Annotated in this window: 50 protein-coding genes and 1 riboswitch (2 of these 51 running past the window's edge); of the genes, 43 read left to right on the top strand and 7 right to left on the bottom strand. The window is 31.5% G+C overall.

What is annotated here, in order from left to right; translation table 11 throughout:
* From RAH41_RS12740 to RAH41_RS12625, 24 genes are all read left to right on the top strand, one after another.
* Positions 1-468: the 3' portion of a CpsD/CapB family tyrosine-protein kinase gene (locus RAH41_RS12740; RefSeq protein WP_331222861.1), read on the top strand. Its footprint begins 192 nt before the window's first position; the window shows 468 of its 660 coding nt (coding positions 193-660); the start codon falls outside the window, past its left edge; it ends in the stop codon at positions 466-468.
* Between the two features lie 280 nt (positions 469-748).
* On the top strand, positions 749-2,575 hold the full coding sequence (locus tag RAH41_RS12735) for a nucleoside-diphosphate sugar epimerase/dehydratase (protein ID WP_331222859.1): 1,827 nt from the start codon (positions 749-751) through the stop codon (positions 2,573-2,575).
* A gap of 22 nt (positions 2,576-2,597) precedes the next feature.
* Positions 2,598-3,482, top strand: coding sequence for a UTP--glucose-1-phosphate uridylyltransferase GalU (gene galU, locus RAH41_RS12730; RefSeq protein WP_331222857.1), 885 nt, complete (start codon positions 2,598-2,600; stop codon positions 3,480-3,482).
* Between the two features lie 20 nt (positions 3,483-3,502).
* Positions 3,503-4,609: a glycosyltransferase family 4 protein gene (locus RAH41_RS12725; protein ID WP_331222855.1), complete on the top strand. Its 1,107-nt coding sequence runs from the start codon at positions 3,503-3,505 to the stop codon at positions 4,607-4,609.
* 58 nt (positions 4,610-4,667) lie between these two features.
* Positions 4,668-5,744, top strand: a complete 1,077-nt coding sequence (locus RAH41_RS12720; RefSeq protein ID WP_331222854.1) for an EpsG family protein — start codon at positions 4,668-4,670, stop codon at positions 5,742-5,744.
* Positions 5,745-5,778: 34 nt separating this feature from the next.
* A complete protein-coding gene (locus RAH41_RS12715) occupies positions 5,779-6,792 on the top strand; it encodes a glycosyltransferase family 2 protein (RefSeq protein ID WP_331222853.1) in 1,014 nt (337 codons plus the stop codon).
* A complete protein-coding gene (locus RAH41_RS12710) occupies positions 6,789-7,790 on the top strand; it encodes a glycosyltransferase family 2 protein (RefSeq protein WP_331222851.1) in 1,002 nt (333 codons plus the stop codon). Before RAH41_RS12715 ends, RAH41_RS12710 begins: the two co-directional genes overlap by 4 nt.
* The gene (locus tag RAH41_RS12705) at positions 7,790-8,899 is read left to right on the top strand and encodes a glycosyltransferase (protein ID WP_331222850.1); all 1,110 of its coding nucleotides are present in this window, start codon (positions 7,790-7,792) and stop codon (positions 8,897-8,899) included. The genes RAH41_RS12710 and RAH41_RS12705 overlap by 1 nt, the downstream gene beginning before the upstream one ends.
* Positions 8,900-8,930: 31 nt before the next feature.
* The gene (locus tag RAH41_RS12700) at positions 8,931-9,938 is read left to right on the top strand and encodes a glycosyltransferase family 2 protein (protein ID WP_331222849.1); all 1,008 of its coding nucleotides are present in this window, start codon (positions 8,931-8,933) and stop codon (positions 9,936-9,938) included.
* A 126-nt stretch (positions 9,939-10,064) separates the two neighbouring features.
* On the top strand, positions 10,065-11,132 hold the full coding sequence (gene galE, locus RAH41_RS12695) for a UDP-glucose 4-epimerase GalE (RefSeq protein WP_331222848.1): 1,068 nt from the start codon (positions 10,065-10,067) through the stop codon (positions 11,130-11,132).
* A 13-nt stretch (positions 11,133-11,145) separates the two neighbouring features.
* Complete coding sequence (locus tag RAH41_RS12690; RefSeq protein WP_331222847.1) at positions 11,146-11,292, top strand: hypothetical protein; 147 nt, start codon at positions 11,146-11,148, stop codon at positions 11,290-11,292.
* A gap of 35 nt (positions 11,293-11,327) precedes the next feature.
* Positions 11,328-11,927, top strand: a complete 600-nt coding sequence (locus tag RAH41_RS12685) for a sugar transferase (RefSeq protein ID WP_331222846.1) — start codon at positions 11,328-11,330, stop codon at positions 11,925-11,927.
* A 1-nt stretch (position 11,928) separates the two neighbouring features.
* Positions 11,929-12,567, top strand: a complete 639-nt coding sequence (locus RAH41_RS12680; RefSeq protein WP_331222845.1) for an acetyltransferase — start codon at positions 11,929-11,931, stop codon at positions 12,565-12,567.
* 17 nt (positions 12,568-12,584) lie between these two features.
* Positions 12,585-13,751, top strand: coding sequence for a DegT/DnrJ/EryC1/StrS family aminotransferase (locus tag RAH41_RS12675; protein ID WP_331222843.1), 1,167 nt, complete (start codon positions 12,585-12,587; stop codon positions 13,749-13,751).
* Between the two features lie 3 nt (positions 13,752-13,754).
* The gene (locus RAH41_RS12670; RefSeq protein ID WP_331222842.1) at positions 13,755-14,093 is read left to right on the top strand and encodes a helix-turn-helix transcriptional regulator; all 339 of its coding nucleotides are present in this window, start codon (positions 13,755-13,757) and stop codon (positions 14,091-14,093) included.
* A gap of 33 nt (positions 14,094-14,126) precedes the next feature.
* The gene (locus RAH41_RS12665) at positions 14,127-15,914 is read left to right on the top strand and encodes an ABC transporter ATP-binding protein (protein ID WP_331222841.1); all 1,788 of its coding nucleotides are present in this window, start codon (positions 14,127-14,129) and stop codon (positions 15,912-15,914) included.
* A 77-nt stretch (positions 15,915-15,991) separates the two neighbouring features.
* The gene (locus RAH41_RS12660; protein WP_331222839.1) at positions 15,992-16,936 is read left to right on the top strand and encodes a PIG-L family deacetylase; all 945 of its coding nucleotides are present in this window, start codon (positions 15,992-15,994) and stop codon (positions 16,934-16,936) included.
* Between the two features lie 57 nt (positions 16,937-16,993).
* The gene (locus RAH41_RS12655) at positions 16,994-18,232 is read left to right on the top strand and encodes a hypothetical protein (protein WP_331222837.1); all 1,239 of its coding nucleotides are present in this window, start codon (positions 16,994-16,996) and stop codon (positions 18,230-18,232) included.
* A 20-nt stretch (positions 18,233-18,252) separates the two neighbouring features.
* Positions 18,253-19,110: a 6-hydroxymethylpterin diphosphokinase MptE-like protein gene (locus tag RAH41_RS12650; RefSeq protein WP_331223042.1), complete on the top strand. Its 858-nt coding sequence runs from the start codon at positions 18,253-18,255 to the stop codon at positions 19,108-19,110.
* A 58-nt stretch (positions 19,111-19,168) separates the two neighbouring features.
* Positions 19,169-19,915 (top strand): 3-deoxy-manno-octulosonate cytidylyltransferase, encoded by a 747-nt coding sequence (locus RAH41_RS12645; RefSeq protein WP_331222836.1) that lies wholly within the window; start codon positions 19,169-19,171, stop codon positions 19,913-19,915.
* The gene (locus RAH41_RS12640) at positions 19,912-21,534 is read left to right on the top strand and encodes an aldolase catalytic domain-containing protein (protein ID WP_331222835.1); all 1,623 of its coding nucleotides are present in this window, start codon (positions 19,912-19,914) and stop codon (positions 21,532-21,534) included. The genes RAH41_RS12645 and RAH41_RS12640 overlap by 4 nt, the downstream gene beginning before the upstream one ends.
* A 12-nt stretch (positions 21,535-21,546) precedes the next feature.
* Positions 21,547-22,218 (top strand): HAD hydrolase-like protein, encoded by a 672-nt coding sequence (locus RAH41_RS12635; RefSeq protein WP_331222834.1) that lies wholly within the window; start codon positions 21,547-21,549, stop codon positions 22,216-22,218.
* Positions 22,219-22,269: 51 nt separating this feature from the next.
* On the top strand, positions 22,270-23,268 hold the full coding sequence (locus RAH41_RS12630) for a metallophosphoesterase (protein ID WP_331222832.1): 999 nt from the start codon (positions 22,270-22,272) through the stop codon (positions 23,266-23,268).
* 79 nt (positions 23,269-23,347) lie between these two features.
* Entirely contained in the window at positions 23,348-24,256 is a 909-nt protein-coding gene (locus tag RAH41_RS12625) for an LCP family protein (protein ID WP_331222830.1), read from the top strand.
* A 539-nt stretch (positions 24,257-24,795) separates the two neighbouring features.
* Here RAH41_RS12625 and RAH41_RS12620 read toward each other — a convergent pair.
* The 3 genes from RAH41_RS12620 to RAH41_RS12610 all read right to left on the bottom strand — a co-directional run bounded on the left by RAH41_RS12620 (position 24,796) and on the right by RAH41_RS12610 (position 26,446).
* Positions 24,796-25,116, bottom strand: a complete 321-nt coding sequence (locus RAH41_RS12620) for a helix-turn-helix domain-containing protein (protein WP_025671315.1) — start codon at positions 25,114-25,116, stop codon at positions 24,796-24,798.
* Positions 25,117-25,178: 62 nt separating this feature from the next.
* The gene (locus tag RAH41_RS12615; protein ID WP_331222829.1) at positions 25,179-25,316 is read right to left on the bottom strand and encodes an anti-repressor SinI family protein; all 138 of its coding nucleotides are present in this window, start codon (positions 25,314-25,316) and stop codon (positions 25,179-25,181) included.
* Between the two features lie 35 nt (positions 25,317-25,351).
* A riboswitch (cyclic di-GMP riboswitch) is annotated at positions 25,352-25,482 on the bottom strand.
* 442 nt (positions 25,483-25,924) lie between these two features.
* Positions 25,925-26,446, bottom strand: a complete 522-nt coding sequence (locus tag RAH41_RS12610) for a sigma-70 family RNA polymerase sigma factor (RefSeq protein WP_331222828.1) — start codon at positions 26,444-26,446, stop codon at positions 25,925-25,927.
* 304 nt (positions 26,447-26,750) lie between these two features.
* Here RAH41_RS12610 and RAH41_RS12605 point away from each other — a divergent pair, with 304 nt between their 5' ends.
* The gene (locus tag RAH41_RS12605; protein WP_331222827.1) at positions 26,751-27,284 is read left to right on the top strand and encodes a competence protein ComK; all 534 of its coding nucleotides are present in this window, start codon (positions 26,751-26,753) and stop codon (positions 27,282-27,284) included.
* Between the two features lie 118 nt (positions 27,285-27,402).
* Here RAH41_RS12605 and RAH41_RS12600 read toward each other — a convergent pair whose 3' ends face one another.
* Positions 27,403-28,311 carry an accessory Sec system S-layer assembly protein gene (locus tag RAH41_RS12600; RefSeq protein ID WP_331222825.1) on the bottom strand — a complete coding sequence of 303 codons (909 nt, stop codon included), beginning with the start codon at positions 28,309-28,311 and terminating at the stop codon, positions 27,403-27,405.
* A complete protein-coding gene (secA2, locus tag RAH41_RS12595; RefSeq protein ID WP_331222823.1) occupies positions 28,295-30,679 on the bottom strand; it encodes an accessory Sec system translocase SecA2 in 2,385 nt (794 codons plus the stop codon). Before secA2 ends, RAH41_RS12600 begins: the two co-directional genes overlap by 17 nt.
* Positions 30,680-30,959: 280 nt before the next feature.
* Between secA2 and RAH41_RS12590 the strand changes: the two genes are divergently transcribed.
* Both RAH41_RS12590 and RAH41_RS12585 read left to right on the top strand, forming a co-directional pair.
* Entirely contained in the window at positions 30,960-32,606 is a 1,647-nt protein-coding gene (locus tag RAH41_RS12590) for a PQQ-binding-like beta-propeller repeat protein (RefSeq protein ID WP_331222821.1), read from the top strand.
* Between the two features lie 200 nt (positions 32,607-32,806).
* Positions 32,807-33,400, top strand: a complete 594-nt coding sequence (locus RAH41_RS12585; RefSeq protein ID WP_331222819.1) for a YARHG domain-containing protein — start codon at positions 32,807-32,809, stop codon at positions 33,398-33,400.
* Positions 33,401-33,512: 112 nt separating this feature from the next.
* Here RAH41_RS12585 and RAH41_RS12580 read toward each other — a convergent pair whose 3' ends face one another.
* Complete coding sequence (locus RAH41_RS12580) at positions 33,513-34,895, bottom strand: M48 family metallopeptidase (protein ID WP_331222818.1); 1,383 nt, start codon at positions 34,893-34,895, stop codon at positions 33,513-33,515.
* A 243-nt stretch (positions 34,896-35,138) separates the two neighbouring features.
* Between RAH41_RS12580 and RAH41_RS12575 the strand changes: the two genes are divergently transcribed.
* The 4 genes from RAH41_RS12575 to RAH41_RS12560 all read left to right on the top strand — a co-directional run bounded on the left by RAH41_RS12575 (position 35,139) and on the right by RAH41_RS12560 (position 42,222).
* Positions 35,139-36,437 carry a TcaA 3rd/4th domain-containing protein gene (locus RAH41_RS12575; protein ID WP_331222817.1) on the top strand — a complete coding sequence of 433 codons (1,299 nt, stop codon included), beginning with the start codon at positions 35,139-35,141 and terminating at the stop codon, positions 36,435-36,437.
* 225 nt (positions 36,438-36,662) lie between these two features.
* A complete protein-coding gene (locus tag RAH41_RS12570; RefSeq protein WP_419471599.1) occupies positions 36,663-37,280 on the top strand; it encodes a lysozyme family protein in 618 nt (205 codons plus the stop codon).
* A 307-nt stretch (positions 37,281-37,587) separates the two neighbouring features.
* A complete protein-coding gene (locus RAH41_RS12565) occupies positions 37,588-40,419 on the top strand; it encodes an SH3 domain-containing protein (protein ID WP_331222816.1) in 2,832 nt (943 codons plus the stop codon).
* A 129-nt stretch (positions 40,420-40,548) separates the two neighbouring features.
* Positions 40,549-42,222: an Ig-like domain-containing protein gene (locus tag RAH41_RS12560; RefSeq protein ID WP_331222815.1), complete on the top strand. Its 1,674-nt coding sequence runs from the start codon at positions 40,549-40,551 to the stop codon at positions 42,220-42,222.
* 410 nt (positions 42,223-42,632) lie between these two features.
* Here RAH41_RS12560 and RAH41_RS12555 read toward each other — a convergent pair whose 3' ends face one another.
* Positions 42,633-43,289 (bottom strand): sugar transferase, encoded by a 657-nt coding sequence (locus tag RAH41_RS12555; RefSeq protein WP_331222814.1) that lies wholly within the window; start codon positions 43,287-43,289, stop codon positions 42,633-42,635.
* 1,354 nt (positions 43,290-44,643) lie between these two features.
* Here RAH41_RS12555 and RAH41_RS12550 point away from each other — a divergent pair.
* The 12 genes from RAH41_RS12550 to secA form a co-directional block, all read left to right on the top strand.
* The gene (locus tag RAH41_RS12550; RefSeq protein WP_331222813.1) at positions 44,644-45,264 is read left to right on the top strand and encodes a YigZ family protein; all 621 of its coding nucleotides are present in this window, start codon (positions 44,644-44,646) and stop codon (positions 45,262-45,264) included.
* An 84-nt stretch (positions 45,265-45,348) separates the two neighbouring features.
* Positions 45,349-46,389: an LCP family protein gene (locus RAH41_RS12545; RefSeq protein ID WP_331222812.1), complete on the top strand. Its 1,041-nt coding sequence runs from the start codon at positions 45,349-45,351 to the stop codon at positions 46,387-46,389.
* Positions 46,390-46,679: 290 nt separating this feature from the next.
* The gene (locus RAH41_RS12540) at positions 46,680-47,879 is read left to right on the top strand and encodes a sensor histidine kinase (RefSeq protein ID WP_331222811.1); all 1,200 of its coding nucleotides are present in this window, start codon (positions 46,680-46,682) and stop codon (positions 47,877-47,879) included.
* Positions 47,880-48,021: 142 nt separating this feature from the next.
* Positions 48,022-48,699, top strand: a complete 678-nt coding sequence (locus RAH41_RS12535) for a response regulator (RefSeq protein ID WP_025671298.1) — start codon at positions 48,022-48,024, stop codon at positions 48,697-48,699.
* A 293-nt stretch (positions 48,700-48,992) separates the two neighbouring features.
* On the top strand, positions 48,993-49,835 hold the full coding sequence (locus RAH41_RS12530; protein ID WP_331222810.1) for a DegV family protein: 843 nt from the start codon (positions 48,993-48,995) through the stop codon (positions 49,833-49,835).
* 563 nt (positions 49,836-50,398) lie between these two features.
* The gene (locus RAH41_RS12525) at positions 50,399-51,742 is read left to right on the top strand and encodes a DEAD/DEAH box helicase (protein WP_331222809.1); all 1,344 of its coding nucleotides are present in this window, start codon (positions 50,399-50,401) and stop codon (positions 51,740-51,742) included.
* Between the two features lie 146 nt (positions 51,743-51,888).
* Complete coding sequence (locus RAH41_RS12520) at positions 51,889-52,419, top strand: ComF family protein (RefSeq protein ID WP_331222808.1); 531 nt, start codon at positions 51,889-51,891, stop codon at positions 52,417-52,419.
* Between the two features lie 162 nt (positions 52,420-52,581).
* Entirely contained in the window at positions 52,582-52,836 is a 255-nt protein-coding gene (locus tag RAH41_RS12515) for a flagellar biosynthesis anti-sigma factor FlgM (RefSeq protein ID WP_331222807.1), read from the top strand.
* A 342-nt stretch (positions 52,837-53,178) separates the two neighbouring features.
* A complete protein-coding gene (locus tag RAH41_RS12510; protein ID WP_331222806.1) occupies positions 53,179-54,999 on the top strand; it encodes an APC family permease in 1,821 nt (606 codons plus the stop codon).
* 234 nt (positions 55,000-55,233) lie between these two features.
* On the top strand, positions 55,234-55,431 hold the full coding sequence (cspD, locus tag RAH41_RS12505; protein ID WP_056469532.1) for a cold-shock protein CspD: 198 nt from the start codon (positions 55,234-55,236) through the stop codon (positions 55,429-55,431).
* A gap of 266 nt (positions 55,432-55,697) precedes the next feature.
* Positions 55,698-56,243, top strand: a complete 546-nt coding sequence (gene hpf / locus RAH41_RS12500) for a ribosome hibernation-promoting factor, HPF/YfiA family (RefSeq protein ID WP_331222805.1) — start codon at positions 55,698-55,700, stop codon at positions 56,241-56,243.
* A gap of 214 nt (positions 56,244-56,457) precedes the next feature.
* On the top strand, positions 56,458-57,671 hold the 5' portion of the coding sequence (secA, locus tag RAH41_RS12495) for a preprotein translocase subunit SecA (RefSeq protein WP_331222804.1). 1,300 nt of this gene lie beyond the right edge of the window; the window shows 1,214 of its 2,514 coding nt (coding positions 1-1,214); it begins with the start codon at positions 56,458-56,460; the stop codon falls past the right edge of the window.

The raw sequence follows: 57,671 nt of genomic DNA, 5'->3' as shown, positions 1-57,671 counted from the left end.
GCAGCTAATCTAGCAATATCGTTCACACAGCTAGGAAAAAAGGTTCTCTTAATTGATGCCGATTTAAGAAACCCAAAGCTATTTTCTGCTTTTAATGTTAGCAATTCATTTGGGTTAAGTAGCGTATTAACAGGAGATGCCAGATTAGAAGATGCAATAAAGCAAACGGAAATTAAAGGCTTAGATTTATTAACAAGTGGTCCAATAGCTGTCAATGCGGCTGATCTTTTAAGTATAAAATTAATGAAAACAGTAATTGAGACTGCAACTAATTTGTATGATATCGTCTTGATTGACACTCCACCTGTTCTTGAAGTCGCAGATGTTAAAATTTTTTCAGACTATTGTGATGGTGTAATATTAGTTGTTCGCTATGGGAAATCGGAAAATAATGATCTTATTCAAGCCAAAAAACTTTTAGCTGCTAGTTCAAATTTAGTTGGTATCATACTGAATAATAAAAGGTAAGAGTATTTAGCTAAATTTGTTTTTTACTTTTATAATTTCGTTCTTTATTAAGAACGAAGGAGGCTTGAAAAGGTGATGTCTTCTTACCTCTATCAATGAAGGCACTCGGTTATGCTGTGGGTTTGTAATACCTTAGACGCAAGTCGTCGAGAGTGTGATGTGAGGGTGGGTTAGATGCCCATATTTAATTTAAAGTCTTTAACGATTGGATTTTCTAGAAATTCCAATCGTTAAAGACTTTAAATTTTTAGGAAAATCGTATAGAAAAGGAGTAAGTAATGTGACATATAGACAAAGAGTTTCATTTATTATTTTCTTAGATTCATTTATTGTATTAACTTCAATTTTCTTAAGTCGATTTCTAGTAAACCCTGGAATTGGAGTTTTCAATGCACCAATCGTTATTAGCTCAATCACATTATTACTTAGCCATCATTTTTTTTCTTTTATATTTAAGCTATATAAGAAGGCTTGGGAATATGCAAGCATAGGGGAATTAATTATTATCTTTAAAGCTATTACCTACTCAATTATTTGCGCTGCAATCGTACAGAAACTGGCTATACACGAAATGTATCTCCGTCTACTAACTGTAACATGGTTTCTGCATATTTTGTTAATTGGAGGGACTCGTTTAGTTTGGAGAATATACACAGATTCGTTTAAGAAGAATACAGAGAATAAAAATAGAGCACTTATTATTGGTGCCGGTGCTGCTGGGACGATGGTAGTTAGACAATTGTTAAAAAATTATGACTCAGAATTAATTCCCGTAGCATTTATCGATGATAATGTAAAAAAACAAAATTTACATATATTAGGAATTCCTGTAGTGGGTGGGGTAAACCAGATTGACCATTATGTAAATAAATTAGATATAAACAATATCATAATTGCAATTCCGTCCTTAAGAAAAAAAGAGTTAAATAAAATTTTACAAGAATGTACTAAAACAAAAGCAAAAACAAAAATTCTACCTATGTTAGAGGATATTATGACTGGGAAAGTATCCGTAAACCAATTTCGTGACGTCCAGGTTGAAGACTTATTAGGGCGTGAGGCTGTTGAATTAGACATTGAAATGATCTCGGATTCAATAACAAACAAGGTTGTATTAGTTACAGGTGCAGGTGGATCAATTGGGTCAGAAATATGTAGGCAAGTTTCAAGGTTTAATCCAAGTACTTTAATTTTATTAGGACATGGCGAAAATAGCATTTATACAATAAATATGGAATTAAAGGAGCAATTCGAAAATACTTCAATTGAATTTATTTCAGAAATTGCAGACGTTCAAGACGAGAAGAAGATGATATCAATAATGAAAAAACATAGACCACATGTAGTGTATCATGCTGCTGCACATAAGCATGTACCATTAATGGAGCAAAACCCTGAAGAGGCAGTTAAAAATAACATCATTGGAACATTGAATGTTGCTAATGCTGCTAGTCTATATGATATTGAAACATTCGTTATGATTTCAACTGATAAAGCAGTAAATCCAACAAGTGTAATGGGGGCAACAAAAAGATTAGCAGAAATGATGATTCAACATTTGGATCGAAATAGTAAAACTAAATTTGTTGCTGTTCGATTTGGAAATGTCTTAGGTAGTCGAGGGAGTGTGATTCCCTTATTCAAGAAACAACTTGAAAAAGGTGGACCAATTACAGTAACACATCCAGATATGGTTAGGTATTTCATGACGATTCCTGAAGCATCAAAGCTAGTAATCCAGGCTGGGGCCCTAGCTAATGGAGGAGAAATATTTGTATTGGATATGGGTGAACCTGTAAAAATTGTTGATCTTGCAAAAAACTTAATAAAATTTTCCGGTAACACAATTGATGAAGTAGGAATTGAGTTTACTGGAATACGTCCGGGGGAAAAGCTTTTCGAAGAGTTATTAAATAAGGAAGAAGTGTATGAAGAGCAAATATACCCAAAAATTTATGTCGGAAAAACATCAAAATTATATATTGATGAAATCAATGAATTAATCTTAACGTTTTCCACATTAGATCAGGAAATTCTCAAACGTAATTTACTGAATATTTCAAATGGTAAAGTAAAATCAGTACAAATGCTTTCAATATCAGGCTAATTGTAAAGGAGTGTCCATATAAATGAAAGTAAAAAAGGCGATTATACCAGCAGCAGGATTAGGCACTAGATTTCTTCCTGCTACAAAGGCAATGCCGAAAGAAATGCTACCAATAGTTGATAAACCAACGATTCAATATATTGTGGAAGAAGCTATTGAATCTGGTATAGAAGACATTATCATTGTTACGGGAAAAGGGAAGAGAGCAATTGAAGATCATTTTGATTATTCGTTTGAGTTAGAACAAAGCCTTTTGGATAAGGGGAAATATGATCTATTGTCAGAAGTTCAAAAGTCGTCTCAATTAGTGGATATTCATTATATTCGTCAAAAAGAGCCAAAGGGATTAGGACATGCAATTTGGTGTGCACGAAAGTTTATCGGTAATGAGCCATTTGCTGTATTGCTAGGTGACGATATAGTACAGGCTGACAAACCTTGTTTAAGCCAATTGATTAACAAGTATAATCGGTACAATTCATCAATATTGGGAGTTCAAACTGTACCACATAATGAGGTTTCAAGATATGGAATTGTAGATGGAGTTCAAATTGGAACAGGTTTACACAAAATTAAAAATTTAGTTGAAAAGCCTTCACATGAAGAGGCCCCATCAAATCTTGCCATTATGGGCCGTTATGTTTTAAGTCCAAAAATTTTTGAAATATTAAATGAACTAAAACCTGGAGCTGGAGGAGAAATTCAACTAACAGATGCAATTGCGGAGTTAAATTATTCAGAAGCTGTTTATGCATATGAATTTGAAGGCACTCGCTATGACGTAGGAGAAAAATTAGGTTTTATCAAAACGATCACAGAGTTTGCATTACAACGTGAAGATTTAAGAGATGATTTGTTAAATTATCTTGCTAGCATTATAGAGAAAAATAGAACCAACACTTTTTAAAAAGGGAAATTGGTAAAATTATGAAGAGAATATTATATATTACAACTTTAAGTAGAACCATTAATGCCTTTTTAATTCCACATATTGAAAAACTAATAAGTGAAGGGAATATTGTTGACTGTGCTTGTTCAGTAGATATTGAAATTGATAAAAATCTAACTGAAAAAGGTGTTAAAGTTTTTGATATTCCTTTTACAAGGAATCCATTTCACCTCAAAAATTTAAAAGCTTTTAAATCACTTATAAAAATAAATTCGGAGTTTAAATATGATATTGTTCACGTCCATACTCCAATAGCCGCACTTTACGGGAGACTATTAAAGGCAATGTTTCCTAAGCTAAAAACGATTTATACAGTTCATGGTTTTCACTTTTATAAAGGTGCACCAATTTTAAATTGGTGTATTTATTATCCTATCGAAAAAATGATGAGTAACTTCACAGACACAATCATAACTATGAATTCCGAAGACTATGAGAGAGCTCAGAAATTTAATATAGACAACATTCACAAAATCCATGGTGTAGGAGTAGATTTTGCATCGTATAACTTGAACTTATTTCATAAGGAAGAGATTCGGAAAAAATTGAATTTAAGTAAAGATGACTTTGTAATTCTTATGATTGCCGAAGTAAATCAAAATAAAAATCATAAGCAAATGATTGATGCAGTCGAAATTCTAAAAAAGAAAGGGATACACGTCAAGGTAATCTGCGCTGGCGATGGACCAATGCTCGAAAGTCTAAAGAATAGTGTAAAGGTTAAAGAATTAGAGGATCATATAACATTTTTAGGTTTTAGAAATGATATTAATGAGCTAATTATAGCATGTGATATGGGTATTCTTTTATCACAAAGAGAAGGTTTACCTAGAAATATAATGGAGTTAATGGCATGTAAGAAAACAGTTATTGGTACAAATATAAGAGGAATTCGAGATTTAATTGAAGATAATAAAAATGGATTTTTGGTACCAATTAATGAACCGAATGCTACCGCGGACAAAATCGAACTACTTTATAAAGATAGGGTTCTCTTAGAAAGAATGTCATTAAACGCTAATCGTTTAATAAAAAAGTATGACGTAAATCAAGTAGTAAATAGTCTAGTAAATACTATGATTTAATACAAGAGATAAAAAGATTATAGGATTAGAAGTACAAGTAAGGGTGTGGTGGGCTACCTTGATACCTTATGTCTTAACTTTATTTTTTGCTTATTGCTATGGGTGGTTAGCAAAAAGGTTTGGATTTGTTAAGAACAGCAAATTTATTAATAATAAATTTTTTGTATTTACTGTTTTAATAGGATTAATACTATTTTCTGGATTGAGATATTTAAATGCACTTTATAGTGATGAATGGATCTATAGAAATGAGTACTCGACTATAGGAAATATGAATTTTAAAGCAATTTTTTCTTTAAACTTAGAACCAGGTTTTGTTTTATTAAATTGGTTATTGTATAAGATATCCCCTCAACCGCAACTTCTTATTTTTGTTTGTGCTGTTATAACCAATACATTAATTGTTTTTACAATTGCAAAATTTAGTGAGAAGTTTGAGTTAAGTATATTCCTATTTATTTGTGTAGGTTATTACATGACTAGTTTTAATATCATGAGACAGTATTTAGCGGTAAGCATAATATTTTGGGCAATAAGATATGTATATAAAGGTAATTTTAAAAAGTATTTTATTTTTGTATTAATTGCAGCAACCTTTCATTATTCAGCATTAATTTTATTACCAGCTTACTTTATTTATAAAAGAAGAGCTTGGTCACAGTGGACAATATTAATCATAGTTTCTTGCATAGTATTTGCAGTTTCATTTGGAACTTTTGTTAATATTTTAGCAGTTATGCTTGTTAATACTAGATATAGTACCTATTTGAATTCTTTAACAGAGGGGTATTATGGGGTTAATATTCTGAGGATTTTTATTTTTATAATTCCATTAGTTCTTTTATATATTTGGAGAAAACCATTAAAAACTAAATATCCTAATAGTGACCATCTAGTGAATCTATATGTAATTGGTACTATGTTTATGGTGATCTCTTATAATTATGTATTTATTGCTAGGATAGCAGATTATTTTACACTTTTTGGGGTTTTAATCATTCCAAAACTTACTTCAATATTTAAGAAATTAAGTTTTAATTATTTAATTTATTTTGGAATTTTAATCTGTTTCCTAACATTCTTTTATTTCCAAATAAGTAGTAGCACCGGTTACACTAGTATTTTTTCAACATAAAATACACTCTTCTAAGTTTAAAGGGGAAAATTAAATGCAAATACCATTTCTAACGATTGTCATTCCAATGTATAACGCCGAGAACACTATAAAGAAAGCGGTCAATAGTATTTTAACTCAATCTTTCGAAAACATAGAAATTATCGTCATTAATGATGGATCAACTGATAGTAGTCTTAAAATTTGTGAAGAGATAGCTATTAGCGATCCAAGAATTAAGCTATTTACAATTAAAAATTCAGGTGTGAGTTATGCAAGAAACTTTGGAATCGACCAGGCCAATGGAAAGTATATTACCTTTCTTGACTCAGATGATTATTACAATGATAACTTTCTAAATGTTGTAACATCTGAATTAGAAGAAAACACTCAAATGCTGATATATGGTTATAACATTGTAAAGGATGGTCAATTCTCTTCTTTTAAAAGCCCTATTAGTGAGTCTGTACAGGTTAATACGAAAGAAGAATTTAGAAAGGTTGCGATTTCCCTTATTGGGAATGAAATGATTAATGCACCATGGAATAAGCTTTATCTAACAAGTTACATAAAGCTTAATAAGATATATTTTCCTACTAATTTAGATATTGGAGAGGATTTAAGTTTTAATTTATTAGTCGCAAAGAATATAAGTACTGTTAAATTATTAAATCAAGCTTTAATAAATTACAGAGTAGCAATAGGAGAGGGTTTAGTCTCTAAGTTTAGACCTAATCGTTTAGAAATCCGTATGTCATTGTTAGAAAAAGTAAAAGAAACAATACAATATTGGGGTATGCTAGATGAAAATAAGCCTATGCTCGATCGGATTCTTATAAAAGATTTTATGGCAGGCATTATGGATTTATATAAAAAATCCTGTCAGTTCACAAAGCGAGAAAAATTAGCATTTATACAAAAAGTATTGATAAAAGAGGGGGAATATATAAAGCATTGCAGTACCCCAGATCCATTTACTTATATTTTAAAAGGGATTATTAGTACAAAAAATAGCATTATCATATTGTTTTTCGCAAAATTATTGAGCATAAAGAGAGGGTTTAGATGAAAATAAGTGTAATAGTAGCTGCTTTTAATATCGAAGACTATATTGGAAATTGTTTAAAATCTATTATTTCACAAACATATAAAAACCTAGAAATAATCGTTGTAAATGATGGTTCGACTGATAAAACGATAGATATAATTAATTTTTATAAAAAGAATGATAAAAGAATTGTAGTGATTGATAAACCAAATGGGGGACTTAGTTCTGCAAGAAACGCGGGATTAGAAGTAGTAACTGGTGATTTTATTGGATTTATTGACGGTGATGATTATATTAATGAAGAAATGTATGCAACGCTATACAATTTATATAAAGAAACACATTGTGATATAGCGGTATGCGGTCATATTAGAAAATACTCAAATAGAGAAGTGTATACCAACACAAAAAAAACGATTCATTATACTTCTGAGGAAGCATTGGAAGAATTGATTGGGAGTAAATCCCTATTTGATTATGCTTGGGATAAGCTTTATAAAAAAGAATTGTTTAATAATATCAGATATCCAATAGGAAGAATATATGAGGATGTTTTTACAACATATAAATTATTTTTAAAGTCTAATAAGATCGTATCTGTTGATGAACCTTTATATTATTATGTCCAGCGTGACGGAAGTACTTTAAGAAAAGGATTTAATAATAAACAGTTTGATCAACTTGATGCAATAGAGGAAATAAAAAGTTTCTTTAATGAAAAAAATATTATGACATATGATAAATTGTTAGAAACAAGAATGTTAAATGTAAAATGTAGAATGCTGTTCGATATATGTGCAGGAAATGCTGCAAATGGGACGAGGCTTCATGAAAATACTGCAAAAAAACTAACAAAAGATATTGTCAAAAAACCAATTAATAAACTATTAAATAAAAAAATTACCTTTTTTAGCAAGTTAATTATATTACTATCCCTTCCAGGAAACTGGTTAATACAATTAATTATAAGTTTAAATCCGGTAAAAACCCTAATAAGTAGGAGGGTGGGTTTAAAGTAATGAAGAAAAAAGTATTATTTTTATTAGATCGTATGGTAATGGGTGGAGTCGAAATACTTCTAATAGACATTATTAATAGTCTTGATCGTAACAAATATAGTATAACCGTTGGAACACTATTTGACGGTGGGGAGCTGAAGCATGCATTACCAAACTCGGTAAAGCATGTTTTTTTGTTTAAAAATCAATATAAAGGCATATACAGAGTTTTACGTTTCGTTAGTCCAGGTCTTCTTTACAAAAAACTTTTTAAGGAGGAGTTTGATATTGAAATATCATTTAAAACAGGAATGCCTGAGAAAATTGTGGCAGCTTCTAAAAACACTCATTCAAAGAAGATTGCATGGATTCATGGCGAAATGGGTTATCAGAACTTTGGGCTCGAAAGTCACATAACGAAAGCGAAACAAACAGAGTGTTATAACAAATTTGATCGCATTATCACTGTATCGGAAAAATGCAAAAAATCATTTATAGAGGTAACTCAAACAGAAACAGTGGTTGAAAAAATTTACAATGCTGTTGTACCTAATAAGATTGTTAGCAAAATGCATGAGGATTATCAGTTAATAATTGATAAGAATATGATTAACCTCATAACGATTGCGAGGTTGCATGAGGATAAAGGAATTGATCGCCTAATACGTGCATTTTACGAAGGATATAAAATAAATAAAAAGCTTAGATTGTATATTATTGGTGACGGGCCTGAAGAACATAACTTAAAGAAGATAACTAAAAAGTTAAATATTAATGAGGTTGTTTTTTTCTTAGGTAAGCAATTAAATCCATATGCTTACTTAAATGATGCAAATATTTATATTCATTCTGCGATTAGTGAACCGTTTGGTATCGTTTTATTAGAAGCATTGTTTTTAGGTCTCCCAATTGTATCGACAAAGTGCGGCGGTCCAGAGGAAATATTGGATAATGGAAAGTATGGGTTACTAGTTGAAAACTCACAAAAAGGTTTAAATGAAGCAATAATTCAGATTGCAGAAGATCATAAATCAATTGTGAAATATAAAAATACATCAAAATTAAGGGCTAATGATTTCGAAATGGAGTGTATGATGCATCAGATTTATAAGGTTTTGGAGGAGGTTTAAGTTTTGAGAAAATCATTTTTAGGGGAAATTGATGAGTGTTAGCGGGTTAGTAAGTGTTATTGTACCAATTTTTAATGCCGAGAAATATTTATCAAGATGCATTGAAAGTATCCTTCAACAATCATATAAATCAATTGAAGTCATTCTTATAAATGACGGTTCAACAGATAAAAGTAAGGAAATTTGCTTAGACTATTCACATAATGATGAAAGAATAAAGTTTATACAAATTGAAAACCACGGACCAGGGTATGCACGAAATATGGGATTGAAAATTGCAAGAGGAGAATATATTCAATTCACAGATAGTGACGATTCATTACCATTAAACTATTTAGAAACAATGGTTTCTCGAATTGAACAGGACAATTCTGATCTTGTAATCTGTGGAATTAAGAATATCAAAAATACTCAAATCCTTAATGAATTTACAGTGGATGAATTATTGAGTGCTCGTGGTAATGCATTAATTGACTTGTTTGTAAATTTACTAGACAGAGGATTAGCATATTCTCCTTGTAATAAGTTATATCGTAGTGAAATTATAAAACTTAATAATATTCATTTCGGGGTAGATTTTAATTTAGGTGAGGATGCCTTGTTTAACATTTCGTACTTTAAACGTTCAAAATGTTGCTCAATTGAAAATCGTATATTTTATGAATATCATCAAAACATTGGTAGCCTAATTAATAGTTATACTCATAATAAATATGAAATTCAAACTCTACTTTACAAGAATCTTAGAAAGCTAGTTAAGGATATATCTGGTAGCAGTTCTATTAATAAAATGTGTCTTTATTACCAATATGAACTTACATTTGTATTCACTAACTATTACTTGCCAGATTGTTCATTAAGCAGAACTGATCGAAGGAAGATGATCAGTACAATAATGCATTGTGACACAGTTCAGGAGATATTTAACATTCCAAATCATAGAAGTAATTTACAAAAAATCATTAGGACACTTGTGCGAATCAAAAATGTAACAGCTATGGACCTGTTTTTAAGAGCATATAGCATGAAGTATTTATAGAACTGATTCTCTATTGACATTAATAAGTCTTATTCCATTCCCATATAATTTCACTCAAGTTTTAATTTGTAAAAGTAAATAAATTTACCATTAAATAAGCTTATGGAAAACTAAAGGGGATAAGTTATGAAGATATTAATAACCGGTGGAGCGGGATATATTGGTAGCCATACTTGTGTAGAGTTTTTGAACAAAGGCTATGAAATTGTTGTTTTAGACAATTTTTCAAACAGTAAACCTGAAGCTTTAACAAGAGTGTCCGAAATAACAGGTAAATCATTTCATTATTATAATGTAGATTTATTAAATTTAAAAATGCTTGAAAAGATATTTTTTAAACATAAAATTGACGCTGTAATTCACTTTGCTGGTCTGAAGGCAGTTGGTGAATCAAATAAAGTACCACTAAAGTATTACCAAAATAATGTAGTCGGTACAATTAACCTCTGTGAAACGATGAGTAAGTTCCAAGTGAAGAAACTTGTTTTTAGCTCATCGGCAACTGTATATGGTTCTACAGAACAAGTACCAATTTCTGAAGAGACATCGTTAGGGGCAGTAAATCCATACGGTCGAACAAAACAAATGATAGAGGAGATACTGAAGGATTTATATAACTCTGATGATAATTGGAGCATTGCTTTGTTAAGATATTTCAATCCTGCGGGGGCTCATAAAAGTGGATTGATTGGTGAAGATCCAAAAGGAATTCCTAATAATTTAGTTCCTTATCTCTCGCAAGTAACAATTGGAAGGATACAGAGTTTAAGTATCTTTGGAAATGATTATCCAACAGCGGATGGAACAGGAGTAAGGGATTACATTCATGTTGTTGATTTAGCAAAAGGTCATTTAAAAGCATTTGAAAAGGTAAAAAATGAAAATGGAATAAATGCATATAATCTCGGGACAGGTAAGGGATTTAGCGTAATGGAAATGGTTAAGGCATACGAAAAAGCTTCTGGACAAATAATTTCATATACAGTTAAGGAACGTCGTCCAGGTGATGCAGCAATATGTTATGCAAATCCTTTGAAAGCAAAAGCAGAGTTGGATTGGGAGGCGACCTTGGATATTAACGACATATGCAATGATGCCTGGAATTGGCAAAAAAATAATCCTAATGGTTATGATAAAGTTTCAGAAAACGACCAACCAATTCCTAAATCAAAGAATCTAATTGTTTCAAATTAATTAGGAGGAAACATTGAAATCAATTATCTTGAATCAGGAGCAGTTAAAAGAAATTCTTGAAAGTTTTTACAAAAAAGGTAATGAACAAGCTGACCTAATAACACGGGATTTTGTAAATGAAATGATATGTAAAATACAAACCCTACATAACTCAAACTAAATAAATGTAAGTAAGCTTATATTGGGGGCCTTTAAATGAAAAGAATGATTGATTTAATTATTTCTCTAATGATATTAATTATATTTTCTCCAATTTTCCTAATCGTTGGAGTCACGGTAAGATTCAAAATGGGGTCACCTATTCTATTTAAGCAAGTAAGGCCAGGATTGTATGGAAAACCATTTAACCTATATAAATTTCGTACGATGGTTGACTTAAAGGATTCAAATGGGCAGCTATTATCAGATGAATTAAGATTAACTAATTTTGGAAGATTACTTCGAAAATTTAGCTTAGATGAATTTCCGCAGCTTATAAATGTTATTAAAGGTGAGATGAGTCTAGTAGGACCAAGACCACTTTTAATGGAATATTTATCTCTTTACACGAAAGAACAAATGCTGCGTCATGATGTTAAGCCGGGAATAACTGGTTGGGCTCAAGTGAACGGAAGAAATGCAATTACATGGGAAGAAAAATTTAAACTTGATAATTGGTATGTAAAAAATCACAACCTCATTGTTGATTTGAAAATTTTATTCTTAACGTTTATCAAAGTGATAAAGAAAGAGGGGATTAGTCAGCAAGGGCAAGTTACGATGGAAAAATTTAAAGGTTCATATGAAGTGATGTAACATGAGACTAATCATATTAGGAAATGGTGGACATAGCAAAGTCATTCAGGAAATGGCTATTTCTTTAAATCATGAAATCATCGCTATTTTAGATGATAAATTTACTGTTGAAGTACGGGATAATGATATGGTATATGGTCCCTTAACTGCTATAAAAAAATACCTTAAAGATCAAGTTAAAGTGGTCATTGCGATCGGAAATAATGAAATTAGGAATAGAATAGTAAACTTTTTAAATTTAAATATAGACCAATACTTATCGATTATTCATCCTACAGCAGTCGTAAGTCCATCAGCGATTATTGGGAAGGGAACTGTTGTAATGCCTATGGCTGTTATAAATACAGGAGCAAGGATAGGAGATCATTGCATAATTAATACTAGTTCAGTTGTTGAACATGATAATACAATTGGTGATTACTCACATATTTCACCGAATGCAACGTTAACTGGAAATGTTGAAGTAGATGTAGGGGTACATATAGGTGCTTCTGCAACTATTATACCTAACATAAAGATTGGAAAATGGTCAGTCATTGGAGCGGGATCAACAGTTATAGAAAATATTCCACCTTGCAGTTGTGCAGTTGGAAGTCCTGCTAGAATAATTAAAAAGTTATCTGTTGGAATAGAAAATTAAACGAGAAGGTGTTTTAAATGTCTTTATCAAGAATCTATCTTTCTCCCCCACATATGAGTGGAAATGAGCAAAAATATATTAATCAAGCATTTGAAACGAATTGGATTGCGCCTCTAGGACCAAATGTTGATTCATTTGAAAAAGAGATTGCCTCTTACGTAGGAGCCAGTGAAGCAGTTGCCGTTAGTTCAGGAACGGCAGCAATTCACTTGGCTCTTTCTTTATTAGGCGTAACGAAAGGTGATAAAGTTTTTTGTTCAAGTCTAACTTTTGTAGCAAGTGCAAATCCAATTCTTTATCAAGGGGCTCAGCCAGTTTTTATTGACTCAGAACCGGATACATGGAATATGTCTCCGAGTGCACTTGAAAAAGCTTTTCAAGATGCACATTTAGAAAATAATTTACCTAAAGCCGTAATAGTGGTAAACATATATGGCCAAAGTGCAAAAATGGATGAAATACTTTCAATTTGTTATCAATATGATGTTCCAATCATTGAAGATGCGGCTGAATCGATGGGATCAACATACAAAGGTAAAGCAAGTGGAACCTTTGGAAGATTTGGTATTTTTTCTTTCAATGGAAATAAAATTATTACAACTTCGGGTGGAGGGGCGCTTGTTTCAAATGATAGTGGAGCCTTACAGAGAGCCCGCTTTTTGGCTACTCAGGCAAAAGATCCAGCCCCTTTCTATCAACATAGTGAAATCGGATATAACTATCGAATGAGTAATATATTAGCTGGAGTCGGTAGAGCTCAACTTCAAGTTTTGGATGAAAGGGTAGAAAAGAGAAGACTTATATTTGAACGATATTTTAGAGAACTTTCTAATATCCCAGGTTTATCTTTCATGCCTGAACTAAAAAACACTAAAAGTAATCGTTGGCTCACTGTTTTAACAGTTGATAAAGAGTCAGGAGTTTCACCAAAAATATTAATTGAAGCATTAGATGATATAAATGTTGAGGCTAGGTCTGTTTGGAAACCGCTTCATATGCAGCCTTTATTTAAAAACGCATCTTATTATTCTCATGGTAAAAATGAGCATATAGCAGAAGAATTGTTTAGAACAGGTATTTGTCTTCCATCTGGATCAAGTTTAACTGAGGATGAACAATTCAGAGTAATAGAATGTCTCAAAAATGTAATTTCACAAGAATTTAGTAAAGTAAAAGGGGGATAGAATATGATAGGAAAAATCATACATGAAACCCGAAAAAAGAGGGGATTATCATTATCGGAGCTAGCAAAAAAAGCCGATATTTCAAAGTCTTACTTGAGTAATATTGAACGAGAAATTAATGATAATCCTTCCATCCAAGTACTAGAGAAGCTCTCGAAAGTATTAGGTGTTGATATGAGCACATTGCTAGGAAAAAATGTAGATACTGAACTACATTTGCAAAAAGAATGGATTAATTTACTTAGAGAGTTAAAGGAATTAGGGATTGAAATAGAAAAGTTTCATGAATATAAAACTGTTTTTGAGTTTTTAAAATGGCAAAATAATATTGGGAATAGTTAATAGGAAATTCTCAGAAAAGGTTGTGGAAGGAAATTGGGCGATACTTTTAAAAAATTATTAATGCTCTTTAATAAAAAGGAAAAGAAAAAGTTATTAATTTTATTTTTTATGATGATCATATCTGCAATGTTCGAAACAGTAGGAATTGGATTAATTGTTCCTTTTGTCGGAATCGTAACTAATCCAACAATTATAAAAGAACAAGCAATCTTAAGGTATTTATACAATTTAATTGGTTTTAAATCTACCACTTCCTTTTTGATTTTTTCAGTTTTTGTCTTACTTTTTATTTATATAATAAAAAATTCATATATTCTATTTTTTCAATACTGTCAGAATAGGGTTATTATGAACCAACAAATTAAACTATCAAGAATGTTATTTAATGAATATTTGAAAAAACCTTATACATTTCATTTGCAAAGAAATACTGCATTATTATTAAGAAATGTAAATGAAGAAGTATCAAAGGTATTTCAACAAATTATTATATCTGGGTTTTTGTTGTTTACAGAACTCCTCGTAATTTTCTGTATATTAGTTTTATTATTAATAACTAGCCCGGTGGCGACGATAGTTGCGTCTGTTTTATTAAGTGGAAGCGTTTATTTATTTTTAAAAGCTTATCGTAAAAAAATGAGCGAGATGGGGAAAGGTTTGCAACATGCTAATGGCATGATGATTAAGTGGGTTAATCAAGGACTAGGGGCAAGTAAAGAAGTAAAAGTATCAGGAAAAGAGGATTTCTTTGTAGAGTCGTATTCAGTATATAGTAAAAAAAGTGCCATTATAAAACGTGGCATAATGATGTTTGATCAGGTACCAAGGCTATTTATTGAAACATTAATCGTATCAATCGTTCTTATTATTATGCTTGTCATTATTTTCGAAGGAACTAATTTATCAACAATTGTATCGACGATGGCTTTGTTTGCTATGGCAGCATTTAGACTAATGCCTTCAATTAACCGTGTAATTGCTATGATTGCGGCCATTCGATTTAATCAACCAGCTTTATCGGTAATTTATGAGGATTTATTTACGAATAAAGAAGAGTTCCCAAACAATAAGGTAATAGAAAATGAAGATTATCAAATAGAATTTTCGAATGGTGGAGAGAGAATTTTTAAAAATTCAATTGATCTAAAAGGCATCTCTTTTAGATATCCTAATCAAAATGAATTTTCAATTAAAGATATCTCTTTAACAATTCCAATCGGTCAATCCGTAGCTTTTATTGGGGAGTCAGGTGCTGGAAAAACAACATTAGTAGATATTATACTTGGACTCTTTCGTCCTGAAAAAGGAACTGTTTCAGTAGATGGAATGGAAATACATCAACTTGGTCTTAAATGGCAGAAAAATATTGGATACATACCTCAATCAATTTTTCTATCTGATGATACTGTAAGAGGGAATATTGCCTTTGGAATACCAAATAATCAAATTGATGATAAAGCTGTTTGGAAAGCACTAGAGCAAGCTCAGTTAAAGGAATTCGTGGAGTCTTTACCTGATAAGTTAGAAACTGCGGTTGGAGAAAGAGGAGTAAGACTCTCCGGTGGTCAACGTCAACGAATCGGTATTGCTCGAGCTCTGTATCATAACCCTGAAATTATTTTTATGGATGAAGCTACATCAGCTTTAGACAATGAAACTGAAAAAGAAATTATTGCAGCTATTGATAAATTAAAAGGCGAAAAGACTTTAATAATCATTGCTCATAGACTAACCACAATTGAAAATTGTGATATAGTGTTCAAAATTAATAAAGGCAAATTAACTACTATTGAAAGAAAGTTAGACCAATCAGTAATTTGAGTAACTCCATTAAATAAAGCATCTATTTTACGAATTGGTAATTCTATGTAGGTACTATAAATAGGGGAGTGAATAGATTGGAATCATTCATTAAACTAACGATAAATGCAGCTCCTAAAATGTTAATAAATATTATGCTAGGTATACTTAAAATTGTTTTTAATGATCATGTAATAAAGCTAGTAGAGTATATCCGAGGTCTATACCGATATCCAAATAAAATGTTAGGACGTAGGATGCCACAAGAATATAAAGGGGATGTCGACGTTTTAGTTTTCGCTGCACATCAAGATGATGAGGTGTTAGGTTTAGGAACTACATTACATCGTCATCGTTTAAATGGCGATCGGATTAAAGTTATATATACTACAAATGGGACAGGTTATGGCCGTGAAAGCTGGAATATAAGTTTAAGCAAATCCAAAGAAAAATCAAATACTAGATTCAAAGAGGCGGTCCAAGGGTTATCACTAATAAACATTTTTGAAAAAGATATGTTTTGTTTAGGGTATCCTGATAGGGGCACACATAGGTATATTGAAAACATGTCCAAAGATATTATTATGTTAATTCAGGATTTAAAACCAAAGAGGATTTATGTTCATTGTATAGAGGGTGGTCATAGAGATCATGATATGACAAGCTTTGTTGTTAAGTCTGTATGTAAAAAAATGGAATACACTAATGTGTTCGAATGGACAGAATACAATGATATTCAGCCCTTAGGATCTAGTGATGTTAAGTTTCCAAATACAAAATTAGTGTGCATTGAGGAGATAAAAGTTGATATTTCAGAAGATGAGCGTGATCTTAAAAGAAAAATGTTAGCTTTACATAAATCTCAAGACGTGGAACAGTTCTACCTACAGGGGGAAGCAATTCGACAAGCAAATCTTTCGCTCGTTGAGGATGAATTGATTGAAAAATCTATATTATCTATAAGTAGGAAGCTTAATGTTATTAAAAAATATAAAAAAATTGATAAGCTAAGTGTTTATTCGTTATCTAACAAGTCTTTGTAAATGATAGTTTATTAAATTTTTTGAATAAAAAATACGATTTAAATTAAGAAGGTACTAATGATGAGAATAAAAAATTATCTAGATAACCTTTTATCTGATCCGATAGATCAGACTTATCTTTTTATCAGTGATTCTTTGTATATTAACTTAGAAATTAACTTGATTTATTTTATTTATTATTTTTATTTTAAAGCAAAACCACTCATCTTTCTTGAGTATAAAACAAGTAGTAAGATGATAAACTTTTTGATACCTAGAGTAAGAATACTTAGGGTTGCTCAATTGACTATAAAATATTTAATTAGTAAATATAGTTATTATAAGGACAAAAAATCATTTCGAACAATTACTACCAAATACAATGGACACAGTTTATTAGTTACAAGACTAGGAGAGTATAAAATAATAAATTTTAAAACCAAGGAAGTTACAACTATTTTTCCTGAAATAATGTCAAGAAATGAAATTGAAAAAAATATTTTAAATAAGATTAATGTTCAAAACTGTAGTTTAGCACCAAAAGTTTTAAAATGGGATATAAATTCGCGGTATTTAATTGAAAGTTATATAAATTTTAAACCAATAAATATAGAATATAAAAACTTTAATAGTTTAAAAATCGATGTTATTCCGTTAATTAGTGAAATAATTTCGAGCGCAAATACAAAGATAATAAATTTAAATCAATATTCACAGAAATTAATTAACTTGATTGAGGGATTGATCGAAAAACATTCAATAGATTCCATCTATTTTAAAAAGGAAAATTCAATAATTATCGAATTTTTTGGGGGGATTAAAAATAAACTAAAAATTTATTCTTCTGATATAGATATTGTATGGGCATTATCGCATGGGGATTTTTGGGAAGGAAATATTCTTAAAAATAAAACAAAGTCTTATGTTATAGATTGGAATACTCATGATATGAGAAGTTGTTATTTTGATTTTTATGATATTTTGTTTGAAATTGCTTTTAAAATATTTAATTCTAAGAAAAAAATAATTACAAGTGAAATGGAAGATACTATCAATTATTTTCAAAACTATTTAATGGTAAATATGAACTCAAATTCAACCTTAAAAGCAGATACGCTCAACCATTCGGATATTTATAGGTTTTTATTTTATTTGGAAGTTACGCTACTTAAATTAAAAGAATATCCGGAAAATAATCATTTGATTCAATTAGGAAAATTTATAGGCTTCTTTAAAATGTATGAAAGTGCTCTAGAAAAGGAACACACCCTTTTTAAAGATAACAATTGTTCAAATTCATTTAGTCTGGAAACCTAAATAATGAGGTAGTAATAGTGATGATAAAAGACATGGTAAAAAGTAATAGTTTCATATTTAAGATGATTAAACCCGTAAAAAAGTTTCAAATATTATTCTTTCATAGTATTAACCACCTTTTTTTCAATATTAATAAGTGGTTTAGGAAAACTAATTTTGTTAAAAATAGTCGGTATTTGAAGTTAAAACAATTTAAGAATATACACAAAGGTGAACGCTGCTTTATTGTAGCAACTGGTCCAAGTTTGTTAAATAGCGATCTTGATAAGTTGAAAAATGAAATTACTTTTAGTATGAATTCAATATTTTTAGCATTTGAAGAAACAGATTGGAGACCGACTTATTATGGGATACAATTTACCGATTTGTTTAAGAAATATAAAAATAAGATAGATTATTTAGATGTTAGATTTAAATTCATAGCAAATGTAATTTCTAAAAAATTTGATGTATCGGACGATTATTATATTTACCCGTTGGATTTGCTTAATCATAATATGAAACATAAAAGATTTCATACTAAATTTAGCGATGATGCTTATGCAGTAATTTATGATGGATATACAATTACTTATTCATTGATACAACTTGCTGTATATATGGGATTTAATGAAATCTATTTAATTGGTGTAGATTGTAATTATTCAAAAGATAAGATAAATCATTTTAAAGATTATAATTTAGTAGATTCCAACTATACCTCAACTAATGAAAAAATGATTAGCGCATATAACGTAGCAAAAGAATATGTGGATTGCCATAATATAAAAATATTCAACGCAACCAGGGGAGGAATGCTTGAAGTTTTTGAAAGGGTAGACCTAGATGTTGTTTTAGAAAAAGGTAAAGATAGTATAAGAACTGCTAGACATAATTAAAAAGTAGTTTTTTATAAATGCATGTTCGTTATAATGAACAATTTAAGGAGGATTTTGTATGAAAGTGATCGGAATTATTCCAGCTAGATACAACTCGTCAAGATTCCCAGGTAAGCCCTTAGCAGATATTTGTGGAAAACCAATGATTTGGTGGGTTCACGAACGATTAAAAGGATTAGAGGGACTAAGTGAGGTATATGTAGCAACAGATGATCTACGAATTAAAGAAGTTTGTGAAAGTTATGGAATAAAAACGATTATGACGTCTGAAAATCATAAAACACATCTAGACCGATTATACGAAGTTTCCACATTAGTAGAAGCAGATTTTTATATAAATGTAAATGGGGATGAACCATTAATAGAGACTGAGGCAATTAGAAGGATTCTTCCTAATGAGGTTGATTCGAATTCATTATATGTATCAAATTTAATGACAGAGTTAAAAAATCCTTTGGAGGCGGTTGATTTTTCAAAAATTAAAGTCGCCACGGATGTTTTTGGATATGGTTTATATTTAGCTCGAAGCCCTATTCCCTACCCAAAAGGGACATATGACTTTTATTATAAAAAGTTTGTAGGAGTACAGTGTTTTACAAAAAGTGCATTGGAGTTCTGTTATACAGCACCGAGAGGGCCTTTGGAGGCAGCCGAAGATATTGATGAATTTAGATTTATTGAAAATGGTGAAAAGATAAAATTCGTGGAAGCAAATGTGACGACGCTTTCCGTAGATACTCCAAAAGATTTAGATAAAGTGCGGGATATCATAAAAAATCGTTTGGAAAGTGTGGTATTTGAGTGAACAATATAAAGCTACTCGACTGTACTTTACGCGATGGTGGATACATTAACGATTGGCACTTTGGTAAGAGAACGGTTAAAAAAGTAATTGAAAAGTTGACCCAGTCTAATATAGACATTATCGAATGTGGATTTCTTAGAGATGTGGATTATGATAATGATACTACAATTTTCAATGATATTGAAAAAATCAAAGAACTGATTCAGCCCAAAAATAAAGATACTATTTACGTAGCTATGATTGATCAACCGTTTATCTCAATCGATAAAATAAAAGTATATGATGGTACTTCAATTGATGGAATTCGTTTAACGTTCCATGATAATGCAAAAGAAATTGCTGAAGCATTAGAATATGGAAAAATGCTAATTGATAAAGGGTATAAAGTGTTTATTCAACCAGTTGGTACTACTAGCTACACTGATGCAAATCTGTTAGCTTTGATTGAAAAAGTTAATGGGTTAAAACCATATGCATTTTATTTAGTAGATACACTTGGAATCATGTACAAAAATAATTTACTAAGAATGTACCATCTACTAGATCATAATCTTGATAAAAGAATTAACATCGGTTTCCATTCTCATAATAATTTACAGCTATCTTTTTCAAATGCCCAAGAATTGCTAACGCTACATACTAAAAGAAATATAATAATAGATTCTTCGGTATTTGGTATGGGAAGAGGAGCAGGAAATTTATGCACGGAGCTAATTTCTGAGTACATCAATGAAAATATTGAGGATAAATATAAAATAGTACCGTTATTGGAAATTGTAGATGAACATTTGAGTAGATATTTTAGTGAGCCTAAATGGGGTTATTCGGTTCCCTATTTTATAGCGGCAATCAATAATTGTCACCCTAACTATGCATCATATTTAATGAATAAACAGACGATTTCTGTTAAGTCAATCAATACAATATTGAGACAAATCCCGAACAAAAAACGTGATATCTATGATGAAAATTATATTGAAGATTTATACATAAGTCATCAAATGCAATTGGTAGATGATACAGAAAGTTTGAAGAGATTAAGGAAGCTAATTGGTAATAAAAAAGTACTTATTATCGCACCAGGTAAATCTATAAAAAAAGAATTAGAGAATATTAAAACGTTTATAAACGAAGAGAATCCCTTTATTATTAGCGTAAATTTTTTACCAAGTGCTTTTAGCTGTAACGCCATTTTTATTAGCAATAGTAAGAGATTTAAGAATATGGAAGATGTAATAAAAGATTTATCATTTACAACAACTTTAATTACAACATCAAACATTACAAACTCAAAAGTCAATTCATCAATAGTGGTTAATTATTCAGATTTACTGCTAGAAAACTCCATAATTTCAGATAATGCAGGATTAATGTCGATTAATTTATTATATCGTTTATTTATTGATCATGTGTATCTTGCGGGATTTGATGGCTTCAGCTTAAATAAGGCTAAAAACTACTATTCAACAGAACTAATTAACCATATTGAAATGGTTGAGCTTGTTAAGAAGAATGAAGAAATAAAAAATTACTTAGCTAATGTAGAAAAGCATATGGGAATTCACTATGTAACGTCGACGATTTATAAAGATGTTCATTTGTATAGTAAGACACATTAATGCGGAGGGCATATGAAATATTCTACAATCATTTTTGACTTAGATGGAACATTATTAGATACAGCGGAAGGAATCATGATTGGTGCGAATCATACTGCAATACTAATGGGGGCACCTGAGTTAACAGTTCAACAGCAGAGACGATTTATTGGTCCGCCACCTGTTGAATCATTTATGCGAGAGTGCGGTTTTAATGAGAAGAAGGCAAGAGAAGCTGTAAAAATATATAGAAGTAGGTATAAAGAAAAGGGTAAATTTGAAGCTAAGCAATATAGCTATATGAAAGAGTTACTATTTTTATTAAAAGAGAAAAAATATACTATCGCAGTTGCAACACTAAAGAGGGATGATTTAGCAAAAGAAATTTTGGAAAATTTCGAATTGAAAAAGCACTTTGATGTTATTTTCGGGGTAGATGATGCCGATACGCTTAGTAAATCAGATTTAATTTTAAAGTGTTTAGAACAGATAGGGCAAAATAATTTGTCAAAGGTAGTATTGATTGGCGATAGCATGCATGATGCAATCGGTGCAGAGAAAGTAGGAATTGATTTTATTGCGGTGACTTATGGTTACGGATTTGAAAGTAAAATTGATGCAAGCAAATGTAAGAATGTTTATGTAACTGAAAGTGTTGAAGAGCTCTTTGATTTTTTTGAATTAAAGCAAACGATTAAGTATTGATTGCATTTGAACAAGTTACTTGATTAAAAAGTGGATAATGGAGCGGTTACTTTGAAAAATAAATTAGCAAAAGTTGTTGCAGGGTTTATCATATTATTTATCTGTGCTCTAGTAATTTATACTATTTGGGATAATAACCGAATTACAATAGCAAAACAAGATGTCATAGTAGACCACCTACCAAAAGAATTTGAAGGATATAAAATTCTTCAAATTACAGACTTGCATAGTAAGGAGTTTGGTAAAAATCAAAGTCGCTTGTTAAAATCCATTAATTCCACCGATTATGATGCCATTGTTTTTACTGGGTATATGATTCTTAAAAGCCAAAGTACTAATATCAAGCCTTTTTATCAATTATTAGAAGGAATACAAAACAAAGAGAATGCCATTTATATACCTGGAAATGAAGATCCAGAGGCATATTATGTAAATTCAAAAGGTGTATTAGTAAAAAGTAAGTTCATAAAAGAAATTGAAAAACGTGGTGTCAAATTCTTGGAATCTGTTTATACAGTCAAAAAAAATAATTCCTCAATTAACTTTGTGGACTTTGAAACGTCGATTCTGAACGCTTCTCAAAGTGAAAAACAAACAAGTGGAATCTTCTTACCTGAATATGCTCAAAGCAGGCAGTATATTGAGTATCGTAAATCATTAATTAACGAGATGGCCGGTATTAATTATTTAAAAAAGAATGATGTCTTAATTGCACTTAACCACTATCCTATAGTTGACGCGAGAATTGATAGTCTTCTTACTGATTCTAGACTGAAATTTAGAAATCGAAAATACGATTTGATTATTGCTGGACATTATCATGGAGGACAAATTCGTTTACCTTTTATAGGAGCACCATTCGTTCCAGAGGGATGGTATAAATGGGGTGGTCTGTTTCCTCCACAAAGCCGTGTTAAAGGTCTTTGGGAGTACAAACATACTAAACAATATGTGAGTACAGGTCTTGGAAGCAGCAATTTTATTCCATTCCTAAAGTTTCGTTTATTTAACTCACCTGAAATTAATGTTTTAACATTAAAACAAAAATAAAATTAACGGGACTTTGAACTATATTTTCTTAAATATAGTCTAACTACATTTTTTATTTTTACTAAAAGGAGCAATATCCGTGAGTTGGAAAAAAATAATGTTGCGCATTGGAATTGTTTTGACCGTATTGATAGGTATAGCTGGGGCCACTGGATTTTATATTTATCATGAAGTAACGAAAACGACAAGCGTTATCTATCACCCAATAGAAAAAACGGAGAAAAGGGTCGAACCAGTCAGCTTTAAAGAAAAAAATCCATTCTCAGTTTTACTTCTAGGAGTAGACAAACGACCAGGTGACCAAGGTCGCTCGGATTCCCTAATGGTCTTAACCGTAAATCCTACAAAACATATTACGAAAATTATTAGTATTCCACGTGATACCAGAACTGAAATCGTGGGGAAAAATAGAATTGATAAAATTAATCACGCATTTGCATTCGGTGGTATACAGATGAGTGTAAATACTGTGGAGAAATTTTTAAACATACCTATTGATTACTATATAGAGGTCAATATGGAGGGATTTAAGGGCATTGTAGATGCAATTGGTGGAGTAGAGGTTATGAATACACTGGACTTCACAAATGATGGTTATCACTTTAAAAAGGGATTATTGTATTTAAATGGAGAAAAGGCGTTAAGTTTCTCGCGAATGCGTTACGAGGATCCGCAAGGTGATTTTGGACGAGAAGCTAGACAACGTCAAATTATTCAGGAAGTAATTAACAAAGGAACAAAAATTAAAAGTTTAGTAAGTTATAAGGATATATTAAATTCAATTAGTAAAAACTTAGAAACTAATTTATCCTTAGATGAAATGTTTGATATTCAGAAAAGCTACCGTGGTGCCACTGACAGTATTGAACAACAGCAACTAGAGGGAAGTGGGAAAATGATTAAGGGAATCTACTATTATTTAGTACCGGAAGAAAATCGTTTAGCACTTTCAAACGAACTACGCAATCAGTTGGGATTAACTCAATAAGGGCGAATTTTTATGGAGAGAAAAAACCCCGTTCGGTAATATAGTTTAACTATATTACCGAACGGGGTTTTTTGCTTTGATCTTTAATTTGAACGAAAAGACTATTCATCTGGCTTTTATCCTCTGTAGTTTCTACAAATTTCTACATATTGATATTTGCTCGTAAATCTGTTGGCCACAATAGACCTAATATAATTCATTCTTATCTTTTGATAATTTAGTACTTTCGCAACTAAATAAAGATATCTTAACGATTTCATTAGATGGGAATGTACTAGTTAGTGAATCGGGTACAGATAACAATTGGACAAATAAAAAACTTACGATTCAACCAGATAAACATGTGTTAAAACTTACGTATGTTAAAGATAAATCTGGCAGCTCTAGTAAAGATGCTGGTTATATCGATAACATTTCTCTAAAATATGATTTACGTAAATAAATGATAAGAATGGCGCTCTTCGTTTGAAGAGCGCCATTCTTATTTTTGTGGGAAAAAAAATCTTCAAATTAAAATGGAAACATTTTAATTCAAAGGTTTATTTGCCTTGTTTATACTTATTAAACTCAATAAATTTTAATAATTCATCTTTTGGTATACCAGAATTAATTGCTTCTTGAAGGATATCCATCCATTCAGAATCAATAATTTTTGTTGGATCAATATCATCTTTCAGGAGGCTTTCTGCCGTTGTATTGAAGACGCCAGCAATTTTTTCAAGTACTTGAATTGAAGGATTGCTTTGTAGATTTCGTTCAATCGAACTTATGTAAGATTTTGCGATACCAGCACGTTCTGCGAGCTCTGTTAGTGACATTCCATGTTGTAAACGTAGTTTTTTAATTCGTTCTCCAATCATATAAGCTACTCCATATCTTTTTGACTATTACAAAAAGTATATCATAGTAGGGAGTAGTTATCCTAGTTTTGACATGAATCTTTAACGCAATTGTAAAGAAATGATCGCACTTCATCAGGGCTTATGCCTACTTCAATACATTCTAGTAGTAAGTCGATCCAGTTTAATTCGGCAGAATGTTTTTCCGATTGACTGTACATGAATAATGGCCTCCTAAAATTAAGGTATAAAATACCTAGGTAACCCTGCTATCTTAGTGCGTTTACTAGATAATAAATACAGTGAATTAGTTCTTTTTAACTGTATTTACAACTAAGATCAGTGGCTTTGCGTCCCAATCTCTCAATTGGTTTGCCTTTTTCTAGTAAGAGCTCTGGTTGATGTATTTACAACTTTTTTAAAATTTATATAACAATTATATAATGAATCCAATACATAGTTTGTAGTAATTTGTAGTATCAAAAAAAACAATAATATTAATAGTGTTTCAATTGTATTAAAAACATTAGATAAATCAAGGTGTTTTTTTACATTTGAAATAAAAGGAAAAATTTTAAGAAAATACATTTCGACATTCAATAAAAAAAATGTCGAAACGCAAAAAAACGTTGGTAAAATTTAGTAATTCTAGGATAATAATCTAGACTAGTCCAAAATGGAAGAGAATGTTAAAAACGTGTAAAGTTCCACTCAAAATAGCACAATATTGAAAAATATAAAAATAGGAGGAAAGTAATGGTCGGTTTATATTTAATTGGAATTTAAGTTGGTAAACTAAAAAATTAATAGATTACTTCATTTTAAAGTTTTACTCTGAATCTCTTAATCTTTTTAATGCATAACGATAACTAGACCGTACGCTAGATTCTTTCATATTTAAATTTTTTGCAATTTGAGCAAATTCAAGATTAAAATAAAACCGCTTAATCAGAATTTGCTTCTGCAAAGGGGAAATTCCATCTAGAAAACTCATGAAATTAACAAGTGTAAATACCTCGTCAAAATAAACTACTTCTTCTATACCTTTCTCGGAGAATACATTTCGTTCATCATATTTAATTGCTTTGGATAGTTCGTTTAATAAATAGCCTCTTACTGTAAGATAAGCATAACTTGAAAAACTCCCTTTCTCAGTTTGATACTGCTGATAAGCCTTCCATAATGCTATTTGACCAATTTGATAGTATTCATCAAAGTTTTTATATAGATGTAACTTCTTCATAGTTGCTTTTATCATTCGGGAATACTGGTTTAAGCATTCCTCGAATGTACTTGGCCTCAAATTTCCTGAAATAACTTGATAATCTCCATGTTCATTACTACATTTCATGCTTACTGCCTTTCTTAAAGGCATGCCCTTGTGTGTATTCCGCGGTGAAGTAACTATATAAAAATATAAGAAATATTTCATATTTGGAAACATCAATTAAAAATAAAAAAAATAGGGTGAAATGTGAGTATTGAATTTAAAACTTTAAATTTGATGGAAATAATTAAATGAAATCTTATGTATTAATATTATTTAAAGAAGTAAAGTTTACTAAAACACAGGCTAAACGGTCATAGAAGTTTCAAAAATATGGAAAGATAATTTTGATATAATCGATATGTAAAAATCCTCAAAGGAGGCACATATGTCAAAATTAGATTATGTTGTATCATATGAAACAATGCTGATTGAAACTGCGGATCATCCAGAGTATTTAACCAAAATAACAGATAAAAACAAAGGGGTGATCTATTCAAAGCGGCCAATGAAAACAATCTTGAAAGAATCTGCCCTCTACCATAATCAATCTATTAAAGGTCATCTCGAAGTCGTGAAAAGTAAATATCCAACTATGAAAAAGATTCCTCTTATGATTAATCCCACATTATCAATTATTATGATTCCTACATCTTCGCAAAATAACATATCTTGCAAATGGCTAAATTTTATCCAAATAAATAAATATATAAAAGAAAAAAGGAAAACAAAAATACAGTTTAGGAATGGAGAAGAGAGGATAGTCCCAATTTCTTATTACATTTTTGATAAACAAATTAGTAAAGCCACAAAGATTATTAGTATGTATTTAAGTCAGAAAGTAGAGTATAAGCTAAAATCAGATGAAGAAAAGTTAATGATTATTAAGGAATTAATCGAAGGATATTCTTCTGATAGATAGGCTACAGGCAGTTGTTTTTACGAAAGCAGGGGTAGGAAATACAAAAAGCAGGCCTTAAGATCTTAATTGATCATAAATCCCGCTTTTAAACTTGGTGAATCTATTGTTTCATTCCGTCTTAAATAACTTCTTGTTCAGGTATTCTAATTGTCCATTGTGAGAATGTATTTATTTCTACTAGATCTTTCGGGAAGATAAATGTCCATGGTTTACTCGTATTTGCCTGGATTGTTAATGGAGGTAGTGTGAATAAACCTTTCGCAATTATTTCGCCATTCTCATTTAACATTTCTAGTGGTAGTAATTCTAGACTAACAGCTTGTGTTGATCCATTTCGAACTAAAATATTAACGCCTAAGTTTCCTTCTTCATTATAGCTTGCTCGTAAAGCATGTAAGCTCACTTCATTTATACGTAATTTAGGTAAAGAATTTACAAGATTACTTAATTCTGTAATTTGTTCTTTAGTAAGTCGGCCTTCCCATGTTGGATCTATATCTAATCGGTGGATAGTTTTTGATAAATCAAACGCTAACTCAAAACCTGTTTCAGGCAAGTCCTCTTTTAATAAATACTCTCGTTCAAATACAAAGCGCCATGGGCGGCTACTGCAAGAAGGCATTTCGCCAAGCTCTTCCAATCTAAATCCTTTTTTAGCTAATAGTTCTCCTTCTTCACTTATTAATAATAGAATTGCGTCTTCTAAACGAACTAATTTTTCTAAACTATTACGTACGAATGCTGTAACAGTTACACTTCCGTCATCATTCGTTTCAAGTTCGATTGCAGATAATGACAATTGATTTGGTTTTAAAGGAGAAAGTTCGTTATTTAAAAATTGATAGACATATCGCTTTTCATCTTCAATATGCATTAATGGATGAAATGAAATTTTAGGATAAATTTCAACCACTTCATTTTCTTCAACTTGAACTGCTTGATCAGTAGATGTTTGTTGCAATAAATCATTCGATGAAACTGTTGAATCTTTACCCTTTTGTAATAAACGCTTAATCGACGATAACATTTTGTTTTTCTACCCCCTGTGGACAAGATAATTCTTGGAATGTTGAAGCAAGACTTGCTGATATTTCTTGTTGAATTGAGTTATAAGTATGTTCAAATAGAGTAAATCCTTCAAATTCATATAGTCGAATGGGATCTTCTTGTTGATACTGTCTTAAGTGTATCCCTTCAATTAATTGTTGTAAATGCTCTAAATGTTCAGTCCAATATAAATCTATAGTACTTAATGCCGTATTTTTTAAAATACTAATAAGTTTTACTTTTTTCTCTTCCTCTATATTATTTAATACATCTTTATATACTGAAAAAGCCTCTTTTACGTTTTGCCAAATCTCTTTTTCAGTATTAAAATGTTCTACATCTATTCGTAGTGGTGGTATAAGTTGTTCAAGTGCTGTTTTCCCTGCAAGTAAATCCCAATCATCAGGTGTACTATCTTTAGGATAGAATTGCATTAATAAATGATTAACAGTTTCTTCAGTTTGACCAATAAACCAGTTTAAACTAATTTCATTTTGTAAAAAGTTATTTCTTACTTTATAAATAATTCGGCGATGTTCATTTTCAACGCCATCTAATTTAAGCTGCCATTCACGAATTGTAGAGTGATATCCTTCACAGAGCTTTTGTGTAGATGAAACAAAGTCTTGAATCGTAGAATTTAGTACTTTACCAAATGGATCAGTCTGTAGATTCTTATATAATTTCTCTAGCTTTTCTTTATTATATTTTTCAAATAATTCATCTTCTAATGAAAGATAAAATTGAGATGATCCAGTGTCCCCTTGTCTCCCTGCACGCCCTTTTAATTGTAAATCAATGCGCTCACTTTCATGGCGTTCGGTACCAATTACATGAAGACCCCCTAAATCTAATACACCATCAGCTAATAAGATATCAGTCCCCCGACCCGCCATATTGGTTGAAATAGTAATCGTGCCTGTTTGACCAGCTTTGGCAATCATTTTTGCCTCTTCTTCAACATTTTTTGCATTGAGGAGCTGAAACTTTATCGATTCTTTCTCTAATAATTCTGCGAGTACTTCAGATTGACGAATGGAGGTTGTTCCAATTAGTATTGGTTGTCCCTTTTCATGGCGTAATTTTACATCAGTCAGAACAGCTCTGAGTTTTTCTTCTGTTTTTTCAAATACAATATCCTCGTGATCAATTCGAATTACTGGTTTATTAGTAGGAATTCGAATAACTTCCATGTTATAAACATTTAGGAGTTCTTTTTCTTCCGTTTTTGCAGTTCCAGTCATGCCAGAAAGGTTTGGATACATACGGAAATAATTTTGTATTGTTACAGATGCAACGGTATGATTTTCTTCAGTTGTTTTTAACCCTTCTTTTGCCTCGATTGCTTGGTGGAGACCGTTACTTAATGAGCGTCCTTCCATAATTCGACCAGTAAATAAGTCAATTAGTCTAATCTCGCCTTCGTGAATAATATAATCAACATCACGTTGGAATATTAAATAGGCTCGCAATGCATTATGAACATAGTGGAAAAGCGTTGTATGTTCTAGGTCAAATAAATTTTCAATCATAAAGGCATTTTCAATCTTTGAAATACCTTCTTCTGTTAATGTAATTGCTTTAGTTTCTTGATTTAAAAAATAATCCTTCCCAATTACTAACGTACGAATAAAGCGCGCACAAAGCGAGTATAAGTGAGATTGTGCGGGTTTTTTTCCTGCTATAATTAGTGGTGTTTTTGCTTCATCTATTAATATCAAGTCTGCTTCATCAATAATTGCATAATGAAATGGGCGTTGAACTTGTTCAACTAATGAAGTAACCATATTATCTCTTAAATAATCAAAACCGAATTCAGTTCCAATTCCATAAGTAATATCTGCATTGTATGCAGCTTTTTTAGCCTCCAAAGGTATATTGGGAATGTTCAATCCTACTGTAAGACCTAAAAATTCGTGAATTTGCCCAATTTGTTCCGCATCTCGTCTGGCTAAATATTCGTTTATAGTAATAATATGTACGCCCTTTCCCTCAAGCGCACGAGTATAGGCAGGTAATGAAGAAACCAAGGTTTTTCCTTCCCCAGTTTGCATTTCAGCAATATTTCCATCTAGTAATGCAAGTCCACCAATTAATTGAACATCATAAGGGCGCATCCCTAAAACACGTTTTGATGCTTCACGTACTAGAGCAAAAGCATCTATTGTAATCTCATGAATAACAGCATCGTTATTAGAAATTTTTTGCTTTAAAAGATAAGTAAATTTACGCAAATCTTCATCTAGAAGACTTTCAAAGAGTGGCTCCTTTTTATTAATCTCTTGAACAACTTTTTCATACTCCTTTAATTTCCGATTGCCAATAATTTTTTGCAAAGTCTGGATCAAGGATGTTCCCTCCTGAGCTGGTAATCTATCAAGTCTCTTCTTTAAATGTATCATAAGTTTTTAGGGACTCAAGGTGAAAATAGTGGGAATTTATAGAAAAGATTGAAAATTATATTCTAATACTAAAGTAAAAATTAGTAGGAATCGAAATGTAACGATCGAACTTTAAGTAAAAATAACTAGTTAATTTCAAAATGTGACAAATTGCTTACTTCCTATTATATATAATCTTAGTAGTTTCATATTAATAGTCTACTAAGATATGAGGGAGAGAGCTGAAATGAAGACAAAGATCGGTATAATCTTTTCTGCTGCAATACTTTTAACAAGTATATTTAGTTCACCATCGTTAAAACATAGAGGCACTATACATGAGGCTAATTTAATAAGTAATAATGAAGTAAAAGCTGCAATAAATCAAAGTAGTGGACAATCAACACTTCAAAAGGTTGAGACGAATCAACAAGAAAAATGGGAAGCACTACAACTGAATCCGTTACCAAGTAGTAAAAACCTATCGTATAGTTTTAGTAATCGTTCAAAAGTGTTCACAAAGCCTTTCCCAGAGCAGTATCAAACTGTTAATGGAATATTGAGCTTTCGAGGCGGACCTTTCCGAAATAATGGTTCCATGGGAACGGCAGTTATATCAAAGCAAAAGTTAGTTAAGAGCTGGTCTTTTCAGACTGCTTCTTCATCTGGATGGGGCGGGGGCTCAGGATGGACTGGGCAACCGAGTGTGATTGAATGGAAACCACAAGAACAAAAAATTATGAATTTATATTCTCAATTTAAAACAAAGTCAAATTTTAAAGAAGTAGTTTATGGATCTTTAGATGGTAGGGTTTACTTTTTAGATTTATCAACAGGTAAGAAAACAAGAAATCCAATTAATATTCAAAATCCAATTAAGGGTAGCGTGGCTCTTGATCCACGTGGTTATCCTCTTTTATACGTTGGACAAGGTATACCACAAACCGGAAAAATAGGTATGAGGATTTTTAGTCTAATTGATGGCTCTCAATTAGCATTTATTCCAGGAATTGATTCATATTCTTTTCGTGGTTGGGGAGCTTTTGATGGCTCTGCGTTATTTAACCGAGAAGATGACGCAATGTTAGTCGGCGGAGAAAATGGACTAGTTTATTTTATAAAACTAAATACTAATTATGATCCAAAGGCTAAAAAGATAAAAATTTCTCCAGTAATTTCAAAATATCGATATAAACTTAAAAATAATTCATATCAAGGAATTGAAAATTCAGTAGCGGTATATAAAAATATTGCATATTTCGCCGATAATGGTGGTGGTATTCAAGCGCTGGATATTATTAAGAAAAGGCCGATTTGGGCAAATAATGCATATGATGATACAGATGCGTCAATCGTCATTGAGAATTCTAATGGTACACCGTTTTTATACACAGGTTCTGAAATCGATAAACAAGGAACTAAAGGCTATACTCGCATTCAAAAGTTAAATGGACTTTCAGGTAAAGTAATTTGGGAGAAAAAAATACCGGGTTATTCGATAAAAGGTAATCATCCTGTTAATGGTGGACTGTTAGCAACTCCTATTGTTGGAACTGGGTCATTAAAAGGGCAGGTTATTTTTAATATTTCGAGGTATAAAACGATGAATGGGGGCTTATTAATTAGTTATGATACTGTTACTGGAAGAGAAAAATGGCATTTAGATTTACCTAACTATGCGTGGTCATCTACAGTAGCGGTTTATACAAAGGATAATAAAGCTTACTTAATACAAGGTGATTCTGTTGGTAACCTGTACCTAATAAGTAGTAGCGGAAAAATTATCAATAAGATTAATTTAGGTGCCAATATTGAGGCGTCTCCAGTTGTAGTTGGACAACAAGTAATTGTTGGAACTAGAGGAGGTAAATATATTGGCGTCAATATTCAATAAATAGAATGATCGATGATCCCTAATTCCGTTTGCGGAGCTAGGGATTTCTTGTTTAAGTAAGATAGTATTTTTTAAAACGGTCTTTTCAATTATGTTAATAACGTATTAAACTTCTATTAAAAGAATTGGATTTTAAGCAAATAGATTAGATAATATGATAAGTGTGTTTATTTATATCTGTATTAGAGGAGTGAAAGAATTTGGCTAATAAGGCAGAAAACAAAGTTGAAAGTCGTTCAGAACATAAAAAACTTAAAAATAAGGAAGATGGTTTAAGTTATAAACGATACTTCTCGTTAATACTCTCGATAGCTGGAGTACTTATAATTGGTGCGACAGCAATTTTTTATGTTTACCCAAAGATAATGAATGAAGGTACTATTCATCCGGAAAATACTTCTACAAAAGCAGTGGTGGATAAGGATGAAAAAAAAGAAACAAAGAGTGAAAAAGCGACTGAAACAAAAACTAAGGAAGTTGCTAAAGAAACAACAACTAAGGAAACGACTTCTAAGGAAACAAAAGTTACCGATGAAGAAAAGCAATCAAAAGATTATGTTTTACCGGAAAGTAATAGTAGAAAACTAACAAATGCAGATCTAATAAAATTAACTCCAAATGAATTGCGCTTAGCCAGAAATGAAATCTATGCTAGGCATGGTTTAGTATTTAAATCTAGTGACTTGACGATTTATTTCAGCTCGAAGTCTTGGTATAAACCTAACCCAGCGTATGGTGGTGAGCTTAATGATGTAGAAAAATATAATTTAAGCTTAATAAAATCCAGGGAATAGTTGAAAATGGACAGGTACATCAAAAGCTATAAAAAAAGCAAAGTTCACTTATAGATGAACTTTGCTTTTTACTGTCTATGATGACTTTAATAAGAAAATACTTGTGCATGTCTTAAAGTTTAATCTCGGTTACTTGACTATTTAACCACTTTAAGATTTTCTTTGCTCCATTTTCCTTAGCTACTTCTTTTACTGTCATGCCATCCACATTCTTGATTGATAAGTCGGCACCTTTTTTAATTAGATACTGGAATGTGTTTACATCATCTACTTCATAAGTTGTATCAAAAATAGGTGTTTCTCCAGAACTGTCTTGCTGGTTAATATCTGCTCCGTATTTTAATAGTAAGTCAATTGCTTGCTTATCTCCCATAGAAGCAGCGGCGTGTAAGATTGTCCATTCATCTGCATCTCCTATAGAAGGATTAGCTCCGTTATCAAGTAATAACTTTAACATGTCCAAGTTAAGATGATCTTCATCAGTATATGAAGTTACGAGAAGTGGAGATTCGTAGTCATCGTTCAATTCATTTACGTCTGCGCCTTCATTAATTAATTCTTTAACTTGTTCAATATCATTATCAAGCACTGCTTGCGTTAATGGTGTTTCCGCAGCTAAATAGCCATCAACGAATGATTGTGCTAGTGGAATCGCTTTTTCTACTAATAAACCTGCACCGACTATAATTCCGAATGACAACCCGAATATAATTACGGCTACTCCGTATACGCGTTTTGGTGTTTTAAACTTAATATCAGTTTCTACATTATTAAAATGATGCAAAGCGTTAATACGTTTTGGTAACGTTGGATGGGACATTAATCGTTCACTTAACCAAATTAAGAAGCCTTTTTCATTGCTACTATTTAATAAATATTCATGCTGATCAATTTGTTGATAAAATTTGCGACCAACGGCTAACATTGTAAGTGCTTGAGTCGAAGCTTCAAAATCATTTAAATAATGACTAGCCATTCGATCACTTGTATACTCACATGCACGTGAATATGCCGAACCTAAAAAAGGAACCCAATTTGCAGGCAATACTAAAGCCTGTTTTAGTATATGATTTCGTTTAATATGTGTAAGCTCGTGTGCAATCACGAAATCTACCACTTTTGGATTTGATTCAATCTCTTCGAATAAATCTGAATATAAAACAATCATATTCCTTCCAAAGAAACGCGTAGCAAAGGCATTTAACAATCCTCCAGATTGGATTACATATACATCTGGTAGAAAATAGAAACCCATTTCCTTTGCAATTTCTCTTGTTCTCAAATATACTTCTGGGAATTGTTTTTCAGTAATCTTAACGCCATTTATACGTATGTGGGCAGTGAACATTAGATGGGCAAAGAGTGGTAAAACAATTAAAATTCCTAAAATAATAAGACCAACAACACTTAAAATAAGTATTAAATAAATAGGAATACTAATAAGTAAAAGTAATATAAAATAAATCGATTCTTTCCGATTAACTAACTGCTTCAATTTCTCTCCTCCTATATCTCAACTCCTATAGTTTAACAAGTAAATGGAAAACATGTCAGACATAATTTAAGAGAAATGAAACCAATTACTTCCACTAAATAATAAAAAATTTCTTTTTACCCTTTAAATAAAAAATAGTATGATAGACTATAGTTTACTTTTTTAAATATTTATTTAGATTCAATTTATTTATTGAAAATAAGCACTATATAGAATGAAAGTTTAAGGGGAAGTTAAAAATAAATGGAAACTCAGTTAAGAGAACAAAATTCCTTGTCTAGAGCGGGTATACGAACAATGCGAAAAAAACGAATACCTAGTATTAAAAGAAAATGGATGTTTATTTTAATACCGATCATTGCAATATTAATTACACATTTAACATTAAATTACTTAAATTCGCCTAACAGATTAGTGAAGATTTTTGATAAAGCTGTGTCAGATAATAATTATAAAGAAGTTACACATATGCTACAAAAAGGCGGTACCGGGGCATCCCTAGATGAAGACTCAGTAATCGCATTTATGGATTACTTGAATAGCTATGATGTATTAGATAAATTAGACGATATGATTCAAGATAATAAAGTAATTAAGAGTAAGTTAATAGATGGTCGTGGAAATTATATATTATCAATTAAAAAGGGTAGTAAATTTTTAGGGATTTATCAAACGTATTTAATAAGTGCTCAACCATTCGAATTAAAGATTTCTTCGCCAATTGATGACATTGAATTAACATTAAATAATCATATTACACATTTGAATAAGGACGAATATGAGACAACATACCACAAAATTTTACCAGGAAAGTACACTATGTCAGTTTCATATAAAGGTGTTTATAGTGATGTTAAGGATGCAGTTGATATAGATTTTTCTTCTGCTTCAAAAAATAAGTTATCACAGGAATTAACTTTTAATGTTAGTTATGTCCAAATTTACTCAAACGAACCTGACGCAGAACTTTTTGTAAATGGAAAAGATACTGGGCAAAAAGTAAGTGAACTAGATCGCTTTGGTCCGTTTTTATTAAATGGTAAAACAGTAGTTCACGCTGAAATTGAAAAGAATGGTGAATTATTTAAAACAGATGATATTCCAGTTACAGGAAAGTATGTGGATTTAATGTTTGATACGCCAGTTGAAAATCAGGACGAGACAGATCAAAAAGATGGATTCTTTGCAGGACTTAAACGTTTTTTTGATAATTATTTACCGAGTCCTAAGCCTTCTTCTGATTTAGAAGAAAAGCAATTAATCAACGGATTATTTAATCAAAATGGCCAAGCATTCTTACAGTCTAAGGAATATCAAGACAAAATTAAGAAAAAGGATACAACGCAAAAACTCACAAGCTTTACTATGAAAGATTCAAAGCAAGATGATTCGGGTATGATCATTACAACAAATGAGTCATATGAGATAACTGATAAACATGGCAAAACTAAAATGAAATCATTTGAAATTACTTACCACTTCTCAAGAGAAAATGATGAATTAAAAATGGATCGTATAGTAGGGGTAAAAGAGATAAAGTAGATTAAGAAAAGAGTCCAATTTAGGTTGGACTCTTTTTTGTATTTAGAGTTGGAGGAGAACGCAATTATTAGACTTGGAATAGAAGTGCACAATTCTTATTAAATGATTATGATAAGAAATATTTCTTTTTTCACATTTTAATGTCAAATATATGTAGTTTTATCACATTGCTTTTATATATAGGAATATTCGTTATAATGTATTAAAGAGAAATGTTTGGAGGTAATGAAAAAGAATAGAATGTGGAAATTTATTAAAAGACTTCTTTTATTTACACTTCTGATGTCAATTATTGGGTTATTTGCGATCTATCGTTACTATTTCCAAGATGTGTTGAAGTATGAAACACAAGTTTACACTGAATTAAAGACGTCTAATTTAGAAGAATACACACCTTTATTACTAGGACTAATGATGCAAGAAACGAAGGGTAAAGGAAAAGATCCAATGCAGGCCTCAGAATCACTAGGACTAGCAAAAGATAGTATTCAAGATACTTCAAAAAGCATACAACAAGGGGTTTCACATTTTAAAGACGTGTATTCCTATGGTAAAAAGCAAGGTGTTGATTTACAAACCATCATACAAAGTTACAATATGGGGATTGCTTATATTGATTTTGTAAAAAAACATGGGGGTAAACATACAGATCAACTTGCTAAAACTTATTCTCTATCGATGGTAGAGACGAACCCTGAGCTTTATACGTGTAATAATAATAAGAAAAATTTCAGATATCCATATTGTTATGGAGACTTCACATATAGTCAAAAAGTAATGAAGAAAACAAAGTACTTTGAGATATTAGTCCCGCTTAAACATAATATAGTAGGAAAGCCATAGTCCATGGAGAAGAGTTAAATGTCTTCTTTATGGACTTTTTAACTTTTTTTTTAGAATTGTGTCAATTTAATTACAAAATGGTTGTCGTTTCGATAAAATGAAACAATTTCCTTTTTTTACCGATATAATTATTAACAAAACAATTCAAATTCCGACATTTTATGACTTATACTTAACCCTAGTGTTAATTTTTTATTAATTTTATTTTAAAAAAATTATAGATTATTAATTTTACTAGTTTAATAGAATAGGATTGTTTTATTCTACGGTTTAAATGTAAAAAAGGTAAGAAAGGAAAACTTGATACATGAAAAAAATGGGAAGAGTACTTTTGGTATCAACAGGCATATTAGTAGGAACCTCCAGCATAACTTGTCCTAATGTCGGTTTGGAAACATCAAAAGCGAGTGCAGCGATCGTAAATATTAAAACGAAGTATCAATCGACAGCAAATCTTAATTTAAGACAAGGTGCAGGTACAACCTATAAGACACTGTTGGTTATTCCAAAAGGTAAGGTAATTACTGCAACACAGAAAAACGGTAACTGGTATAAAGTAACCTACAGCGGACAAACTGGTTGGGTAAGTGGTACATACTTAAAGGAATATTATACATATCTTACTCAAAGTACAGCTTATTATTTAACAAATAAAACTACAAAGTTATATCCAACACCTGATACAAAAAATGCTGCAGTATATACTGTAGGTGCAAATAACGGATTTAGTAGTACTCAAAAAGTAGTAAATAGCATCGGCCAAACATGGTTCCGCGTCAGTCACAATGGCAAAACAGTATACGTAAATAGCGCTGATGTTACGAAAAGTGCTTTAACTACCTTTGCTCAGACAGATTATAAAGCAATTAACACGGCTGGTCTATATCAATCATATGGAAGTTCGTCTAAAGTACTAGCGCATATTCCAATTGGAACCGTTGTTTCATCCTCAAAACGAATGGGTAACTGGTATAATGTTACGTATAATGGAATAACAGGTTATGTTTATATAAGTAACTTTACAAAACTAAATAATACATATCTTACTCAAAGTACGGCTTATTATTTAACAAATAAAATTACAAAATTATATCCAACACCTGATACAAAAAATGCTGCAGTATATACTGTAGGTGCAAATAATGGATTTACCAGTACTCAAAAAGTAGTAAATAGTATCGGCCAAACATGGTTCCGCGTCAGTTACAATGGCAAAACATTATACATAAATAGCGTTGATGTTACGAAAAGTGCTTTAACTACCTTTGCACAGACAAAATATAAGGCAATTAACATAGCTGGTCTATATCAGTCATATGGAAATTCGTATAAATTGCTAACGCATATTCCGATTGGAACCGTTGTTTCATCTTCAAAACGAATGGGTAACTGGTACAATGTTACATATAATGGAATCACAGGTTATGTTTATATAAGTAACTTTACGAAAGTAAATGAAATAAAATATGAAACAACAAGTACTTCATATTATTTTACGAAGGCAATTACTAACTTATATGCAACCCCAGATGCGACAAAGCCTGTAGTCACTACAGTTAGTGGAGATAATGGATTCGCTTCGACTCAAAAAGCGACAGATTTAGTAGGGAAGATCTGGTATCGTATTAATTACAATGGACAAAATCTTTACGTTAAGAGTGAAGATGTAACTTCAAATAGTTTTACAACTTTTACAACTACGAATTATAAGGCACTTAATGCAACTTATTTATATCAATCGTTCGACAGTTCATCAAAACAGCTTATTCAAATTCCCAAAGATACAGTTATCCCGATTAACAAGAAAATTGGAAATTGGTATAGTGTGAAATATAACGATATTAATGGATATGTAAGAGTAGGGGATTTCGGAAAAAGTGATGTCGTAACGATCACTAATATAACAGATACTACATATATTACGACTTCCTATTTAAACTTACGTCAAACGTATGATGCATCTTCAACATTGCTAACAGAAATTCCTGTTAATATGGTTTTAGTAGCGACTGAAAAAACGTCTAATAACTGGTATAAGGTTAGTTACAATGGGAAAACGGGATATGTATCGGGATCATATATCAAACAAGTAAAAACTGGTGACCCAATAACATCAAGGGATAGCTACCAGTTTATTGATCTGCGTACACCTTCACCTGTAACTGCTATTCAAATTAATAACTATATTGCTAGTAATGTGAAAAGTGGCGTGAAGAGTATACTGACTGGCCAAGGACAATTATTTATTGATGCTGGAAATAAGTATGGTGTAAATGCACTTTATTTAGCAGCACATGCGATTCATGAAAGTGGATTTGGTACTTCCCAAATTTCATTAGGAAAAAATAACTTATTTGGATTTGGGTCATATGATGCAACACCATATATAGCATCATACAAATTTATGAGTGTAAAAGAAAATGTAGAGTATATTGCTCGTTCGATTAAATCTACTTACTTAAATCCAAGTAACTGGAAATATAAAGGTGCATATCTTGGCTTTAGTACGAAAGATATGAGTAATGTAAGAATAGATGCAGCGAGTGAAGGGATGAATTTTTATTACGCGACTGATCCAAACTGGGGTAAATTAATTGCTCAGCATATGCAAAAAATTCTTCCATTTGATAAAGCGTACTATGATAAAGCTCAACCAAACACTGCGATTCCTGGTAGTCCATCTACCCCTGTTGGTAGTGATGTATTCCCTGCAAATATCCAAGCGATTGCGAAAGGAAACATCGACCTATACAATGCAAAAGGCGATACGACTAAAGTAAAATCGATAGCAGCAGGTACAGCTTTCCTTCTTCTTGAAAAAACAAATAATTATTGGATTAAGTTATCAATTGGTGGAAATGTTTATTGGACAAACAGTATCAAGTTAAATGCCTATAGCCAAACATTATCTGTTAAAAACTTAGGTAGAACAACTGCTGGAGTAAACGTACGCTCGGCTGCAACTACAGCTGAAAACAACATAATCAGTACATTAAACCTTAATACTTATGTTAGTATTGTTACAAATAAAGATGGTACTTTAACAATGGATAGTACAAAAAAATGGTATAAAATCCAATTAGCGAATGGTAGCTTTGGATGGGTTTCTTCAAGTTATGTTAAACAAGAATTAAAATAATTTTTTTGATGGCTCAGGAAAAACTGAGCCATTTTTTTTATGAGATTTATAGACAAATAGAAAGTGATATATTGAAGTATGTTAAAATAGATTTATTGCTTAATATTTAGGTAGATTGGAGAAGATACAATGAAATCTTTTTTTCTGAAAAGTGGCTTAATAACTGCTTTATCAGTAAGTTTATTTACTGGAAAAGCTAGTGCAGAATCAAATACAGATTGGGCTTTTAAGTGTGGAGACGCTAGTAAAACTCCAACTCCTTCATCTCAACAGGTAAATTGTTTACTGACTTATGCAGCAATCAACGCCGATATTCCACCTGAGGTTGTAAAGGCAATTGCGTGGAGGGAATCTGGTTGGAACCAGGAAATGAAGTCCCATGATGGTGGGCTTGGTATTATGCAAATTACTGAAAAGACAGATCAACCTAGATATGATCAGCAACGACTAGAAACCGATATTGCATATAATATTCAAGCTGGTGTCGAGATTCTTAACGAGAAATACAATTTGAAATCAGGCGGAAACTACCTATTACCAAGAATCAATGGTGCTAATCGTCATATTATTGAGAACTGGTACTTTCCTGTTATGGCTTATAATGGTAATGTACCTGCCAATAGTCCACTTAAACAGGAGGATGGATCGGTCAATGAAAATGCCTATCAGGAAAAAATATTCCGAATAATAGAAGGCCAAAGCTATTTAAGGCTTGATGATGCCCCACCAGTTTTAGCTAGATATCCATTTAAAACGTCAGATTTTGATTATAATAGAGATAGTAAAGCACCGATTATTTTCAAAACTCCTTTTTATACAATCAATAAAGAGCTGCTTCATGATTCTCCTTTCTTCTTGAAAAAGGGAGAAGTTGCATACGTAACAGTAGATGGTGCTAAATTACGACCAGAACCAAATACATCGGTAGAACAAGATAAACCAACTCCAAAATGGGAAAGACTTGCTAAATATACACCATTAACAATTTATGATGAAATCCAGTTTGATACCAAGAAAGATGATAACCAATTCGCTTGGTTTAAAGTGGAGAGAGCAGATGGAAAAATAGGATTTATTTCATCAGCATACATTACGAAGAAATATGATTTAGCAAACCCGATTGTAACTGGGGTTGCTAATGGGAAATTCTACAATAAAGACGTAAAACTTCACTTTAATGAGGGTATCGCAACATTGAATGGAACGCGTATTAATAATGACTATTTAGTTTCAAAAGCGGGAAGCTATACACTAGTAGTCAAAGATTCAGTGATGAATACAACAACTATTAAATTTACAATCGATAAAACAAAACCTACAACACCAACAATGAATACAGTTTCAGATCAATCAACTACTATTACCGGAACAGCAGAAGCAGGTTCTACAGTTAAACTATATATTAATAGTAAGTTTCAAAAAAGCACAATAGCTGCATCAAATAAAAGTTATAAGTTTACAATTTCAAAGCAAAAAAGTGGAACGACAGTTAGTGTAACTGCTACGGATAAAGCTGGAAATGTAAGTGCAACAAAGTCTTTAAAAGTATTAGATAAAACACCACCAGCTCTTCCAGTCGTTAATAAAGTTACTTCAAAATCAAAAACTGTAACAGGTAGTGCTGAGAAATATGCTTCAGTGAAGATTTATCGAGGAAGTACATTAATAGGTCAAAGCTCAGTTAATTCCAGTGGTAAATTTTCTGTATCAATAAAAGTACAGAAAGCAAACACATATTTAAAGGTTTATGTCATTGATAAATCTGGAAATAAAAGTGTTCGTACAATTAAAGTTGTAAAATAGTAAAAATACGATGCGATAAGTTTTTTCTTATTGCATTGTATTTTTTTATTTTTTCAAGTTATGTGGATAACTTGTGTATAAAATTAATACTTATCGACAGGAAGATAGGAATAACATTTTTCATTTTAGTAGAATTTTGTCGTATCATTATATTTCTTAACTACTTGAATTAATTTATAAACAAGCGGTTTGTGGATAAGTATTATATGTTATCCACAAATTGTTAATAAACTCCTAAAATTGTGGGTAATTTTCGGAATTTAAAATGTTTTTTACCCAAACAAGTATTTTAATGATTATTTCTACTTATTCTTAAAGAAATTAAAAGGCCATTTCCTAATTGAGAAATGGCCTTTTGTTAAGCTATTCATATTTTTAATTAAGAGAATTTTGAACTTGTCTTATATTACTTAACGAGCACCTTCACCAGTTAAGACAACCTTAATTGTTTTAAACATGATTCGGATGTCTAACATAATTGATCGATGTTCAATATAGTGTAAATCCAAGACTAACTTCTCTTTTGGTGTTAATTCATACCCGCCATTCACTTGTGCCCAACCAGTTAACCCTGGTTTGACTGTTAAGCGATTAGTGAAGCCTGGTACTTCATGATTAAATTTTACTAAAAAAAACGCTCTTTCAGGTCTAGGTCCAACAAGACTCATATCTCCACGTAAGACATTGACGAACTGCGGTAATTCATCGATACGAGTTTTACGAAGGAAGTGACCAAGTTTTGTAATGCGAGGATCATCCGTACTAGCCCATTGTGGTCCATTTATCTCTGCATCCATACGCATTGTTCTTAACTTGTAAATATTAAAAATCTTCCCATTTAATCCAACTCGTTCTTGGATGAAAAGAGCAGGACCAGGAGAATCAATTTTAATTAACGCGATAAAGAACAAAACGAATGGTAATGAAATAACAAACGCGAGCGACGCAAAGACTATATCCAATGTTCTTTTTATAAATGAATAAAAAATACTTTTCTTTTTTAATGACTCAATTTGTTGAATTGAGTAGCGGCTTTCAACCTTTTGTTGCGTATTCTGTAAGGCCATTTAAACACCCCAGTTTATAATTTAGGCCCATCCTTGCAAATGCATTGCAACATGTCCTAATGTATAACGTTTACGTTTTATAACATCATAACAATTATAAATGTTCGCGAAAAAAAATCAAATTATTTTTATGTTACAAGCTTATTACTCCACATAAAAAGTTCACAAGGGTTCCTTACACTTATTGTGTGTGCAAGAATGATTTATTAATCGGCATTACAATAATTAGTAATTGATCAACTTTTGTCCAGGTCGACTTTTTAGGTATTATTATTTTTGCATAAAGTAAGTGGAAAAATACGTCGCGTTATAATGGCACTTTCCCAGAGGAATAAAAGCCCAACAAAAATATAGGTTTAGCAGCGTTTTGACCCTATACTTATTTCAATACGAAATTGTAAGAAATTGAGCATTTATTATATGGACAAAGAAATCTTACTACATTCTAATAACATTTAAATTTGTTTAATTTGTAAGGGATTAATCCTTTTTAAAACCTTGGTTTTGTAATTAGGTATGTAATAACAATATTTTGATGGTACTCCTTATATTTTATTATGAATAAAGTTAGTTTTTTTATCCTTCTTTTACATTCTTGTTTTTTGTTTCTCCAAAAATCAACTCCCTCTTCGTTATTAAGAATTTTTTATTTAGGCTAATCTCTTTTAGAATTTTCTTTGTTGTTATATTTGATTTTGAATTAAATGGGCGCAATTTATAAAATTAGTTAGATCCATTAAGTACAATATTTAATATTCAGGGTAGAGTATTACTTATTAATCACTGATTTTAAATAAAATGCTCTAATCACTTTCATTTTTATTTACCGCATTATTAAACTTATTACCGCAGAAGAAATATGATTCTAATATTTTTTGATCGTTTATTGAATCTTTTTCTTCAAAAAAGGCGTAAACGTTAATTTTTAAATGAAAAAACAAATAAATTAGTGGGGATATGGTTGGATGACTAAAGAATGAAATGGAATTATCACTTAGTTTTCAATATTGTTAAATTTAATTTAAATTGAGTAGAAAGCTCTTGATGTGGAATCAAATAGTGATATAAATTTTTTTATGCACAGTGGATAGAAAGTTTGATATTAGTGTGAATATAAAAAGTACTTTTACTTATTCGTATGAAATGATTTGACCATATTGGCTGATTAGATTGTAGTTGCTTAAAGTTTAAATTATTTTAAGCATTATTTCTAATGTTACTGTATAAAATCTTGTCAGTAAATACTTACTTTTGAAGAATCTTAGTGTTTTTTAAGGAACGGAATGAATAATTGTAGTAATATATTGAAGTGAGTCGAAATTTTGTTTAATTTAGTCGAAAGGTTAGGTGTTAAATGCTAGCGAATTATTTCACTGTTTGTGGCTTTGGTAGTCATGAAATTGAGATTGAAAAATCGAAATTTATTTGTTACATAAATGAAGCGAAAACTGAAGTTGATGCGCAACGATTCATTTCAGAAATAAAAAAAAAGCATTTTGATGCATCTCATAATTGTTCAGCTTATTTAATCGGTGAAAATGATGAAATTCAAAAAGCCAATGATGATGGTGAACCGAGTGGTACGGCTGGAGTTCCAATGTTAGAAGTTTTGAAAAAGAGAGGATTAAAAGATACTGTTGTTGTTGTAACAAGGTATTTTGGCGGTAAAAAGCTTGGAGCAGGAGGATTAATTCGTGCATATGGACAGGCAGTCAGTGAAGGGTTAAACGCTGTTGGAATTGTTGAGCGTTCATTAGTTAAAGTAATGAACATAAAGATTAATTATAAATTGTTAGGTAAAGTAGAGTTCGCACTGCGGAACTCACATTATCATTTAGAAAATGTTAATCACATGGAAGAAGTCAGCTTTGAACTTTGGATTAAGATTGATGAAGTAGATATCTTCAAAAACTGGATGATTGAATTAACAAATGGTAGTTGCCATATAAATGAAAGTATTGTTAAATACATGTAGTAGTCTAGCTTTATTAATAGTAAATTTATGACTAATTATAAATAGAACAATTATACTAATTTTAAAGGAGGTCTATTCGAACATATGAATCAGAATCATTCTCGAAAAATGGCCAAGAAACGAAGAAAGAAAAAGAGAGGCTTAATTGCTAGGGTATTATTACTTGTCATTATAGTAGCCTTAGTGTTTGTAGGATATAAAGGCGTTAGAACATATCTTGAATTAAATAAAGCAACAAAAGGAGAAGATATTTCTTCAAACTTAAGAAATGAAAAAGTTGCAATATCGAAAGATCCAATATCGATTCTTTTCTTAGGAATTGAAAACTATTCAACTGGCGGAAAGGGTGGACGAACTGATTCGATGATCCTTGCTACCTTTAATCCTAAAGAGGAAACAATTAAGACAATGAGTATTCCCCGTGATACATATGTAAGTATCCCAGGACACGCAGAAAAAACTAAAATAAATCATGCATATTCATATGGCGGTTTACAATTAACAGTTGATACAGTTGAGCAATTCTTAAATGTACCAATTGATTATTACGTTACAGTGGACTTTAATGGCTTTAAAAACATAGTTGACGCAGTTGGTGGAATAGATGTTGATGTACCTTTTGATTTCTGGGAAAATACAGATACTACACCAAGGAAAAAAGTTTACTTTACAAAAGGTATGATGCATTTAAATGGACAACAGGCATTAGCATATTCTCGTATGCGTAAACGTGATCCTCGTGGTGATTTTGGACGTGAAGAAAGACAACAACAAGTAATTAAAGCGATTTTAAATGAAATAAAATCACCTGAAACAATCATGAAAATGGATCAATATGCAAAAGTGTTCAGTAAAAATATTAGTACAAATATGAAAATGAGCGGTGGTATTTCACTTGCGAAGCATTTACCTAATATTACTGAGAATGACTTAGAAACAATAAAATTAAAAGGTAACGATGATACGATTCACGGTATTTACTATTATGTTCCTGAAGAGGAAAGTGTAAAAGAAATTACTAGCAAATTCCGAGTTCACTTAGGTTTAGAAAAACCACCTAAAAATACAACTAATACAATTAATTCAGATAGTAGTTCTGAAAATGAAAATAGTACCAATCAATAAATAGGCAGAAAGCTGATTCTTTTACGAGAATCAGCTTTTTTATTGGGTCAATCGTAATGTTTTTGTAATACTTGTTAACATTGTGTTAAGGATGTTATATAAGAGTGTGTATTTTTTAATAATTATAATAAAATACCAATATATATTGGTAATATAAGCTTTGAATCGGAAAAATTAAAATTTTTGCTTATTTCAAATTTTTGTACAATTATAATCCTATTTACATTATAATATTAGATATACATAAAATTATTAGTCATTTAGTAATAGGCTAATGGGGGAAAAGGTGAATGACAGCTAGAAAAATGGACAATCAGACACTAGACGAAATCATGGATAATATGCTCTCATCTGTTATAGATAGTAAGTCCCATGTGTTTGGAATTGTTGAAGATACTCGCTCAGAATACGAGAAATTAAGAGTAGAGCTTGAAGAAGTAAAATTGCAAGTAGCAGAGAAGATTGAAAATACGGTTAGGTTAGATTTATTAGCCCGAGCGGCCCGCCAAAAATTAACTGAAGTTGAGAAGGATTTTAATAGGTATACTGAATCTCAAGTAAAGTCAGTGTATGAAACTGTCCAAAATATTCAGGAACAGCATTTTCTTTCATTAAAGGAAGAAAAACTTCTAAATCATCGTAGAAAAGAATTAGAAAATAAACTTCAGACTTTATTAGAGAAACTACAAAAAGCCGAATTATTAGTTACCCGTATTTCAATTGTTTTAAACTACCTTAATACAGACTTTAAGCAAGTTAGTCATTTATCTGAAGATGCAAGACAAAAACAAGAGTTCGGATTTCAATTGATTCAAGCTCAGGAAGAGGAGCGTATAAAGTTATCACGTGAAATTCATGATGGACCTGCCCAAACGTTAGCCAGTATATTAATGCAGTCAGACTTTTTAATAAAAACATATCGCCAAAGACCAGAAGAAGATGCAAGAAAAGAATTAGGTGATATAAAGGAACAAGTCCGCCGTGCATTAGGGGAAGTTAGAAGAATTATATACGATCTACGCCCAATGGCATTAGATGATTTAGGTTTAGTTCCAGCGCTTAATAAGTATTTAAAATCGCTTGAGTCGTATAAGCATATTGAAATCAAATTTGAATATTGCGGTCAAAGCAAAGATAGACTTAATTCAAAAATAGAAGTTGCGATCTTTCGGATCATCCAAGAGGCAGTTCAAAACGCATGTAAACATGCGGAACCAACAACAATATTAGTAAGATTAGAGTTTTTAAGAAACAAAATTAATGTACTCGTACAGGATGATGGAGTTGGTTTTCCTGTTGGAAAAGACCAAAGTGAAAACTCTTTTGGATTAATTGGGATGAGAGAACGTGTTGAGTTATTAAATGGAGATTTTATAATCGAATCTATACTAGACGTAGGTACGACAATTAGAATCACTTTAAATGTAGAAATAGAGAATGAATTAGAAATGTCGTTTCAAAATAAAGCGTCTGAAAATTTCCAAAAGTAAAATTTTATTTTGTGTTTTCGGAGATTTGCGTCGTAACCATTCATAAATTATGTTAAAATATACTATAATTTAGAAAAAAATACCAATTTCTACAAATTTCGATAGATTAGCAAACTGAACAAATAAACAGAGGAGTAATGAAATGAAAACTAGAATTGCAATTGTAGATGATCATAAATTGTTTCGTGAAGGAATTAAGAGAATCCTAGATTTTGAAGAGAGTTTTGATGTTGTTGCTGAAGGTTCTGACGGTACAGAGGTTGTAAATATTATGGATCAACATCAAGTAGATGTATTTATTGTTGATATTAACATGCCGACAATGAACGGAGTAACTGCTACAAAAGCATTACTAGAAAAACATCCGGATGCTAAAGTAATTATTTTATCAATTCATGATGATGAATCTTATGTAACTCATGTCTTAAAAGTGGGTGCAAGAGGCTATTTATTAAAAGAAATGGACTCTGATACACTAATTGAAGCGATTAAAGTCGTTACAAAAGGTGGATGTTATTTACACCCGAAGATTACTCACAACTTAGTAGAAGAATTTAGAAGACTATCACTTAAAGAACAGTTATTTAAATCTCGCGAAGTAGAAGTGCGCCGTCCTTTACATTTACTTACTAGGAGAGAATGTGAAGTACTTCAAATGTTAGCAGATGGTAAAAGTAACCGTGCAATAGGTGAAGCTCTATTCATTAGTGAAAAAACTGTCAAAAACCATGTAAGTAATATTCTACAAAAGCTAGAAGTAAATGACCGTACTCATGCAGTAGTAACGGCAATTCGAAACGCTTGGGTAGAAGTGAAATAGTAGGTGTAAAAAGCAGAGTATCGGATGATCGGTACTCTGTTTTTAGTTTGTAGAAAAAGAACAATAAAGTTTATTTTTCACTTTTAGTCTGAACATAGAGTCAATAAAATGCCCACTTTATCTTTTCAATAAATAGGCTTTTAAGTATAATAAGCTTTTCTAAGTCAAACAAAATTGTCGAATTGGCTCACAGTAAAGAGAATGAAATACAATGATTTTACTTAATTAGTTGTGTAAAATTAAACCAACAAATACATAGTTAAACGTTACTTTATATAAGAAAGGATACGACAATGAGAACTGCAATTGTTACAGATAGTACATCCTATATCCCAAAGGAAGTAAGAGATTCTTTAGATATACATATGTTGCCTCTTAATGTAATCTTCGGAGATGCGTCCTACCAAGAAGAAGTTGAAATTACAGCCGAACAATTTTTCCTCAAGGTCCGTGAACAAAAGGAGCTTCCAAAAACTTCACAGCCTGCATACGGTACGATTATTGAAAAATTTGAACAGCTATCAAAAGAATTTGAGGCTGTTGTTGCTATCACTTTATCTAGTGGAATTAGTGGAACTTATCAAAGTATTGTATCAGCTGGTTCAATGATCGATAACTTAGAAGTAGTCGCGTACGATTCGGAAATTAGCTGCATGGTCCAAGGGTTTTATGTCATTGAAGCTGCGAAAATGGCCAAGAAAGGTGTTGGACCAACTGAGATCATTGAGCGTTTAGATAAAATAAAACAATCGGCAAATGCTTACTTTATGGTTTTTGATTTAGATCACCTACAACGCGGTGGAAGACTTTCAAGTGCACAAGCATTTGTAGGAAGTTTACTACAAGTAAAGCCAATTCTAACATTTGTAGACAAACAAATTGTTGCCTTTGAAAAAATACGAACTGAAAAAAAGGCAATGAAACGAATTACAGATTTATTTGGCGAAGTTGCATCAAAAGGCAACAAAATGAAAGCAGTTGTTATTCACTCAAATCGTGAAGACGATGCCAAAAAGTTAGCCCAACAACTAAGTGAAACATATCCGAATGTTGAAGTAGAAACTTCATATTTTGGCCCAGTAATTGGAACGCATCTTGGTGAAGGTGCTTTAGGATTGGGTTGGTATGTTGTTTGAGTAAGAGCTCCTCTGATTAGGGGCTTTTTTTTGTTTTTTTGCAGTAAAAATTTGTTATCGGAATTAAATAGTGAGTATCGCAAATATAAGCTAGTAATTACAACTAAAATCTAGTTAACGCAATTAAAATTAAAGAATCGCAATTAAAAAGTGATAATTGCTAATCGCAAATAAAACCTTGTGATCACAAATGAAATCAGAGAAATCGCAATAAAAAAGAAAACCTCGATTAATGATTGGTTCAATTTCAATTAAAGTAGATAATTTTTTAGGAGTTCATATAGAAATTGATTAAATTTGCTTCAATTATAACTCCAATTGAATTATTTTTAGTTCTACTTTCAATCGAACGGTGGATTATTCAAAAGGCACTTTTAATAATGTGGTCCTTAAAAAATCGTCACAATATATCTATATATTTGACAAGGAAATTTCACCGGACTTTACGTCATTATTGACTGATTGGATGTATTATTTGAAGATGACCATATTTATGTGAAAGCTTTTTAAAAACTCTAAAGTTTTATCTATCAAAGAAATTAATAAAAGAAAGTAGGTTAAAAATGGACAAACTTTACGGTAGAAAACTGCAACTCCCTCCCACAATAGACCTTCAGGACATTCCTCCAACAAGTTTAATCATTCAAGCGGTTCAAAAAATTAAAAATCGTTATCAGTGCTTTCGTTGTGGTAATCAACATCAATATTTTTTCGCTACTCATTTTTGTGCTAAATGTTCATCTCGTTGTACGTATTGTAGAAAATGTATCATTATGGGAAAGATGTCGACATGTACTAAGCTAGTCATTAATGATGCCGATATGAAATTCGATACTTCAATTTCGGGACTCGAATGGGAGGGTAAACTTTCACCACAGCAAAAAGAAGCTTCTATTAAAGTAGTAGAAGCTGTGAACAAAAATCAGGATTTGCTTCTTTGGGCAGTTTGTGGTGCAGGAAAAACAGAAATGTTGTTTGAAGGAATTGAAGCTGCGCTACAGCAAGGAAAATTTGTTTGCATCACCACTCCTCGAGTAGATGTTGTTTTAGAGCTATCGATTAGATTCAGACAAGCCTTCCCCACTATTTCAATTGCAGTACTTTATGGAGGTAGTGAAGAAATATGGGATGGAAATAGGATAACGATCTGTACAGTACATCAGTTAATGAAATTTAGACATACCTTCCACTTATTAATAATCGATGAAGTTGATGCTTTTCCTTATAATATTGAAACGCATTTGCACTGGGTTGCAAATGAATCAAGAACAATTAAAGGTTCTACTGTACAAATGACAGCTACCCCCTCTAGTGAACAACAACTACTTGCGCTAAAAAATAAAATCAAAAATGTAATGGTCCCCGCAAGATACCATAGGCAACCCCTACCAGTACCTAGTTTTAAATGGATAGGCAACTGGCGTAAAACGACCCGTAAATCGCAAAAACTTCCAAATTCTTTAGAAAAATGGATAAAATTATTTATTCAAAAAGGCTGCCCTATCTTTTTGTTTGTCCCTACAATTTATGAATGTGTTTTTATAGAAGAGGCAGTTAAAAAAATAACTGTTAAATCAGAATCAGTTCATAGTCAAGATCCACAAAGACATGAAAAAGTAAGTGCTTTTAGAAATGGTGATATTCAAGTTTTAATCACAACGACCATTTTAGAGAGAGGCGTTACGATTTCGAATAGCCAAATTGCAGTACTAGGTGCTGATGATGAGATTTTTACTGAAAGTGCACTAGTTCAAATTGCTGGGCGTGCTGGGAGGAATATTAATTATGCAAATGGAGAGGTTATCTTTTTTCATAATGGAATAAGCGAAGAAATGATCAAAGCTAAAAAGCAAATACTTCTTATGAATCATTTAGGTTTCGAGAAAGGCTGGTTGGATAAAAAATGATTTGTGTATATTGTGGTGTTCGATTTGTTGAGAAGTTTTCCTTGCATAAATTGTTTTTTCTAAGCAAAGAATCAGCTTGTTTACAATGTCTAGCGAAATTTAAAAAAATTATTGGTCCTGTTTGTGAAATTTGTTGTGGTTACATTATGGAGAATCAAAAACATTGTAAAAATTGTATAGAGTATATGAGTTTAAAGATAGATATGCCATTAATTATTAATAAGTCAATATTGCATTATACCAATGAAGTAAAAGAGTGGCTTAATCAATATAAATTTTGTGGTGATGTTGAGTTAGCATCTATATTTGCAAGTGATTTGAGGGAATACTATGAAAATTCTTTCAAAAATTATAAAATAGTTCCGATACCTTTAAGTGATGCGAGACTGAAGGAACGAGGCTTTAATCAAGTTGAAGTGCTCGCACAATATGCAGGTTTAAACTTAACAAATTGTTTAGAAAGAATTCATACTGAAAAACAAAGTAAGTTAAACCGTTATGAAAGACTAAGCCGAGAACAAGTTTTTTCATTTTGTAGTGAGGAAGAAATCGAAAACGAACCGATTGTTTTACTTGACGATGTGTATACAACTGGTAAAACGGTACAAGATGCTGCAGCGATTTTGTTACAAAATGGTGCTACTGAAGTACATTCACTCACATTAATTCGGGCATAAAGCTAAGTGGATTGTTAATTATATAAGATTTAATTTTACTAAGAATTTTACCGATATAAATAGTGGTCATTGGATAGAATAAAATAAAAATATAGAAAAAGGATCGGAAATAAATAATAAAGTGTCGAGGTATAAAACGATTAGCGATGAGGTGAGAAAATGATGGGTAATACATCGAATGAAGATAAAGTTCATTTACATCAATACAACGTAGAAAAAATCGAACAACATAAACGAGAACAAGAAGGAAAAATAGAAATCTCCCCTCTAGCGAAGGATAATCACATTGCCAATCAGATAATCGAAAAACGTGATGAGCGTATACAGCAATTAAAAAAACAAATTGACGAGGGAACATACAAAGTTCAACCAATGAAAGTGGCTGAAAAAATGCTTAGTTATTTTAATAGGAAATAAGGCTAACATTCGAACCAGGTTGTACATAAAATTGTAATTAAAAAAGAAGTAAATAGGAAAGAACTTAGCAAAATTGTTAAGTTCTTTCAACAGTTTAGGTAAGAAAATAAAAACGATTTTCATTTAAAACGTAAGGGTCTGTTATTTGAGTCGTGAAGTTTTTAAAGTGTCGTTCATTTTATTGAATTTTAATTTGATTTGGAGGAAAGTTAATATTAATTTATTTCGAAAAAATCTTAATAAAATTATGGAAAGATTTTCTTAATATATCACACAATTTTTTCTAATAATGTGATAAACTCAAATGGTTTAGTTTTTTACTTTTTATGTAGAGGTGTACATATGTTATCGATTTTAAAACGATACTTAATTGGTAAACCACTTAAGTCAACAGAGTTAAGTGAACAAAAGTTATCGAATACGAAGGCTTTGGCCATTCTATCGTCAGATGCGCTTTCTTCAGTGGCATACGGTCCAGAGCAGATTCTGATCGTTTTAACTACGGTTGGGGCAGTAGCGTATTGGTATTCGGTTCCGATTGGTATAGGCGTACTGATTTTATTATTAGCATTAATTTTATCTTATCGCCAGATTATTTTTAGTTATCCTCACGGTGGAGGCGCTTATGTCGTTTCTAAACAAAACCTCGGCGTTATTCCAGGTTTAGTTGCCGGTGGGTCCTTGCTAGTTGACTATATCTTAACAGTAGCGGTTAGTGTGTCAGCAGGAACTGACGCGATTACGTCTGCCTTTCCAATCTTGCACTCCCATACAGTCTTTATTGCTGTTATTCTGGTTATATGTATTACAATTTTAAACTTACGCGGACTAACTGAATCTGCTTCGATTTTGGCTTATCCAGTTTATTTATTCGTTGTAGCACTAGTTATCATTATTATCGTAGGTTTATATAATGTCTTTACAGGGCATGCACCGCAAACAGCTCATTCAGCAATTGGTACTGTTGTTCCAGGGATTTCGCTCTTTATTCTTTTAAAAGCATTTTCATCTGGTTGCTCAGCTTTAACTGGTGTAGAAGCAATTTCAAATGCTATTCCGAACTTCAAAGTGCCGTCAGATAAAAATGCGGCCAAAACACTATTGATGATGGGTTCGATTTTGGCAGTACTATTTTCGGGTATAATGTTTTTAGCTTACTGGTATGGAATTGTACCTAATGCAGAAGAAACAGTTATGTCCCAATTAGGTTCTGATATTTTCGGACGAAATGTAATTTATTACTTTATACAAGGGACAACAGCGCTAATCCTTGTATTAGCAGCTAATACAGGATTTTCAGCATTCCCATTACTTGCTTATAACTTAGCGAGTGATAAATTTATGCCTAGAATGTATTTACTTCGAGGAGATCGTTTAGGATATTCAAATGGTATTATTACACTTGGTATAGCTTCTATTTTATTAATTATTGCTTTCCAAGGTAAAACAGAAGAATTAATTCCATTATATGCTGTTGGTGTATTCGTACCATTTACACTTTCTCAAACAGGTATGGTAATTAAATGGGTTAGAGAAAAACCGGCTGGCTGGTTCCCAAAATTAATTGCAAACTTCGTTGGAGCATTTATTTCGGCAACGGTATCGATTATTTTCTTAACTACTAAGTTAAATCAAGTTTGGTCAATATTTGTTTTCTTACCTTTAATTGTTATTCTATTCTTGAGAATTCGTAAGCATTATGAAGCAGTAGGTGACCAATTAAGATTAAATAATGATATTCCTGAAAAAATTAATGGAAATATAATGGTAGTTCCTGTCGCTGGGATTACAAAAGTAGTTGAACGTACAATGCAATACGCTCAAGGGATTGCAGATGAAGTATATGCTGTTTACATTTCTTTTGATAAAGAAAGTGAAGAGCAAATGAGAGAAAAGTGGGAAGCATGGAATCCAAACGTAAAATTAATTGTTGTTCACTCTGAGTATCGAGAAATCACAAGACCTCTTTTAAAAGTAATAGATGAAATGGAAGCAAAAGCTCATGAACAAGGTTTTGAAATTACAGTTTTAATACCACAGTTTATTACGAGAAAAAATTGGCATAATGTTTTACATAATCAATCAAGTTTATTACTACGAGCGTACTTACTTCATAAACGAAGCGTTATTGTAACTACTGTACCTTATCGATTTAAGGTGTGAGTTTATAGGAAAAATGATATAAATTTTCTTTTTATAAAAATAGGAAAAAAATAATGGGACAAGTCAGAAGGTAAGCGAATATGATAGGAAAGGAAAATAATTAGAATTTTTCGTTATTTGTCGAATTCGTGAAAAAAAAGGCGATAAGCTACTTTTGACTTGTCCTAGTTTTATGATGTATAGTTGAAATGTGGAGAAGATTCACAAGTTTTCGACTGAAGGGAATGGATTTGAATGCAAGGTAAAGTAAAATGGTTTAATGCAGAAAAAGGTTTTGGATTTATCGAGCGTGAAGATGGAGACGATGTATTCGTACATTTCTCAGCTATCAACGCAGAAGGTTACAAATCTTTAGAAGAAGGCCAAGCAGTTAGCTTCGAAATCGTTGAAGGTAACCGTGGACCTCAAGCTGCTAATGTTACTAAAATTTAATTTTTCCGTTAATAAGTAAGTATTTGCTTATATAGATTCGGACCGCGAGGGCTTACTCATTTGGGTAAGCCTTTGTTTGTTTTTTAAAATTTTTAAGTATCTTTAAATTATTATAAAAATATAATCTGATATAAACAAAAGTTCATAAAATGGACACAGAGATTTCTCATATTTGACAAAAATTTCAAGGAGGAAATTAAGATAGAGGTGTAGAATATAAGTATGACAGCTTTCATTTTTGGAGCTTGATGAAGGAGGAAACCCATATGATGCTAAACATCCGAGGCGAAAATATTGAAATTACTCCAGCAATTCGTGATTACGTAGATAAAAAATTATCGCGATTTGATCGTTATTTTGACGAAGAGTTAACTGCGAGAGTTAATGCTAAGGTATTCCACGACAAGCAAAGAATTGAAGTAACTATTCCTGGAACGTATATGTTATTACGTGCAGAAGAAGAGCATGCAGATTTATATGCAGCTGTCGATTTAGTTATTGATAAACTAGATCGTCAAATTCGAAAACACAAAACGAAAGTAAATCGTAAGTTAAGAGAAAAAGGTTCATTAAAATTCATGTTTGCACCATCGGTAACTGAATCAGCTGTTGCAGTAGAAGAGCAAGAAAATGATATTGAGTTAGTTCGAACTAAGCAATTTGATTTAAAACCTATGGATGCAGAAGAAGCAGTGTTACAAATGAATATGTTAGGTCATAACTTCTTTGTATTCTTAAATGGTGAAACGAATAAAACGAACATCGTTTATGCTAGAAAAGATGGGCGTTATGGTTTAATTGAAGCTAAATAAAAATTAATAAAATAATAATAAAAGGACTGAGCTGAACAATTAGCTTAGTCCTTTTTTGGTTTTTTTGCTTATTTTCTAAAATATTAATTAATTCTAACAGAACATTCTAGACATAAGGTTGTCACGTATCTTCATTTAATGATAAAATTAGAAATAGTATCTACTAACTTAATGACATTTTAGTTTATGACTTTATAATAGAGGAGCGTTACGAATGCTTGGAATGATAAAAAAGGTTTTTGATCTTAATCAGCGACAATTAAATAAAATGCAAAAACAAGTTGATCAAGTGTTATCTTTACAGGATCAGTATGCAAAATTATCTGATGATGAACTTAGAGGTAAAACATTTGAATTTAAAGAGCGTATTCAAAAAGGTGAAACTCTTGATGATATTTTAGTTGAAGCATTTGCCGTTGTTCGTGAGGGTGCTACTCGTGTATTAGGTATGACGCCATATCCTGTACAGTTATTAGGTGGGATTTCCTTACATGAAGGTAATATTTCAGAAATGAAAACTGGGGAAGGTAAAACATTAACTTCCACTTTACCTGTTTACTTAAATGCATTAAGTGGCGAAGGTGTTCACGTTGTTACAGTCAATGAATACTTAGCTAGTCGTGATGCTCGTGAAATGGGTCAATTATATGAGTTCTTAGGACTTACTGTAGGTCTAAATTTAAATAGTATGGAACCAGATGAAAAGCGTGAAGCTTATGCTTGTGATATTACGTATAGTACAAATAATGAATTAGGCTTTGACTATTTACGTGATAACATGGTTGTATACGCTGAACAACGAGTTCAACGACCACTAAACTATGCAATTATCGATGAGGTTGACTCAATTTTAATTGACGAAGCACGTACTCCATTAATTATTTCTGGACAAGCAAAGCAGTCAGCACAATCTTATATTGCGGCGAATGCGTTTGTTGGAATGCTTAAGTTAGACAAAGATTATACGTACGATGTAAAAACAAAATCAGTTTTATTAACTGAAGATGGTATTTCACGTGCCGAAAAAGCTTTTGGCGTTGAAAACCTATTTGATTTGAAAAATGTTAACTTAAACCATCACATTACTCAGGCATTACGTGCTCACGTGACGATGACTCATGATGTAGATTATGTCGTTCAAGATGGTGAAATTGTAATCGTTGACCAATTTACTGGTCGCTTAATGAAAGGACGCCGATACAGTGAAGGCCTTCACCAAGCGATCGAAGCTAAAGAAGGATTAAAAATTCAAAACGAAAGTATGACGCTTGCCACAATTACTTTCCAAAACTACTTCCGTATGTACAAAAAACTTTCGGGTATGACAGGTACAGCTAAAACTGAGGAAGAAGAATTCCGTAATATTTACAATATGAATGTTCTAGTTATTCCTACGAACCGACCAATCGCTCGTATTGATAAACCTGA

The organism is Gottfriedia acidiceleris (assembly GCF_036421055.1).
GTDB classification, from domain to species: Bacteria; Bacillota; Bacilli; order Bacillales; family Bacillaceae_G; genus Gottfriedia; species Gottfriedia acidiceleris_C.
The sequence above is the reverse complement of the archived record's forward strand: the minus strand, read 5'-3'. Positions and strand labels throughout refer to the sequence as shown.

Excerpts from the sequence above, each read along its gene's own strand:
- RAH41_RS12635 (WP_331222834.1), top strand. The coding sequence starts at position 21,547 with ATGAAATATTCTACAATCATTTTTGACTTAGATGGAACATTATTAGAT.
- RAH41_RS12550 (WP_331222813.1), top strand. The coding sequence starts at position 44,644 with ATGCTAGCGAATTATTTCACTGTTTGTGGCTTTGGTAGTCATGAAATT.
- galU (WP_331222857.1), top strand. The coding sequence starts at position 2,598 with ATGAAAGTAAAAAAGGCGATTATACCAGCAGCAGGATTAGGCACTAGA.
- RAH41_RS12510 (WP_331222806.1), top strand. The coding sequence starts at position 53,179 with ATGTTATCGATTTTAAAACGATACTTAATTGGTAAACCACTTAAGTCA.
- RAH41_RS12600 (WP_331222825.1), bottom strand. The coding sequence starts at position 28,311 with ATGTTATCGTCGATTAAGCGTTTATTACAAAAGGGTAAAGATTCAACA.
- RAH41_RS12570 (WP_419471599.1), top strand. The coding sequence starts at position 36,663 with ATGAAAAAGAATAGAATGTGGAAATTTATTAAAAGACTTCTTTTATTT.
- RAH41_RS12555 (WP_331222814.1), bottom strand. The coding sequence starts at position 43,289 with ATGGCCTTACAGAATACGCAACAAAAGGTTGAAAGCCGCTACTCAATT.
- RAH41_RS12610 (WP_331222828.1), bottom strand. The coding sequence starts at position 26,446 with ATGAAATGTAGTAATGAACATGGAGATTATCAAGTTATTTCAGGAAAT.
- RAH41_RS12615 (WP_331222829.1), bottom strand. The coding sequence starts at position 25,316 with ATGTACAGTCAATCGGAAAAACATTCTGCCGAATTAAACTGGATCGAC.
- RAH41_RS12650 (WP_331223042.1), top strand. The coding sequence starts at position 18,253 with ATGATAAAAGACATGGTAAAAAGTAATAGTTTCATATTTAAGATGATT.
- RAH41_RS12710 (WP_331222851.1), top strand. The coding sequence starts at position 6,789 with ATGAAAATAAGTGTAATAGTAGCTGCTTTTAATATCGAAGACTATATT.
- RAH41_RS12605 (WP_331222827.1), top strand. The coding sequence starts at position 26,751 with ATGTCAAAATTAGATTATGTTGTATCATATGAAACAATGCTGATTGAA.
- RAH41_RS12620 (WP_025671315.1), bottom strand. The coding sequence starts at position 25,116 with ATGATTGGAGAACGAATTAAAAAACTACGTTTACAACATGGAATGTCA.
- RAH41_RS12565 (WP_331222816.1), top strand. The coding sequence starts at position 37,588 with ATGAAAAAAATGGGAAGAGTACTTTTGGTATCAACAGGCATATTAGTA.
- hpf (WP_331222805.1), top strand. The coding sequence starts at position 55,698 with ATGATGCTAAACATCCGAGGCGAAAATATTGAAATTACTCCAGCAATT.
- RAH41_RS12700 (WP_331222849.1), top strand. The coding sequence starts at position 8,931 with ATGAGTGTTAGCGGGTTAGTAAGTGTTATTGTACCAATTTTTAATGCC.
- RAH41_RS12525 (WP_331222809.1), top strand. The coding sequence starts at position 50,399 with ATGGACAAACTTTACGGTAGAAAACTGCAACTCCCTCCCACAATAGAC.
- RAH41_RS12725 (WP_331222855.1), top strand. The coding sequence starts at position 3,503 with ATGAAGAGAATATTATATATTACAACTTTAAGTAGAACCATTAATGCC.
- galE (WP_331222848.1), top strand. The coding sequence starts at position 10,065 with ATGAAGATATTAATAACCGGTGGAGCGGGATATATTGGTAGCCATACT.
- RAH41_RS12655 (WP_331222837.1), top strand. The coding sequence starts at position 16,994 with ATGATGAGAATAAAAAATTATCTAGATAACCTTTTATCTGATCCGATA.
- RAH41_RS12705 (WP_331222850.1), top strand. The coding sequence starts at position 7,790 with ATGAAGAAAAAAGTATTATTTTTATTAGATCGTATGGTAATGGGTGGA.
- RAH41_RS12560 (WP_331222815.1), top strand. The coding sequence starts at position 40,549 with ATGAAATCTTTTTTTCTGAAAAGTGGCTTAATAACTGCTTTATCAGTA.
- RAH41_RS12645 (WP_331222836.1), top strand. The coding sequence starts at position 19,169 with ATGAAAGTGATCGGAATTATTCCAGCTAGATACAACTCGTCAAGATTC.
- RAH41_RS12685 (WP_331222846.1), top strand. The coding sequence starts at position 11,328 with ATGAAAAGAATGATTGATTTAATTATTTCTCTAATGATATTAATTATA.
- RAH41_RS12515 (WP_331222807.1), top strand. The coding sequence starts at position 52,582 with ATGGGTAATACATCGAATGAAGATAAAGTTCATTTACATCAATACAAC.
- RAH41_RS12675 (WP_331222843.1), top strand. The coding sequence starts at position 12,585 with ATGTCTTTATCAAGAATCTATCTTTCTCCCCCACATATGAGTGGAAAT.
- RAH41_RS12590 (WP_331222821.1), top strand. The coding sequence starts at position 30,960 with ATGAAGACAAAGATCGGTATAATCTTTTCTGCTGCAATACTTTTAACA.
- RAH41_RS12575 (WP_331222817.1), top strand. The coding sequence starts at position 35,139 with ATGGAAACTCAGTTAAGAGAACAAAATTCCTTGTCTAGAGCGGGTATA.
- RAH41_RS12530 (WP_331222810.1), top strand. The coding sequence starts at position 48,993 with ATGAGAACTGCAATTGTTACAGATAGTACATCCTATATCCCAAAGGAA.
- RAH41_RS12680 (WP_331222845.1), top strand. The coding sequence starts at position 11,929 with ATGAGACTAATCATATTAGGAAATGGTGGACATAGCAAAGTCATTCAG.
- RAH41_RS12535 (WP_025671298.1), top strand. The coding sequence starts at position 48,022 with ATGAAAACTAGAATTGCAATTGTAGATGATCATAAATTGTTTCGTGAA.
- RAH41_RS12715 (WP_331222853.1), top strand. The coding sequence starts at position 5,779 with ATGCAAATACCATTTCTAACGATTGTCATTCCAATGTATAACGCCGAG.
- RAH41_RS12670 (WP_331222842.1), top strand. The coding sequence starts at position 13,755 with ATGATAGGAAAAATCATACATGAAACCCGAAAAAAGAGGGGATTATCA.
- RAH41_RS12540 (WP_331222811.1), top strand. The coding sequence starts at position 46,680 with ATGACAGCTAGAAAAATGGACAATCAGACACTAGACGAAATCATGGAT.
- RAH41_RS12520 (WP_331222808.1), top strand. The coding sequence starts at position 51,889 with ATGGAGAATCAAAAACATTGTAAAAATTGTATAGAGTATATGAGTTTA.
- RAH41_RS12545 (WP_331222812.1), top strand. The coding sequence starts at position 45,349 with ATGAATCAGAATCATTCTCGAAAAATGGCCAAGAAACGAAGAAAGAAA.
- cspD (WP_056469532.1), top strand. The coding sequence starts at position 55,234 with ATGCAAGGTAAAGTAAAATGGTTTAATGCAGAAAAAGGTTTTGGATTT.